The 57,358-nt window shown below is 60.7% G+C and carries 56 protein-coding genes (1 of these 56 cut by a window edge); 18 read left to right on the top strand and 38 right to left on the bottom strand.

The window, feature by feature from the left end:
• The 14 genes from recN to ftsW form a co-directional block, all read right to left on the bottom strand.
• Positions 1-31 carry the start of a DNA repair protein RecN gene (gene recN, locus MK745_RS05555; protein WP_243612285.1) on the bottom strand. 1,616 nt of this gene lie to the left of the window's left edge, so only the first 31 of its 1,647 coding nucleotides appear in the window; its start codon is at positions 29-31; the stop codon falls past the left edge of the window.
• A gap of 30 nt (positions 32-61) precedes the next feature.
• Positions 62-916, bottom strand: coding sequence for an outer membrane protein assembly factor BamD (locus tag MK745_RS05550; protein ID WP_243612284.1), 855 nt, complete (start codon positions 914-916; stop codon positions 62-64).
• A 111-nt stretch (positions 917-1,027) separates the two neighbouring features.
• Positions 1,028-1,948 (bottom strand): UDP-3-O-acyl-N-acetylglucosamine deacetylase, encoded by a 921-nt coding sequence (gene lpxC / locus MK745_RS05545; RefSeq protein WP_243612283.1) that lies wholly within the window; start codon positions 1,946-1,948, stop codon positions 1,028-1,030.
• 207 nt (positions 1,949-2,155) lie between these two features.
• Positions 2,156-3,805: a cell division protein FtsZ gene (ftsZ, locus tag MK745_RS05540; RefSeq protein ID WP_243612282.1), complete on the bottom strand. Its 1,650-nt coding sequence runs from the start codon at positions 3,803-3,805 to the stop codon at positions 2,156-2,158.
• Between the two features lie 206 nt (positions 3,806-4,011).
• The gene (gene ftsA, locus MK745_RS05535; protein WP_243612281.1) at positions 4,012-5,346 is read right to left on the bottom strand and encodes a cell division protein FtsA; all 1,335 of its coding nucleotides are present in this window, start codon (positions 5,344-5,346) and stop codon (positions 4,012-4,014) included.
• Entirely contained in the window at positions 5,343-6,218 is an 876-nt protein-coding gene (locus tag MK745_RS05530; protein ID WP_243612280.1) for a cell division protein FtsQ/DivIB, read from the bottom strand. The genes ftsA and MK745_RS05530 overlap by 4 nt, the downstream gene beginning before the upstream one ends.
• Positions 6,206-7,084 carry a D-alanine--D-alanine ligase gene (locus MK745_RS05525; RefSeq protein WP_243612279.1) on the bottom strand — a complete coding sequence of 293 codons (879 nt, stop codon included), beginning with the start codon at positions 7,082-7,084 and terminating at the stop codon, positions 6,206-6,208. The genes MK745_RS05530 and MK745_RS05525 overlap by 13 nt, the downstream gene beginning before the upstream one ends.
• A 119-nt stretch (positions 7,085-7,203) precedes the next feature.
• Positions 7,204-8,130: a UDP-N-acetylmuramate dehydrogenase gene (murB, locus tag MK745_RS05520; RefSeq protein ID WP_243612278.1), complete on the bottom strand. Its 927-nt coding sequence runs from the start codon at positions 8,128-8,130 to the stop codon at positions 7,204-7,206.
• Between the two features lie 73 nt (positions 8,131-8,203).
• Positions 8,204-8,458, bottom strand: a complete 255-nt coding sequence (locus MK745_RS05515) for a DUF2484 family protein (RefSeq protein ID WP_243612277.1) — start codon at positions 8,456-8,458, stop codon at positions 8,204-8,206.
• Positions 8,455-8,709, bottom strand: coding sequence for a DUF2484 family protein (locus MK745_RS05510; protein ID WP_243612276.1), 255 nt, complete (start codon positions 8,707-8,709; stop codon positions 8,455-8,457). Before MK745_RS05510 ends, MK745_RS05515 begins: the two co-directional genes overlap by 4 nt.
• On the bottom strand, positions 8,706-9,893 hold the full coding sequence (locus tag MK745_RS05505) for an APC family permease (protein ID WP_243612275.1): 1,188 nt from the start codon (positions 9,891-9,893) through the stop codon (positions 8,706-8,708). Before MK745_RS05505 ends, MK745_RS05510 begins: the two co-directional genes overlap by 4 nt.
• A gap of 95 nt (positions 9,894-9,988) precedes the next feature.
• Positions 9,989-11,383: a UDP-N-acetylmuramate--L-alanine ligase gene (murC, locus tag MK745_RS05500; protein ID WP_243612274.1), complete on the bottom strand. Its 1,395-nt coding sequence runs from the start codon at positions 11,381-11,383 to the stop codon at positions 9,989-9,991.
• Between the two features lie 5 nt (positions 11,384-11,388).
• On the bottom strand, positions 11,389-12,483 hold the full coding sequence (locus MK745_RS05495; RefSeq protein WP_243612465.1) for a UDP-N-acetylglucosamine--N-acetylmuramyl-(pentapeptide) pyrophosphoryl-undecaprenol N-acetylglucosamine transferase: 1,095 nt from the start codon (positions 12,481-12,483) through the stop codon (positions 11,389-11,391).
• Complete coding sequence (gene ftsW / locus MK745_RS05490; protein ID WP_243612273.1) at positions 12,483-13,649, bottom strand: putative lipid II flippase FtsW; 1,167 nt, start codon at positions 13,647-13,649, stop codon at positions 12,483-12,485. The genes MK745_RS05495 and ftsW overlap by 1 nt, the downstream gene beginning before the upstream one ends.
• A gap of 143 nt (positions 13,650-13,792) precedes the next feature.
• On the opposite strand from ftsW, the gene MK745_RS05485 reads away from it, so the two are divergent.
• On the top strand, positions 13,793-14,974 hold the full coding sequence (locus tag MK745_RS05485) for an NAD(P)/FAD-dependent oxidoreductase (protein WP_243612272.1): 1,182 nt from the start codon (positions 13,793-13,795) through the stop codon (positions 14,972-14,974).
• Here the strand turns inward: MK745_RS05485 and murD are convergent.
• The 9 genes from murD to mraZ all read right to left on the bottom strand — a co-directional run bounded on the left by murD (position 14,971) and on the right by mraZ (position 25,725).
• The gene (gene murD, locus MK745_RS05480) at positions 14,971-16,371 is read right to left on the bottom strand and encodes a UDP-N-acetylmuramoyl-L-alanine--D-glutamate ligase (RefSeq protein WP_243612271.1); all 1,401 of its coding nucleotides are present in this window, start codon (positions 16,369-16,371) and stop codon (positions 14,971-14,973) included. The genes MK745_RS05485 and murD overlap by 4 nt on opposite strands.
• Before the next feature lie 423 nt (positions 16,372-16,794).
• Positions 16,795-17,388, bottom strand: a complete 594-nt coding sequence (locus tag MK745_RS05475) for a hypothetical protein (protein WP_243612270.1) — start codon at positions 17,386-17,388, stop codon at positions 16,795-16,797.
• Between the two features lie 657 nt (positions 17,389-18,045).
• Positions 18,046-19,128 (bottom strand): phospho-N-acetylmuramoyl-pentapeptide-transferase, encoded by a 1,083-nt coding sequence (gene mraY / locus MK745_RS05470; protein ID WP_243612269.1) that lies wholly within the window; start codon positions 19,126-19,128, stop codon positions 18,046-18,048.
• Positions 19,129-20,571, bottom strand: a complete 1,443-nt coding sequence (locus tag MK745_RS05465; RefSeq protein WP_243612268.1) for a UDP-N-acetylmuramoyl-tripeptide--D-alanyl-D-alanine ligase — start codon at positions 20,569-20,571, stop codon at positions 19,129-19,131. It lies immediately after the preceding gene.
• Complete coding sequence (locus MK745_RS05460) at positions 20,568-22,049, bottom strand: UDP-N-acetylmuramoyl-L-alanyl-D-glutamate--2,6-diaminopimelate ligase (RefSeq protein ID WP_243612267.1); 1,482 nt, start codon at positions 22,047-22,049, stop codon at positions 20,568-20,570. Before MK745_RS05460 ends, MK745_RS05465 begins: the two co-directional genes overlap by 4 nt.
• Positions 22,050-22,073: 24 nt before the next feature.
• Complete coding sequence (locus tag MK745_RS05455; protein WP_243612266.1) at positions 22,074-23,858, bottom strand: peptidoglycan D,D-transpeptidase FtsI family protein; 1,785 nt, start codon at positions 23,856-23,858, stop codon at positions 22,074-22,076.
• Positions 23,855-24,196, bottom strand: a complete 342-nt coding sequence (gene ftsL / locus MK745_RS05450) for a cell division protein FtsL (protein WP_243612265.1) — start codon at positions 24,194-24,196, stop codon at positions 23,855-23,857. The genes MK745_RS05455 and ftsL overlap by 4 nt, the downstream gene beginning before the upstream one ends.
• Positions 24,196-25,197, bottom strand: coding sequence for a 16S rRNA (cytosine(1402)-N(4))-methyltransferase RsmH (gene rsmH, locus MK745_RS05445; protein WP_243612264.1), 1,002 nt, complete (start codon positions 25,195-25,197; stop codon positions 24,196-24,198). The genes ftsL and rsmH overlap by 1 nt, the downstream gene beginning before the upstream one ends.
• Before the next feature lie 3 nt (positions 25,198-25,200).
• Positions 25,201-25,725: a division/cell wall cluster transcriptional repressor MraZ gene (gene mraZ / locus MK745_RS05440; protein ID WP_243612263.1), complete on the bottom strand. Its 525-nt coding sequence runs from the start codon at positions 25,723-25,725 to the stop codon at positions 25,201-25,203.
• A 679-nt stretch (positions 25,726-26,404) separates the two neighbouring features.
• Between mraZ and MK745_RS05435 the strand changes: the two genes are divergently transcribed.
• The 7 genes from MK745_RS05435 to MK745_RS05405 all read left to right on the top strand — a co-directional run bounded on the left by MK745_RS05435 (position 26,405) and on the right by MK745_RS05405 (position 32,954).
• Positions 26,405-26,887: an NUDIX hydrolase gene (locus MK745_RS05435; RefSeq protein WP_243612262.1), complete on the top strand. Its 483-nt coding sequence runs from the start codon at positions 26,405-26,407 to the stop codon at positions 26,885-26,887.
• An 82-nt stretch (positions 26,888-26,969) separates the two neighbouring features.
• On the top strand, positions 26,970-27,425 hold the full coding sequence (locus MK745_RS05430) for a DUF1178 family protein (RefSeq protein WP_243612261.1): 456 nt from the start codon (positions 26,970-26,972) through the stop codon (positions 27,423-27,425).
• Positions 27,426-27,441: 16 nt separating this feature from the next.
• Positions 27,442-28,086 (top strand): SDR family NAD(P)-dependent oxidoreductase, encoded by a 645-nt coding sequence (locus MK745_RS05425; protein WP_243612260.1) that lies wholly within the window; start codon positions 27,442-27,444, stop codon positions 28,084-28,086.
• 104 nt (positions 28,087-28,190) lie between these two features.
• Positions 28,191-29,429 carry an aspartate kinase gene (locus MK745_RS05420; protein WP_243612259.1) on the top strand — a complete coding sequence of 413 codons (1,239 nt, stop codon included), beginning with the start codon at positions 28,191-28,193 and terminating at the stop codon, positions 29,427-29,429.
• A 58-nt stretch (positions 29,430-29,487) separates the two neighbouring features.
• Complete coding sequence (ptsP, locus tag MK745_RS05415) at positions 29,488-31,740, top strand: phosphoenolpyruvate--protein phosphotransferase (protein ID WP_243612258.1); 2,253 nt, start codon at positions 29,488-29,490, stop codon at positions 31,738-31,740.
• A 357-nt stretch (positions 31,741-32,097) separates the two neighbouring features.
• Positions 32,098-32,352, top strand: coding sequence for a hypothetical protein (locus MK745_RS05410; RefSeq protein WP_243612257.1), 255 nt, complete (start codon positions 32,098-32,100; stop codon positions 32,350-32,352).
• A 320-nt stretch (positions 32,353-32,672) separates the two neighbouring features.
• Positions 32,673-32,954 carry a hypothetical protein gene (locus tag MK745_RS05405; protein ID WP_243612256.1) on the top strand — a complete coding sequence of 94 codons (282 nt, stop codon included), beginning with the start codon at positions 32,673-32,675 and terminating at the stop codon, positions 32,952-32,954.
• Between the two features lie 7 nt (positions 32,955-32,961).
• On the opposite strand, the gene MK745_RS05400 is transcribed toward MK745_RS05405, so the two are convergent.
• Both MK745_RS05400 and MK745_RS05395 read right to left on the bottom strand, forming a co-directional pair.
• Positions 32,962-33,738, bottom strand: coding sequence for an EcsC family protein (locus MK745_RS05400; protein ID WP_243612255.1), 777 nt, complete (start codon positions 33,736-33,738; stop codon positions 32,962-32,964).
• Between the two features lie 31 nt (positions 33,739-33,769).
• Complete coding sequence (locus tag MK745_RS05395; protein WP_243612254.1) at positions 33,770-34,267, bottom strand: GNAT family N-acetyltransferase; 498 nt, start codon at positions 34,265-34,267, stop codon at positions 33,770-33,772.
• 81 nt (positions 34,268-34,348) lie between these two features.
• Between MK745_RS05395 and MK745_RS05390 the strand changes: the two genes are divergently transcribed.
• A complete protein-coding gene (locus tag MK745_RS05390; RefSeq protein ID WP_243612253.1) occupies positions 34,349-34,954 on the top strand; it encodes a flavin reductase family protein in 606 nt (201 codons plus the stop codon).
• Between the two features lie 123 nt (positions 34,955-35,077).
• On the opposite strand, the gene MK745_RS05385 is transcribed toward MK745_RS05390, so the two are convergent.
• Entirely contained in the window at positions 35,078-36,742 is a 1,665-nt protein-coding gene (locus MK745_RS05385) for a SulP family inorganic anion transporter (RefSeq protein WP_243612252.1), read from the bottom strand.
• A gap of 232 nt (positions 36,743-36,974) precedes the next feature.
• On the opposite strand from MK745_RS05385, the gene MK745_RS05380 reads away from it, so the two are divergent.
• On the top strand, positions 36,975-37,850 hold the full coding sequence (locus MK745_RS05380; RefSeq protein ID WP_243612251.1) for an S-methyl-5'-thioadenosine phosphorylase: 876 nt from the start codon (positions 36,975-36,977) through the stop codon (positions 37,848-37,850).
• A complete protein-coding gene (locus MK745_RS05375) occupies positions 37,847-38,476 on the top strand; it encodes a LysE family translocator (RefSeq protein WP_243612250.1) in 630 nt (209 codons plus the stop codon). Before MK745_RS05380 ends, MK745_RS05375 begins: the two co-directional genes overlap by 4 nt.
• Positions 38,477-38,493: 17 nt before the next feature.
• On the opposite strand, the gene MK745_RS05370 is transcribed toward MK745_RS05375, so the two are convergent.
• A complete protein-coding gene (locus MK745_RS05370; RefSeq protein WP_243612249.1) occupies positions 38,494-38,667 on the bottom strand; it encodes a hypothetical protein in 174 nt (57 codons plus the stop codon).
• A gap of 300 nt (positions 38,668-38,967) precedes the next feature.
• On the opposite strand from MK745_RS05370, the gene MK745_RS05365 reads away from it, so the two are divergent.
• The gene (locus MK745_RS05365) at positions 38,968-39,510 is read left to right on the top strand and encodes an adenine phosphoribosyltransferase (protein ID WP_243612248.1); all 543 of its coding nucleotides are present in this window, start codon (positions 38,968-38,970) and stop codon (positions 39,508-39,510) included.
• 115 nt (positions 39,511-39,625) lie between these two features.
• Here MK745_RS05365 and MK745_RS05360 read toward each other — a convergent pair whose 3' ends face one another.
• The 11 genes from MK745_RS05360 to coxB all read right to left on the bottom strand — a co-directional run bounded on the left by MK745_RS05360 (position 39,626) and on the right by coxB (position 49,407).
• A complete protein-coding gene (locus MK745_RS05360; RefSeq protein ID WP_243612247.1) occupies positions 39,626-41,035 on the bottom strand; it encodes an FAD-binding oxidoreductase in 1,410 nt (469 codons plus the stop codon).
• 26 nt (positions 41,036-41,061) lie between these two features.
• Positions 41,062-41,874: an MBL fold metallo-hydrolase gene (locus MK745_RS05355; RefSeq protein WP_243612246.1), complete on the bottom strand. Its 813-nt coding sequence runs from the start codon at positions 41,872-41,874 to the stop codon at positions 41,062-41,064.
• 66 nt (positions 41,875-41,940) lie between these two features.
• On the bottom strand, positions 41,941-42,531 hold the full coding sequence (locus MK745_RS05350; RefSeq protein ID WP_243612464.1) for a GNAT family N-acetyltransferase: 591 nt from the start codon (positions 42,529-42,531) through the stop codon (positions 41,941-41,943).
• Positions 42,531-43,796 (bottom strand): M16 family metallopeptidase, encoded by a 1,266-nt coding sequence (locus tag MK745_RS05345; protein WP_243612245.1) that lies wholly within the window; start codon positions 43,794-43,796, stop codon positions 42,531-42,533. The genes MK745_RS05350 and MK745_RS05345 overlap by 1 nt, the downstream gene beginning before the upstream one ends.
• Positions 43,793-45,181, bottom strand: coding sequence for a threonine synthase (gene thrC, locus MK745_RS05340; protein ID WP_243612244.1), 1,389 nt, complete (start codon positions 45,179-45,181; stop codon positions 43,793-43,795). Before thrC ends, MK745_RS05345 begins: the two co-directional genes overlap by 4 nt.
• A gap of 5 nt (positions 45,182-45,186) precedes the next feature.
• A complete protein-coding gene (locus MK745_RS05335) occupies positions 45,187-45,864 on the bottom strand; it encodes an SURF1 family protein (RefSeq protein WP_243612243.1) in 678 nt (225 codons plus the stop codon).
• A 107-nt stretch (positions 45,865-45,971) separates the two neighbouring features.
• The gene (locus MK745_RS05330; protein ID WP_243612242.1) at positions 45,972-46,781 is read right to left on the bottom strand and encodes a cytochrome c oxidase subunit 3; all 810 of its coding nucleotides are present in this window, start codon (positions 46,779-46,781) and stop codon (positions 45,972-45,974) included.
• A gap of 28 nt (positions 46,782-46,809) precedes the next feature.
• Positions 46,810-47,385 (bottom strand): cytochrome c oxidase assembly protein, encoded by a 576-nt coding sequence (locus MK745_RS05325; protein ID WP_243612241.1) that lies wholly within the window; start codon positions 47,383-47,385, stop codon positions 46,810-46,812.
• Positions 47,385-47,546: a hypothetical protein gene (locus MK745_RS05320; protein ID WP_243612240.1), complete on the bottom strand. Its 162-nt coding sequence runs from the start codon at positions 47,544-47,546 to the stop codon at positions 47,385-47,387. The genes MK745_RS05325 and MK745_RS05320 overlap by 1 nt, the downstream gene beginning before the upstream one ends.
• A gap of 4 nt (positions 47,547-47,550) precedes the next feature.
• Positions 47,551-48,489, bottom strand: coding sequence for a heme o synthase (gene cyoE, locus MK745_RS05315; protein ID WP_243612239.1), 939 nt, complete (start codon positions 48,487-48,489; stop codon positions 47,551-47,553).
• Positions 48,490-48,555: 66 nt separating this feature from the next.
• Positions 48,556-49,407: a cytochrome c oxidase subunit II gene (coxB, locus tag MK745_RS05310; protein ID WP_243612238.1), complete on the bottom strand. Its 852-nt coding sequence runs from the start codon at positions 49,405-49,407 to the stop codon at positions 48,556-48,558.
• A gap of 184 nt (positions 49,408-49,591) precedes the next feature.
• Here coxB and tldD point away from each other — a divergent pair, with 184 nt between their 5' ends.
• The 6 genes from tldD (at position 49,592) to MK745_RS05280 (ending at position 57,126) form a co-directional block, all read left to right on the top strand.
• Positions 49,592-51,013: a metalloprotease TldD gene (tldD, locus tag MK745_RS05305; RefSeq protein WP_243612237.1), complete on the top strand. Its 1,422-nt coding sequence runs from the start codon at positions 49,592-49,594 to the stop codon at positions 51,011-51,013.
• A 102-nt stretch (positions 51,014-51,115) separates the two neighbouring features.
• Entirely contained in the window at positions 51,116-52,261 is a 1,146-nt protein-coding gene (gene dprA / locus MK745_RS05300) for a DNA-processing protein DprA (RefSeq protein ID WP_243612236.1), read from the top strand.
• Positions 52,262-52,429: 168 nt separating this feature from the next.
• Complete coding sequence (gene topA, locus MK745_RS05295; protein ID WP_243612235.1) at positions 52,430-54,967, top strand: type I DNA topoisomerase; 2,538 nt, start codon at positions 52,430-52,432, stop codon at positions 54,965-54,967.
• A gap of 146 nt (positions 54,968-55,113) precedes the next feature.
• Positions 55,114-55,683 (top strand): L,D-transpeptidase, encoded by a 570-nt coding sequence (locus tag MK745_RS05290; RefSeq protein WP_243612234.1) that lies wholly within the window; start codon positions 55,114-55,116, stop codon positions 55,681-55,683.
• A 108-nt stretch (positions 55,684-55,791) separates the two neighbouring features.
• A complete protein-coding gene (locus MK745_RS05285; protein ID WP_243612233.1) occupies positions 55,792-56,496 on the top strand; it encodes a CoA transferase subunit A in 705 nt (234 codons plus the stop codon).
• Between the two features lie 3 nt (positions 56,497-56,499).
• Complete coding sequence (locus MK745_RS05280) at positions 56,500-57,126, top strand: CoA transferase subunit B (protein ID WP_243612232.1); 627 nt, start codon at positions 56,500-56,502, stop codon at positions 57,124-57,126.
• The last annotated feature ends 232 nt before the right edge of the window (positions 57,127-57,358 follow it).

Here is a 57,358-nt window from a genome sequence, read left to right as displayed (position 1 = left end):
GCATATCCCGAATATCAAGTGCGCGAAGCATGATGGTGGATCTTTCCTGGCCCTAAGTGGCTCAGAGCCAATCCCCTTTGACTGTCTGACGATAGACACGACGCAGCCAGCTATCCCCTGCCGCCTCAAGCTCGAGCCCGCGGCCCGTCAGTAGCTTGTAGCTATCATCATACCATTGGGTCGACCGGTAGTTGTAGCCAAGGATCGCACCCGCGGTTTGGGCTTCATTTGTCAGGCCGAGTGAGAGATACGCTTCGACGAGTCGATGCAACGCTTCGGGCGTATGTGTCGTTGTCTGGAAATCTTCCACCACGACACGGAAGCGCGAGATCGCCGCAGCAAAGTGTTCACGGCGCAAGTAGTACCGTCCGACTTCCATTTCCTTCGAGGCGAGATGGTCAAAGGCAAGGTCGAACTTCAATTTGCCAGATCGCGCATATTCACTATCGGGATAGGTCTCGATCAGCTTGCGAAGCTCTTGAAGGGCTTCGAGGGTCAGCTTCTGGTCGCGTCCAACTTCGTCGATCTGATCATAGTAGGTCAGCGCAAGAAGATACTGCGCATAGGCCGCGTCATCATCCGCCGGGTAAAAGGCGATGAAACGCTCGGCTGCCGCGCGGCTGTTCTCGTAGTCCTTGGCTTTGTGGAAAGAGAACGCCTGCATGATCAACGCACGTTTTGCCCACTCCGAATAAGGATAGAGGCGTTCTACTTCAGAGAAATAGAACGCGGCCTCTTCCGCTTCGTTGTCGTTCAGCTCGTACTCACCGCGTTCGAAAATCTGCTCAGCAGTAAAATTCTCGATCGGAATCTTGCCATCACGCACTTTCTCCGAGGTGCTAGAACTGCAACCTGCAAGAATGGCGATAGCGAGGATCGCACCGATCACACCAAAACGCGGCCCGACACCTGTCATGCTGCACAACCTCTTGTTCGGTTTCGGCAGGACATTCCCACCCTTTCCCCAAGCTGTTAGCACAGAAAATTCCAGTGCAAAACGCATTTGGCGTTTTTTAACGGTTCAGGATCAGGCGACTGCCGGAAATTCTTCGAGATGGACACCGGCACCGGGCAGGCGAGCGGCGGTTTTCGCATCGACTTCGCGGACCCGAAACGCGCCAGGCGTGGCGAAGAGCTCGCGAAGAAGCGCGTTGGTCAAGGCGTGACCTGCCCGAATCCCAGTGTAGCGGCCAAGGATCGGCGCACCAGCCAATGCCAGATCCCCAAGGGCGTCGAGCATCTTGTGGCGTACGGCCTCATCCTCATGACGCAACCCGCCGGGGCTCAGAACGGCATCCCCGTCCACAACGACGGCGTTTTCAAGCGTGCCGCCAAGCGCAAGACCATTGGCATGCATCGTGTCCACATCCGCCTTGCGACAGAAAGTTCGGCTATCACAGAGTTCACGCACAAAACTCCCATTCGCAAGCACGAGGGATTTCTGTTGCACACCGATGGCCGCGTCATCGAACGCAATGTGGAAGTCGATCTGCATTTCATCTGCCGGAACAAGCGTCGCGGTCGCATCGCCGCGCGTTACGCTCACCGGAGCCAGCACTTCAATCACGCGTACATTCGCGGACTGCTTCATGATGCCTATCTTGAGAATTGCATGCACGAAATCGGCCGCGCTTCCGTCCAGGATCGGCACTTCCGGCCCATCGATCTCGATCAGGGCATTGTTTACCCCCGTGCCAGCCAGCGCCGCCATCACGTGTTCGATGGTCGAGACCGAAACACCAGCCTCATTCCGAATACGCGTACAAAGCGGTGTTTGCTCGGCCACATCCCAACGCGCGGCGATCAATGCATCCCCCAAAGCAATATCGGTCCGACGGAACCAGATTCCGTAGTCGGCCGAAGCAGGATGAATCGTCATCCGCACCGTTTCCCCGGAATGGAGTCCCTTCCCGGTAAAACGAATGGGTGATTTGACCGTTTTCTGCACGTTGTTCTCCGAATGGCGCGCCACCCCCCAATGGTGACGCCCCACTGAAGTAGAGCTTTGGCCTCAAAGGCTCAATTCAAAGATTGTAACCGACTGAAACAACTTTGTAACAGATCGGCAGAACGTCGCTTAAGCACGCGTAAGCCTATGCTTTAAATAGAAAAGGCCGCTCCATGAGCGGCCTCATCGTCACGCTTTTTCTGCGCGTTAGTTCGCCTGTCGGCGCAAGAAGGCCGGAATTTCGATCCGTTCCTGATCTTCATCAGCTTCCGGCTGAACCGCGTGCATCGTCGGCTGGGCATGCCCTGCGTGATGCACAGGACGCTCTGCCTCCTGTCCGTGGCCTGTCATGCGACCAATCAGGGAGTTCAGGCCGAAACCACCTTTGCGAGGCTCTTCGGCACGCGGTGCAGGAGCGGCTTGCGGCTGCTCTGCGGCTTCCATCGGGCGACGCCCGGGTGCCTTGTCCGCAGCTGCACGCAGGCGCTGCAGAACTTCCGGCGACGGTGACCCAAGAGGCGGAGCTTTCGGCGCGACATACTGTGCGACATCGTCTTCCTCGTAGGCGGCTTGGGCCTGCGGGGCGAACTGTTGCTGCGGACGCGCTTGGTATGCCGGTGGCGGCAGATCATCGGCAGCTGGTTCTTCGTAGGACGCAGACTCTTCGAAGATGTCTTCCATCTGCTCTTGAGCCGCGGCACGCTCAGCGTCGAAACTGCTAAAGAAAGTCGGCTCGGTGTCTGCGGAAGCCACCGCCACTTCCGGCTCGGCAATCGGGTCTCGCGCAACTTCCGGCTCAGGCTGCACAGCGTGATGCGCGGCGTCCTCAAGGACATGCGGGTTCAGCGGTTGGGCCAGCGGGCGGCGCACCGGGATATCCGAATGCACTTCCGAAGCATCAATTCCGGTTGCCACGACCGACACCCGCATCGCACCTTCGAGCGTGTCATCCAAGGTAGAGCCAACGATGATGTTCGCGTCCGGGTCCACTTCTTCGCGAATGCGGTTTGCGGCTTCATCCAGTTCGAACAGAGTCAGGTCATGTCCGCCAGTGATGTTGATCAGCACACCGCGCGCGCCACGCAGGGAAATCTCGTCAAGAAGCGGGTTCGCAATCGCTTTTTCAGCGGCTTGGATCGCGCGATCCTCGCCATCGGCTTCGCCGGTGCCCATCATCGCCTTGCCCATCTCGTCCATCACGGCGCGCACGTCGGCAAAGTCGAGGTTGATCAGACCGGGGCGCACCATCAGGTCGGTAACGCCTTTGACACCCTGATACAGAACATCGTCGGCCATCGAGAAGGCCTCGGTGAACGTGGTCTTCTCCGTGGCGAGACGGAAGAGGTTTTGGTTCGGAATAATGATCAGCGTGTCCACGACCTTCTGGAGAGCTTCGACGCCCTCTTCGGCCTGGCGCATCCGCTTCGCGCCTTCGAACTGAAACGGCTTGGTAACGACACCAACGGTCAGGACACCAAGTTCCCGTGCCGCCTGCGCGATGATCGGCGCGGCGCCGGTGCCCGTGCCACCGCCCATACCGGCCGTGATGAAGCACATGTGTGCGCCTGCGAGTTGGTCAACGATCTGTTCGATGCTTTCTTCGGCGGCAGCCGCACCAACAGTTGCACGTGCCCCGGCCCCGAGGCCCTCGGTCACTTTCACGCCGAGCTGAATTCGGCTTTTCGATTGGCTTTGCTGGAGTGCCTGCGCATCCGTATTCGCCACAACAAAATCCACGCCCTCGAGCGCCTTTTCGATCATGTTGTTCACTGCGTTGCCGCCGGCACCGCCGACACCGAAAACCGAGATACGCGGCTTGAGGTCACCCTGGTCGGGCATAGTCAGATTCAGAGTCATGGTTTTCCGCCTGTTCTATGGTCCGCATTTGCTGCGGTTTTTTACCTACTCAACACTATTATTACCCAAGACGGGAGGAATCGTCACGAGAAAAAGCGCATTTTGACCCAAAATATGGGCGCATTTTCATCACGATTCCCGATATTTCGCGTTTTTCGGCATATATAGACGCACGACACCGGCAAGATTCCGCGCGTCAGACGTGCCTACCAATTCTCTTTGAACCAGCGCACCGCCCTCTTGATGCTTCGCACAGGATAGCGTTCGACTGGCAGATCGAAATCCCACCACTCATCTTGAGGGTGTGTCGCAAAGAGGCACATGCCGACCGCACTCGCAAAGCTCGGCCCCGTCGCCGCCTGCGGCAAACCATGCACCCGGAGCGGCCGCCCGAGGCGTACCTGCTGCCCGAGGATCTTGGAGGCCAAACCGTCAAGCCCGGGTATCTGGCTCCCGCCGCCTGTCAGCACAATTTTCTGGCTCGGTAGATACTCAAAACCAGCGGCATCAAGAAGCGTGCGCACTTCCTCGAGGATTTCCTCTACGCGCGGCCGCATGATCCCGATCAGTTCTGCGCGACTCACGCGGCGGCGATCATGCTCCCAATCGCCAGTATCGCTCTCGAGCTCGATCATCTCACGGTCATCCATACCCGTCGCATAGACACCGCCATAGAAGGTCTTGATCCGCTCAGCCATCGCTGTCGGCACCTGCAGTCCCATCGAAATATCCGAGGTGACGTGCTCGCCGCCCATGCGCACGGCATCCGCATAGATCATATGTTTTTTCATGAAGATCGAAACACCGGTGGTGCCACCGCCGAGATCAACGCATGCCGCGCCGAGTTCTTGCTCGTCTTCCACAAGCGCCGAGAGCGCAGAGACATAAGACGAAGAGGCAATGCCCGCCAGTTCGAGATCACACCGCTTAACGCAATGCGCAAGGTTCTGCACCGCAATGGCATCCACGGTGAGCATATGCATATCGGTGGCAAGCTCTTGGCCCATCTGCCCGCGCGGATCGGAAAGCCCCGTCCGATGATCCAGTGCGAAATTGACGGGCTGAGCGTGCAGCACCTCACGCCCGTCGCCGTAGTCGGGCATATCGCAAGACGCCAAGACGCGTGCAACGTCTTGTTCATTGACCACGTGGCCCTCAAGCCCGATCCGACCGGCAAGACCATACGAACGTGGGGACGCCCCCGAGAAGCAGGCAATCACATGGTCGACGCGGATCTTCGCCATCTTCTGCGCGGCCTGAACAACGGTGCGAATGGCGCGCTCTGTCTCTTGCATGGCTGAAACCTCGCCGAAACGCACGCCACGTGACCGCGTGGTTGCCGCCCCGATGACACGGAAGCCGCTCTGGCCCGCCATTGAGCCGATCCCCTCGACTTCGGCCAAACGCTCGGTGCCGTCAAAGCGCAGCACGAGACAGGCAATCTTGGAACTCCCCACATCCAGAATGGCCACGACACCTCTCTGCATGGCGGCCTTTCGCATGTTGCGCATCGCGCGCTGGGATTCATATAGCTCCATCATTCTTCTGTGTTCCCAACTTCAAGGCGCCGCAAGCGCCACCAATCTTCAACTGATCTTTCGGCAATTCGTAGCGTTGGCCGTTCAGGCAAACGCATATCCACAATGGTCAGATCGCGCGCCAGCAGGTCTTGTGCCTGGCTGAGCGCGATGACTCGCTCAAGCGCCTGAACCGCCCCTTCTTCTGGCAAGAGGATGCGCTGACCATCCTTGAGGACCATGTCCCAACGTCGCTCGCCGACGCGCACAAGCCCGCGCAACTGGGATCGCAGAGGCTCGGCAGCCGCAAAAAGCGAACGCGCTTCCACAACGTGTAGCTCCGCCCCAGCCCCTGCCATGAGCGGTAGGTTCGCATGCTCTGATCTTGACCGGGCTGGCGCGACGACAAATCCTTCCTGGTCCACGAGGAAAAGCCCGTCCCGCGATCGCCAGACCATGACCGGGTCGCGTTCAGTGATGGTGATCTGCATGATCCCACCGGGACGGATACGGACAGTCGCAGAAGCCACAGCTGGTAGACCTGCGACCTGCTCTTGAATGTGGTCGAGATCGAGATCGAATGAGCTGATCGGAAAATCAATTGGCATGATTTCCCGGATATCCTCGGCAATACCTACCGAGGCGCCGTCGATTGCCATCACGTTAACCATGAACTCGGGGCGCGTTTCGATGCTAACACGCGCCTCATGTACCCAGCCAGACAACTGATCGCGCCGCATCTCGTCAGAAAGCCAGATCGCGGCCATGCCAAAGACGACCAGGAAGGGCAAAATGACGCGCAAGAAGAGCCGGAAGAACGGTGTCAGCATCAACCGCTCAAAACGATAGGCCCAGCGTGAAGGGGCTGGATCGCTCTTGAGGCCTACCTGTTGCACGACGCGTCCTCCACCATCCAAGCGCAGAACTCCGAGAAAGAAATTCCGAGTTGCCCGGCTTGCTCAGGAGCGAGTGACGTGGGCGTCATGCCTGGCTGCGTATTGGTTTCAAGAAGGATCAGCCCCTCAAGGCCGCGAGCTTCGTCCCAACGGAAATCGGTCCGACTGACCCCGCGGCATCCCAAGGCGTCGTGGGCGCGCAGCGCGTAGTCGAGGCAGGCATCGAAAATCTCTTGTGGCACGTCCGCCGGCACCACGTGATGCGAACCACCCTCCTTGTACTTGGCGTCGTAATCATACCAGCCATCAGTCAGGATATCGGTCACAGTCAACGCGCGATCACCCATGACCGTTGTCGTAAGCTCGCGCCCCGGCGCGAAGGTTTCAACCATGACAAACTCAGGCATCTCTTCGGAAAGGTGGGGCGGACTGTTTGCCGCTTCGTTCACAAGGTAGACACCAACGGAAGACCCCTCGTTGTTGGGCTTCACAACATAGGGTGGCGCCATGACATGGCGTTTGCTGACTTCGCTTTTCGGACAGATGATGCTCTCAACGACCGGCAATCCGCACGCCCGATACACATCCTTCGACCGCTGTTTATCCATCGCGAGCGCCGAAGCCAGGACACCGGAATGGGTATAGGGAATGCCCATCCACTCAAGCATCCCTTGCACACAACCATCTTCGCCCCAGCGTCCATGCAAGGCGTTGAAAGCCACATCAGGTTTGAGATCAGCCAAGCGCGCAGATAGATCGGGGCCCGCATCGACCTCGATAACATCATACCCTGCTTCCCGCAGCGCGGCAGCGCATTCGCGCCCGGATGTCAGCGAGACTTCGCGCTCAGCCGAAGGCCCACCCATCAATACCGCCACTTTGGGGTTTGCCCTGCTCGACATACCCGTTCGTGCCCCAATGTCCCGGACCGTTTTCGGTCCTGTTTTTTAACTGCTGTCCGGTCTGATTAGCCTGCGACCGGAAGTCATTCAGCCGCTGGTTCTCCAACGCGCTTGATTTCCCATACTAGCTCTATTCCGCTGTTTTGGAAAACCCTTTTTCTGACTTCTTCACCGAGATTCTCGAGGTCCGCAGCGGTGGCGTCCCCGGTGTTGAGCATAAAATTTGAGTGTTTCTCACTCATCTGCGCACCGCCAATGCGTGCACCGCGCATGCCTGCGTCGTCTATGAGTTTCCATGCCTTCAAGTCATGCACATCATCGTCTTTGCCTGTCGAGGAAAATCCAGCCGGGTTCCGAAAAGTGCTTCCGGCGGTGCGATCTTTGGTCGGCTGTGTTGCATCACGCTTGGCGAGTTGGTCATCCATGCGCTGCGCAAGGTCTTCTGGATCGCCCGCCGGGGCCTCAAACGTCGCCTCGGTCAAGACCCAGCCTTCGGGAAGGTCGGTCTGGCGATACTGGAAGTTGAGATCATCCGCAGTCAAGGTCACGATCTCGCCGGACCGCGTCACGGCTTTGGCCTCGACGAAGACATCTGCCACATAGGTGCCATAGCATCCGGCATTCATCCGCACCGCACCACCGATCGCGCCGGGGATGGTGCGCAGGAATGTCAGGTCAAGACCAGCCTGACCGGCCTTGCGCGCGACATGCGCATCCAGCATAGCAACGCCTGCGGTCACGCGGTTCCCATCGATCTCGACCGTATTGAAACCGCGCCCCAAACGGATCACAACGGCGCGCAGACCTCCATCGCGCACGATCAGGTTTGAACCGACCCCCATCGGGAATACGGCCACGTCCTCGGGCAAGTCGCGCAAGAAAGCCGCAAGGTCTTCGACATCAGCAGGCTGAAAGAACCAATCCGCGGGTCCGCCAACGCGTAGCCAAGTCAGGTCCGCAAGGGGACGGTTCTCTGCCAGTTTGCCGCGAGGTGTGGGAATATGCGTCATGCGAGCCTCTCTAGTTTCGCGCCCTCCTTTTGGGCAATCCCCTCTTGGGAAGCAAGCCATAGGACTGGAAAAGTCACACCTTGCGCCCAACCCTTCGACGTAGCCAGCGCCAACCATAGATGACCGGCCAGCGCATCACCCAGCCCGCGAGAACAAGGAGCCCGGCCGCGTACCAAGTCCCCTCCTGCCACCAAACAAATGCAAGGATCGGCGCACCTACTGCCATCATCATATAGGCGAAACGCCAATGATGATCCCGGCTCGGGAACATGCCCCTGACGTTCACGGCAACCAACCATGCAAGTGCGAGTATAAGGGATAGGCTCATCTGGGGATCTCCGGCTTTTCGCCGCGCAGACGCTTCCAAAGATACCGGAGCGGGTTTCGGAACATTGAAACAAACGCAAACAGCGCGGCAAACCCGAACCAGACCCCATGCTCCCAGAAGATCACGCTGATCAGGAGGGGTGCCGCAAGCAAGAGCACAATGCCAGGCGCGTATTGCCTCCGCATCGGTAGCATCGCAACGAGCGCAGCCGCCAGCACCCAAAAGCATCCAAGGATCATTGAAAGGCTCATAGTGCCCCCTGAATATTGAAAAGCAACGCTCCAGCGGACAGGCATAGCCCGATCACAGGCACAAACATGGGCACTCTGAATGGCGCCTCGGGTTCGCGCCGCTTCTCGAAGATCAACGCGAGGTTCACGAGGACAAAGACCGCAAGCAGTATGGAAGACGTCATCTCGGCCAATAGCCCGACATCCAGTGCGATTGCGCCAAGCACGACAAGGCATCCGACGAGGCATGTCGCCAAGACGGGTGTGCCGGTGCGAGGCCATACATGATGAAATAGTGCAAACACCTTCTCGCGTTTGCCAAGGCCAAAAAGCACGCGGCTCGCCATGACGATCTGGGCAAGGACACCATTCAGCGCTGCAAACACCGCTATGGTTGAAAGAAACTTGGCGTCACCGCCTTGTGCCGCTTGCCAGACCAAAGCCAGGGGACGCTCGCTCGCCCCTAGCGCCTCAAGAGGCACCGCGCGCACCGCGGCGACCGATACAAGAGCATAGATCACCGTCGTGAGAACCAGCGCCGCAAGGATTGCACGCGGCATGGTACGCTCGGGCTGGGCCACTTCTTCGGCCATGTTGACGATATCCTCAAAGCCGATAAACGCGAAGAAGGCCAGAACTGCAGCCGCCGCGACCCCGGAGAAAACGATGGGCGGCGCAGCTCCCCAATCCACGCTCGCGGGCGCGTCCCAGCCAGCCCATATGACGAGGCCGAGCCCGCATAGCTCGACCACGGTAAAGATTGCAGCAAGTGAAAGGCTCTCCATGACACCGAAGACCGCAACAGCCGCCAACCCCAGACCAAGCGCAACCATGGTCCAATTGGCCTCAAGATCGATCACAAGCATAAGATAGCCCGTTCCGCCCCGAAGCACTGCCGCCGCCGAGATCGTCCCAGCCGCAACGATGGCAAGGCCCACCACAACCGCCAGAGCCCGGCTTTCTAGCCCCTGACGAATATAGGCTGCCTCGCCCGCAGCTTCGGGAATACGTGCAGAAAACTCGGAGTAGGAAAGTGCAGTCGGGGCCGCGATCAAGCCCGCGAGAAGAAAGGAGAGCGGCGCCCAAATGCCTGCTTCCGCCGCCACCGCACCGACCAAGACATAGATCCCGGCACCAACCATGACGCCCACACCATAGGCCGTCAGAAGCCCGAAGCCGATGCGTCGCTTGAGATGCTCTGCCATGACCTGCTCCTGTCCGGCGGTTTTCTCTCGCCGCCAGTCTTTGCCCAAGCCACGCAAGTTGCAAGCCCCAACCTAAGGGTTTGGCGCTGCCTGGCTTATCCCAATCGTTTGGCGAGGTTGTTTGCCCAGGCACTGATCGTACCAGCCCCAAGGCAGACCACGATATCGCCTGATTTCGCCTCAGCGCGCACAAGGGCTTCGAGGTCGTCCTCGCTGTCAATTGCGATCGCGTGGCGATGGCCATGCGCCACGAGCCCGGCAACGAGATCATCGCGGCTCGCACCCTCGATAGGCTGTTCCCCCGCGGCGAAGACTTCGGCAATTCCGACGACATCGGCCTCATTGAAACAGGCGCAGAAATCCTCAAAGAGCGAATGCAACCGTGTGAAACGATGCGGTTGGTGGACAGCTATGACACGGCCCTCGCAGGCCTGGCGCGCCGCCTTAAGGACCGCTGCAATCTCGACCGGATGGTGACCATAGTCGTCAATGATCGGGATGCCCTTCCACTCACCGACCCGCGTGAAGCGCCGGTTTACGCCGCCAAACTTGGCGAGCGCTTCTCGGATTTCATCCTTCGACATACCAAGATGAAGCGCCACGGCAACGGCGGAAAGAGCATTCGAGACGTTGTGATCACCCGGCATTGGAAGGGTGCAGTTCTCAATGATCTCGCCCTCCTGCTGTAACCTGATATCGAAATGCGCGATACCGGTCTTGAAGTGGAGGTTTACGGCACGAACATCTGCTTGGGCGTTAAATCCGAAGGTCACGACACGGCGGTCGGTTATCTTGCCAACCAAGGTCTGCACATCGGGATCATCGGTGCAGCAGACTGCGAGTCCATAGAAGGGGATGTTCGACACGAAATCGAGGAACCCTTTGTGCAGGTTTTCTTCAGTGCCCCAATGCTCCATATGCTCGGGGTCAATGTTCGTCACGATGGCAATCGTCGCCGGCAAGCGATTGAAGGTGCCGTCGCTTTCGTCGGCCTCGACCACCATCCATTCGCCTTCGCCAACCCGCGCGTTGGAGCCGTAAGCATGGATGATACCGCCGTTGATAACGGTCGGGTCAATCTTGCCATGATCGAGCAGTGCCGCCACCATGGTCGTCGTTGTCGTCTTGCCGTGGGTCCCCGCGACCGCGATGTTTGACTTGAGCCGCATCAACTCGGCCAGCATTTCCGCGCGCCGCACGACCGGTAGGCCGCGCTTGCGCGCTTCGTCGAGTTCTGGATTGCCCGGCTTGATCGCGGACGAGATCACGACGACCTCCGCCCCCTCCAGGTTCTCCGCTTTTTGTCCGACAAAGACCTTGGCGCCCATGTCTGCAAGGCGCTCCGTGATCTTACTCGACTTGAGGTCAGAGCCCTGCACGACATAGCCATGGTTCAACAGAACCTCGGCAATCCCCGACATACCGATTCCGCCGATGCCCACAAAATGGATTGGGCCTACATCTCCGGGGAGCTTCGTCGCTGCATTCATGGTCTTCACTCTTCTTTACTGGCCAGCATCTCAACGAGCGCGACAAGGCTTTGTGTCGCCTCAGGCTTGCCCACAGAAAGCGCAGCCATCGCCATCTGGTTCGCACCCGACGGATTGCCGAGGATCAGAGCGATCTGCTCTGCGAGGGAGGCAACGTTGAGTTTGCTTTCGGGAATTCGGATTGCTCCGCCAACTTCGACCAACCCTTTCGCGTTCGCGGTCTGGTGGTCCCCAGTGGCCGCAGCAAAGGGAATGAGGATAGACGGTCGCCCAATCACGCTGATATCGGCAACGGAGGATGCGCCGGATCTCGAAATGACAAGCTGCGCTTCACTCATTCGCGCGGGAACATCGTGAAAGAAGGGTTGCACATCCGCGGCGATCCCGTGCTCGGCATAGAACGCTGCGACGCGTTCGCCATCTTCATCACGGGCCTGATGGCTCACACGGATATTGCGCAGGAGTTCTGGCGGAAGGGAGGCGATTGCGCTCGGCACCGTGTCGGACAGGATGCGCGCGCCCTGCGAGCCGCCGATCACCAAGATCGACATCGGGTAGTCGCCCGGTGCGATATAGCCAGACCCAGCGCGCTCGAGCACAGCCGCGCGCACCGGATTGCCAACATGCACCCCTTCGACCCCTTCAGGTAGATCGGTCGGCCATGTGCCACACGCCACCGCATCCACACGGGATGCGAAGAGATGGTTTACGCGGCCCAGCACACCATTTTGCTCATGGATCATGCGCGGGAGCTTCAACACCCACGCTGCGCCCATGGCCGGGATCGTCGGATAGCCGCCAAAACCCACAACAACTTCGGGGCGGTCGCGACGTAGTTTCACCACGGCAGAAAGCACCCCTCCAAGAATCCGAAATGGTACCGCAAGCTTGGCCAGCTTGCCGCCACGCGCAAAGGTCGCTGACGACACTTGCTCAATTTCCGTGGAGTGAGGGAACCCGCCAGTGTAGCGCGCACCGCGCGCATCAGTCGTCAGTTTGACCCGCCACCCCTTGCGCAGCATCACTTCGGCCAACGCTTGCGCGGGGAACATATGCCCGCCTGTGCCGCCTGCCGCGATGACAAGCAATGGTTTCTTCATCATCTCACATGTCCCCGCAGGATATCTCCGATCTCGCCCTGAGGCCGGCTGCGGGTAAACGCCAAAAGCATGCCGACTGCAATCCCCCCTGCAACGAGAGAGGAGCCTCCATAGCTTACGAACGGCAAAGTCATGCCCTTCGCGGGCAGAAGACGAACCGCGACGCCCATGTTGATGATCGCTTGCACGCCGAACATGGCCGCGAGTCCAGTGCCTGCGATACGGGTAAACGGATCACGCTCTCGCATCAGGCGCAGGAACGAGCGGAGCACGATGCTCGCATAAAGCGCGATGATCACGAGGACGAGGACCAACCCATATTCCTCGGCTGCTACCGCGATAATGAAATCTGTATGCGCATCCGGCAGGGACCACTTGACCTGCCCCTCTCCGACACCGACACCATAGAGCCCGCCTTCGCGGATGGCGTTGGTCGCATAGCCAAGCTGTGTTGTTGGATCAACGGAACGGTCAAGGAACCCATCAATGCGCCGCGCAAAATGTTCAGAGTTGGCATAGGCGAAACGGGCAACTGGATAAATTGCAACAATAATTGCAGCAATGAGCACCATCGACGCACCAGAGACGAAATACATCACACCCCATGCAAAAAGGATCAGGCTCGCTTGACCGAAGTCCGGCTGCAACGCAAGGATCACCACCAGAGAGAGCATCAGGAAGAAAGACCAAATACGCCCGGGCGGACCATTGATCTCTTCATTGGCCGCCATGAGCCACGCTGCCACAACAACAAAAGCGGGCTTGAGGAACTCGGAGGGTTGTACGCTCGCAAAGCCCAAGGAATACCACCGCATCGCGCCTTTGCCGAAATCCGTGCCAAAGAGCGGTAGACCGAGAAGCGCGATCACGGTGACGATGAATCCGATCACGGCGAGGCGTCGCACCACTCGAGGGCTCATCATCGAAGTGACCAGCATAGCGATCAGCGACAATCCGCCAAAGATCACCTGTTTCTCGACATAGTGGAAGGCTGCAAAGCCGTTCTTCTCGGCCAATGGCGGCGAAGCAGCAAGCCCGAGAAGAACGCCGATCCCAAAAAGGATCAGAATTGCCGCCAGCGACCACTTGTCGAGCGTGCGCCACCATTTAGGGAGAACAGGCTCGCCTCCCTGTGCCGGGAGCGTGCCATACACCATCTCTGTCATCGGATACCCGCCGAATACTGCCTCGAATACGCCCGGTTTTCCGGGTCTGTGCGCAAAGTATATCACGCCTGTCTGTCCTTGCAAAGCGCGCCTCGTGCTGCAAGCCCCTTGACCCGCCTCAAAGGATCGGGCACCCGCCATTTATGCAGTTTGAGACGATCATCCTTGGCGCCGGGGCTGCCGGCATGATGTGCGCGGCCCACGCCGGGGCGGGCACGCTCGTTATTGACCACGCCAAGGCCCCCGGCGAGAAGATCAGGATCTCAGGCGGCGGCCGTTGTAATTTCACCAACCTTTACGCTGGGCCGGAGAACTTCATCTCCAAGAACCCGCATTTCTGCAAATCCGCGCTGAGCCGCTATACCCAGTGGGATTTCATCGAACTCGTCGACCGCTACGGCATTGCCTGGCATGAGAAGACCCTGGGGCAGCTTTTCTGCGACGAGACCGCCAAAGACATCGTAGCGATGCTGGTGAGCGAGCTTGAGGCGGCGGGCGCGGCTCTGCAACTCGAGACTAAAATTCTTGGCGTGTCGCACGACAGGACCACGTTTCGGGTCGAGACGGAACACGCCGGGACGCGAAGAACGCTCACAGCGAAGAACCTCGTTCTGGCGACCGGTGGCAAGTCGATCCCGAAGATGGGTGCCACCGGTCTGGCCTATGATATTGCAGAGCAATTCGGTCTGCCACTCTTGCCGACACGAGCAGGGCTCGTACCGTTCACCTTCCCGGATGGTCGGTTCAAACCACTCTCTGGCACCGCGCTGCCTGTGCGCGCCTCGGCAGATGGTCCGGCCTTCGAAGAAGCGCTTCTCCTGACCCATAGGGGGCTTTCGGGCCCATCCATGTTGCAGATCAGTTCCTACTGGCAAGAAGGTCAGCCGATCCAAATCGACCTCCTCCCCGGCACGGATGTACTCGGGCAGTTGAAGGCGCGTCGGCAGAGTGACGGACGGCGGCAACTGCGGACGGTTCTTGGCTATCTCCTACCCGCGAAACTAGCTGATTACCTTTCCGTGGAGTGGGCGCTGAAAGGGAACATGGCCGACCAATCCGACAAGGCTCTCGAGGCATTGGCGGAACGGTTGACCGAGTGGGACCTGCGCCCGGCAGGTACCGAGGGCTACCGCACTGCGGAAGTGACGCTTGGCGGGGTCGATACGGAGGCGCTCTCCTCCAAAACGATGGAGGCCAAGACCGTGCCCGGCCTCTATGTCATTGGTGAAGCGGTGGACGTCACCGGTTGGCTTGGCGGGTTCAATTTTCAATGGGCTTGGTCGTCGGGCTGGGCTGCGGGAATCGCAATCCGGAACAAAGCCTAGCCACCTAAACCATTGACGAGACATATGAAATCATCGCCTCGCTTCTCGAAGCTATCGTACTGATCGAAACTCGCCGCCGCCGGTGCGAGCAGCACTGTATCGCCTGCTTCTGCGTCTTCTGATGCGCGGGCCATGGCGACGTCCATCGTCGTGCATATCTCTGCGTCCACTCCTTTGAGCTGCATCGCGAAGGCCGCCGCCTCGCGGCCGATCACATAGGCTTTGACGACCTCCCCAGCGTGTTCCACGAGGTCTCCAAGCCCGCCTTCTTTCTCAAGCCCGCCACAGATCCAGCGGATTTTCTTGAACGCACCCAGCGCCATCTTGGCGGCGTCTACGTTGGTTGCCTTGCTATCGTTCACGTAGGTCACGCCGCCAATCTCGGCAACGACCTGCGAACGGTGTGGCAAACCACCGAACGAGGCAAATCCAGCTTCGATGACACGCGGCGCAAGGCCGAGCGCTCGACACACCGCATAGGCCGCTGCGGCATTCTGATGATTGTGCGCGCCGGGCAACCCCTTGATGGCGCGCAAATCAATGGACCCCGTCTGACGGCCTTTACGATACTCTGATAGAAAACCTTTCTTAACAAAAACCTGCCACCCCGGCCCAGACAGCTTTCGCTCAACAGAAATCGGGATCACGCGGTCGTCGCCCAGCCCCATGGAAAGCTGGTTGGCAAGGAACTGTCCCTCGGCCTCGTCAACTCCGATAACGGCGCGGTCCGGCCCACCCTCGGCAAAGAGCCGACGCTTGGCCGCAAAGTAGCCCCCCATTCCGCCATGACGATCAAGGTGATCCGGCGAAAGGTTTGTAAAAACAGCGATATCCGGCGTCAGGGCGCGCGCCAATTCGGTTTGATAACTCGACAATTCAAGCACCACGATATCGCCGTTCTCGGCGGGGTCGAGGTCTAGGGCGCCTCGGCCTATGTTGCCGGCGAGTTGGGTGCGGTGGCCGGCGGTGTCGAGAACGTGGTGGATCAGGGCGGAGGTTGTGGATTTACCATTTGAGCCCGTGACCGCAACGACGCGGGGACTTGTGTCGAAATGATCCCAATCGCGTGTGGCGAAGGATTGGAAGAACAGGCTGATATCGTTGTCGACGGGCACACCTGCGCCCCAGGCGGCGGCAACGACGGGGTTCGGCGCAGGATAGAGATGGGGAATGCCAGGCGACACGATCAGCGCGGCGACATCCTCGAAAGCGCCTTGTTTTGCAAGGTCTTGGCAGGCAAACCCCTCCGCTTCGGCGCGGGCGCGGGCCTCCGGGTTATCGTCCCAGCAGAGCGGGGTTGCACCGCCTTCGACGAGCGCGCGCGCGGTGGCGAGGCCGGAGCGGCCAAGGCCCAGAACCGCGACGCGTTTGCCCTCGTATCCTTTGACTGGAATCATCGTTTTCACCCCGAATTTACACGTGTCGCGACAATGCCCGCCCCCGCCGAGCGACGCAAGAGAGGCCCCCTTTCGGGGCGGGGTTAACGCGAAAAAATCCTGTCGGTATCACGTCGGTATTACGTCGGTATCGCGTATGTGCGGGTTTTCGGTGGTCGTTTTGGCGTTAACCCCGGCGTGCGGTGGTTAAGCGGGCGCGCGGTGGGTTTGCGAGACGTGCCGCACCAGCGCAATTCCATGCGTTCGCCTGCGATTGGTTAAGGAGGAGGACGGTCACAATCTGCCCCTCCAGCCCCAAAAGCCTACATGACCAACAGGGAATTCGATCCCATCGTGCGGCGGAAAGGGGGATTTTTTTGCGTCTTAGATGATTCAAGACGCTCTGCAATCGCCATGCAGTAGTATTGAGAGCCAACAGAATGATCAGGCTGGTCTAAAGTCAATCCCGGTAAGCCCTGCATCAAGCCAAGCTTGCTTGAACTCTTCATTTACAAGAACCTGCCCCTGAGCATCTGGGTTATACATTCCCGAATAATGTGGCCGGAATGCTGTCAGGCCTTTCACCTTGTCTTTATGAAAAGCGTAGCGCTTCACGGTCTTTCCATTCGGAGATTTTTCAGACCGGGCAATATCAACGCTGTTATCGACCCAAGGCACCCACCACAGAAAGAACTTCTCATCCGCATTCATCACATCAAGTGGCAAAACGTGACCTTCCCGTTCAAGAAGCGGACGCATATGATTGACAGAATTCCCCGATATAATCGGGCCGACCATATTGTGAAAAATTCGGTCTGCCTTGACGAGCTGCCGGCCACTCGCCTCAAAGTGTAAGCATATCGGCTGAGGTAACCATTGCCGCCCAGCCCTCCAGCTCTCAAGATACGCCCCAATACGCCTTTGCTCGGTGAAATCCTCTTTCCCAGTCTCCGGATCAAACCTCTGTTCAGGCGTTTCACCTAAAGTGGCGACCCACCCACTGGTTCTGCTTGGGTACTTCAAGCCATAGTAGGCCATTGAAACGACCAATTGATTTCACCTCTCTCTAACCGCAGCTATTCTCAGAACAACAGCAGGCCGCTGACTTGGTGAAGCATTGCGCAATTCGATATTCACGTAGTCATAGTACCCTTGTGAGTGAACAAGGTCACCTCAATGCAGAGCCTTATTATTCGGGCTAGGCGTCGCTCTTGTGCCTGGTAAAGGAACCGCATTCGTTGGGCTATTCAAGTCAAGGCCCGATCCTATCCTTCAAAAAGTCCGACGAACGCGCAGTTCAGCATGTTGCCAACCTTGAACTGTGTATCTTGCACTCATGCTGACGATGGGGACACCTGCGGCGGCCAGCCTATTCAATGCAGCCAGAGCCCGTGGTTCGTCCACTTCCAAACAATGAGCACCAGCCCAAAGCCGCACAGAGGGGTTTTCGTCTTCAAGAAGCGATAGAACCTCAGTATCTGCGTTTGCTTGACTCAAAGCCTTCAAGGCACCTAGCAACCGATCATGCGCCTTGTTTGCAGCTACGGCATTGCCTGCCAAAGTGTGTTCCCCATGCGCAACTGCACATTTCCGATATTCTTTCAGAAGGTCTCGCATAGGGTGTCTGCCCTCTCAGTCTGCACCCAAGCGATTTCGAAATCGCTTAGGCAAGGCTTATCGAAAATCCTATGTCCTCTAACGGACCTTGAGGGTCGCGAGGCCGATCATGGCGAGGATCAGGGAGACGATCCAGAAGCGGATCACGATCTGGGGTTCGGACCAGCCCTTCTTCTCATAGTGGTGGTGGATCGGAGCCATGAGGAAGACGCGCTTGCCAGTGCGTTTGAAGTAGAGCACCTGAATGATGACGGAGAGCGCCTCGACCACGAAAAGGCCGCCGACAATGCCGAGGACGAGCTCGTGTTTCGTGGCCACGGCGATGGCACCAAGGGCACCGCCGAGCGCGAGAGACCCAGTGTCCCCCATAAAGACGGCGGCAGGCGGCGCATTGTACCAAAGGAAGCCGAGGCCACCACCAACAACACCAGCGGCGAAGATGAGGATCTCGCCGGTGCCGGGCACATAGTGCACATCGAGGTATTCGGTAAAGTCAACACGGCCCACGGCATAGGCGATGATGCCAAGCGTCCCCGCTGCGATCATCACCGGCATGATAGCAAGCCCGTCGAGACCGTCTGTGAGGTTCACGGCATTGGCCGCGCCGACGATGACGATCATCGCAAAGGGCAGGAAGAACAGCCCGAGATTGAGGAGCGTATCCTTGAAGAACGGCAGGGCGAGGCCGAATTGCAGCTCTGCCGGGTGCAATGTTGTTGCCCAGTAAGAGGCAATCAGGGCGATCACAAAGCCGAGGCCGAGGCGCACCTTGCCAGAGACGCCCGCGGTGTTTTGCTTGGAGACCTTGGCGTAGTCGTCGGCAAAGCCGATGAGGCCATAGGTCAAGGTCACAAACAGCACCACCCAGACAAAACCATTGTCCAGCCGGGCCCACAGAAGCGTTGAGGTCATCAAGGCGCCGACGATGAGGAGACCGCCCATCGTGGGGGTTCCGGCCTTGGCGAGGTGGGTTTCGGGACCATCTTCGCGGATCGGCTGGCCCTTGCCCTGACGTTTGCGCAGGACGTTGATAAGAGGCGGACCGAAAAGAAAGCCGAAGATCAGCGCGGTCATGAATGCGCCGCCGGCGCGGAAGGTGATGTAGCGGAACAGGTTGAAGAAGTCCCCGCCGTCCGAAAACTCGGTCAGCCAATAGAGCATTTAATCGTCCTCATCATTGGATTGCGGGGCGGGATGGCCCAATTTGCGGATCGCGTCAACAATTTGCGCAAGACCCATCGACAATGAGCCCTTGGCGAGCAGGGAATCGCCTGCGTCGACCATGTGGCGGATGTTTTCGGCCATCTCAGCGCTGGTCTCGGTCCACTTGCCGCGTTTGTGCGGCGGCAGCGCCTCATAGAGGTGGCGCATGAGGGGGCCGATGCAATGCACGGTGTCGATATGCTCGAGGCTGGGCAGATCGGCGATGGCGGCGTGCATGGCGGCCTCTTGAGGCCCGAGTTCCTTCATGTCGCCGACAAAGGCGATGCGCCGGCCCTTCCCGATGCGCCCCACTCCGTTCTGCGGCGTCGCGGCGGCAAGCACCTCGAGCGCAGCGGCAAGCGAGGTCGGGTTGGCATTATAGGCGTCATCGATCAGGTCGAGTGTCATGTCGATCTCGACCGGATCGAGATAGATCACTTCGCGCGCACCGCGGCCCGTATAGGGCGTCCAACGGCCAAGATCACCCACGGCGATGGCAAGGTCAGCGCCGAGCGCATCGACAGCAGCGAGCGCGCCGAGGGCGTTCATCGCGAAATGGCGTCCGGCGCTGTTGATCTTGAACACCAAGGGCTTGGATTTGACAGTGGCGCGGGCCACTGTGCGGTCGCCAGAGAGGCTCACGTCGCCCAAGGACCAGTCGGGGGCGGTCGCGCCGAAGGGGATGGCCGTGATGCCGAGGGCGGCGGCCTTGTCGGCGAGGATCGGCGCGGTGTCGATATCGGCGGGAAGGATGGCGATGCCGGAGGCGTCGAGCCCGTCTAGGATCGCGGCCTTTTCGGCGGCGATGGCGGCGACATTCTCAAACGCTTCGAGATGCACGGCGGCGACGGTCGTGATCAGGGCGACATGGGGCTTGGCCATGCGGGCAAGGGGCGCGATCTCGCCGGGGTGGTTCATGCCGATCTCGATCACGGCATAGTCGGTGTCGGCGGGCATCCGCGCCAACGTCAGCGGCACGCCCCAGTGGTTGTTGTAGCTGGCGACAGAGGCGTGGGTCTTGCCCTGCCCCGCGAGCATGGCGCGCAGCATTTCCTTGGTCGAGGTTTTGCCGACGGAGCCCGTCACAGCGACGACGCGCGCCTCGGTGCGGGCGCGGGCGGCGCGGCCAAGGTCTTCGAGCGCGGAAAGCACATCCTCGACAATGAGGAGCGGCGCATCGGGGGCGACACCTTCGGGGATATGGGTCACGAGCGCGGCGGCGGCCCCGGCCTCGAGCGCTTGGGCCACAAAGTCATGCCCGTCGCGCGCCGCCTTGAGGGCGACGAAGAGATCGCCGGGTTCAAGCGTGCGGGTGTCGATCGAGACGCCTGTGGCCTCCCATGCGGTGGTGGCCTTGCCGCCGGTGGCGGCGGCGGCTTGGGAGGCAGTCCAGAGGCTCATGCAAATCCCCCGTCGAGCGCGGCGACGGCCACGCTGGCTTGTTCGCTGTCATCGAAGGGCAGGATCGCGTCGCCGACGATCTGACCGGTTTCATGGCCCTTGCCTGCGATCAGGAGGGCATCGCCCGGCTGAAGCGCATCGACGGCGCGCAGGATGGCCTCGGCGCGATCGCCCACTTCGATGGCGTCAGGCGCGCCGAGCATGACGGCGGAGCGGATCACCGCCGGATCTTCGGAACGCGGATTGTCATCGGTCACGAAGACCAGGTCAGCATTGGCCGCCGCCGCCGCGCCCATCAGCGGGCGTTTGCCTGCGTCCCGGTCGCCGCCCGCGCCGACAAGGGCGACGAGACGGCCCATGACATGCGGGCGCATGGCCTTGAGCGCGGTTTCCACGGCGTCGGGCGTATGGGCGTAATCGACAAACACCGCTGCCCCGTTCTGCCGTGTCGCGGCAAGCTGCATCCGGCCACGCACGGTCTTCAATTCACCCAGCACCTCGAAGACGCGCTCGGGGTCAGCCCCGCAAGCGATGGCGAGACCGGCGGCGAGGAGAACGTTTTCGGCTTGGAATCCGCCAATGAGGTTCAGGCGCGCCATGTAGCTTCGGCCGCGGAAGGTAAAGCGGATGTCCTGCCCCGTGGCGTCGAACCGCTGGGCGTCAAGGGTCAGATCGGCACCGTTGCGCCCCACGGTGATGACGTCCTGGCCTCTCGCCTGCGCGATTGCGGCCATGTCGACCCCGCGCGCATCGTCGGTATTGATAACCGCCGTCCCTTCGTCGGGAAGAACGCGGGCAAAGAGACCGGCCTTGGCGTCGAAATACTCCTCGAAGCTCTCGTGATAGTCGAGATGGTCCTGGGTGAAATTGGTGAAGCCTGCCGCCTTGAGCTGCACCCCGTCGAGGCGGCGTTGGGCGAGGCCGTGCGAGGAGGCTTCCATCGCGGCGAACTCGATCCCATTGGCGCAGGCGGCGGCAAGGGTACGGTGCAGCGTGATGGGTTCCGGCGTGGTGTGGTTTAGAGGCGCGGTATAGTCGCCCTCGACACCCGTGGTGCCAAGGTTGACTGCCTCGAGACCCAACTCCTGCCAGATCATGCGCAGGAAGGTGGCGACGGAGGTCTTGCCGTTGGTGCCTGTGACGGCGGCCATGATGCCGGGCTGTTCCCCGAACCAGAGCGCGGCGGTGAAGGCGAGTGTCTGGCGCGGGTCTTCGGCCACTACGAGCGCAGCATCCGAGTCGGCCAGTTCGGTGGCGGCGATGCGCGCGCCCTCGGCGTCGGTCAGGATCGCGCTCGCCCCCATACGCAGGGCATATTGAATAAACTCGCCCCCATGCACGCGGGTTCCGGGGAGTGCGGCAAAGAGAAAGCCGTCCTTGACCTCACGACTATCAACGGCAAGGCCCGTGATTTCGGGGTCGCGCCCTGCGGCGGCGGTCAGCCCCAGTTCGTGAAGTGGTCGTGACTCGCCTGCCATTTTGTCCTGCCCTTATGCCGCGGGTTAATTCGATGTCAGGGTTATATCAGCCAACGAGGCGGGTTCAATCTCGGGGCGCAGGCCAAGGAGCGGCGCGACGCGGCGGATCATCTCGGCGGCAACGGGCACAGCGGTCCATCCGGCGGTGCGACGCGGCTCGGGGCCGGAGGTCTCAACCGGCTCGTCCAACGTCACCACGAGCACGTATTTGGGATCATGCGCGGGGAAGATCGAAGCGAAGGTCGCGATCACCTTTTCATCGTAGTAGCCACCACCCTGCTCTTTCGGCTTGTCGGCGGTGCCGGTCTTGCCGCCGACGGCATAGCCGGGCACTTCGCCAAAGGAGGCGGTGCCATCTGTCACCACCTGCCGCAGCATCTTGCGCGCGGCGCGGGAGGCGGCTTCGGACATGACGCGCGGGCCGTTCTGGGGGGCATTGCGCTTGAGGAGGGTCGGCTTGATCGCCTTGCCGCCATTGGCAATCGCCGCGTAGCCAGCGGCAAGGTGCAGTGGGCTCGACGAGAGACCGTGGCCATAAGAGATCGTCATCGCGGAGAGTTCGGACCAGTTCGGCGGCAGAAGCGGTGTGCCGCCGCTCGCCTCGACCAATTCAAGCGGCGTTGCTTCGAGGAAGCCGAGATTGCCGAGGAATTCCTGTTGCCGCGCGACGCCGATCTGTTGAGCGAGACGAGCGGTGCCGATGTTGGAGGACTTCACGATCACCTTGGTGAGCGACAGTTCGGAGCCATAGTTGTGGAAGTCGCGGATGCGAAACTTGCCCCAGCGCAGTGGCCCCTTGGTATCGATCATCGTCTCGGGGTTTGCGAGGCCGAGATCCATTGCCTGCGCGGCCGTGAAAATCTTGAAGGTGGAGCCGAGTTCATACACCCCTTGCACCGCGCGGTTGAAAAGCGGGCTATCAGAGGCGTTGCCTTCGGTCGGGGGGCGCGGACGGTCGTTCGGATCGAAGTCAGGCAGGCTCACCAGCGAGATCACCTCGCCAGTATGAGCATCCATGAGAACCGCCGCCGCGCCTTTGGCGTTCATCAGCTTCATCCCGCCGTAGAGCACACGCTCGGCGGCGGCTTGCACCGTGAGGTCGAGCGACAGGGTCAGAGCCTTGTCACCATTTGCCGGATCGCGCAGCACGTCGTTGAAATGTCGTTCAACCCCGGCAACACCTGCGAGTTCGGCAGCGCGCACGTCTTCCTTGCGGAAGCTCGCGCCGCCAAGGACATGGGCCGCAAGGTGGCCGTTGGGATAAAGGCGCATCTCGCGCGGGCCGAACATCAGACCGGGATCGCCGATATCATGCACGGCCTGTTTTTGCTCGGGGCTGAGTTTCTTCTTGATCCACATGAACTTGCGGTTGCCGGAGAAGCGTTTGAAGAGCTTCTCTTCGTCGAGGTCGGGAAAGACCTTGACCAGTTCGCGGGCCACATGGGCCTTGTCGATCATGTGGTGCGGTTGCGCATATAGCGAGTAGGTCTCGAGGTTGGTCGCAAGGATGCGGCCCCGACGGTCGACGATATCAGCGCGTTGGGACGTAATCATTGAACCGGACACCGTTGCGCGCGGTTCTTGCGCCTCGGAGAAGGAGAGCATCGCCATGCGCGCGCCGACCACCGAAAAAAGCGACAGGAAGACCACGGAAAGCACCAGAAGGCGGCCCTCAGCACGCAGACGCGACGTCTGGCGCATGGCCTCGTGGCGCAGGCGAATGTTCTCACGCTCGATCGCGTCTGGGTTCTCGCCCGTCTCACGTGCCGGGAGAATGCGGGCCAAGGGGCGCAAGGGGGTGCGGGTCATTGATCGTCTCCATCAGAAGAGACATCCACGGCACCGCTGAAGTCGAAATTGACCGGCGGATAGACGACCTGATCGACGCGGCCGAACTGATCCGGGGTCAGCGGCAGAAGTTGCAAACGATCATAGTTAATGTCTGCCAGATCGCGCAGTCGTCCGGGGCGGTTGAGATAGGCCCATTCGGCCTTTAGCACAGAGAGCCGCGCGCGGGCGGTGCCGATCTCGCGCTGCAGGCGCTCGGTCTCGTTGATCACGGCCTGGGTCTGGTAGTTCTCACGGTAGGCCCACACGGCGAGGCCGATTACGGCAAGCGCGGTCAAAAGGAAGATCATTGAGCGCATCAGGGTCGTCCTTTCGTCTGTTGGGTTTGGGGCATGCCGATTTCGCGTGCGGCGATCTCGCCAGCCGGGGCATCAGTGCGGCGCGCCACGCGCAGCTTGGCCGAACGCGAGCGCGGATTGATCGCAAGCTCGTCTTCGTCGGGGCCAACGGCCTTGCGGGTTAGCAGCTCGAAGGCGGGTTTTTCCTGTTCGATTTCAGGGGCGTAGCGGTTCACGTTGCCCTTGCGCCCGGCGCGGGACTGCATGAAGCGTTTAACCATGCGGTCCTCGATCGAATGAAAGGTCACGACCGCCAGAAGGCCGCCCGGCGCAAGTGCACGCTCGGCGGCCTGCAACCCGCGATAGAGCTCGCCATATTCATCGTTCACCGCGATGCGCAGGCCTTGGAAGGTGCGGGTCGCGGGGTGGGACTGGTTCGGTTTGGGGCGCGGCAGGCAGGATTCCACGATTTCAGCAAGCGCGAGTGTCGTGGCAATCGGGGCCTCGGCGCGGGCGCGGACAATGGCGCGGGCGATGCGGCGGCTGGCGCGTTCCTCGCCGTAGTGGAAAATGATGTCGGCCAGTTCCGCCTCGTCGGCCTCGTTCACCAGATCGGCGGCGGAGGGACCATCCTGCGACATGCGCATGTCGAGCGGGCCGTCGCGCAGGAAGGAGAAGCCGCGCTCGGCGAGGTCGAGTTGCATGGAGCTCACACCGAGATCGAGGACCACACCATCAAGGCCAGTCGCATATTCATCCATGCGAGAGAACACGCCCTCAACCATCTCGATCCGGTCGCCGTAGTCACCGACCCAATCGGCGGCCATTTCGAAGGCCAGAGGGTCACGATCCACGCCGATGACCTTGGTTGCGCCGGCCTCAAGCAGGCCGCGCGTGTACCCACCGGCGCCAAACGTGCCATCGAGCCACGTGCCTTGCACAGGCGCGACGGCTTTGAGGAGAGGCGCAAGAAGAACGGGAATATGGGGTGCAGATGCGGGGGCGTCGGGCCGGTTCGACATACCTTAGATCCCCTCGTCCCCACCAAGATAGATGGACGGATCCACATCCGGATCGAAGTCGTCATCAGCTTCGAGCTGTTCCATCTGGTTGGCGTCGTATGTCTCGGGGCGCCAGATTTCAAAGGTGTCGCCCTTGCCCGCGAAAAACGCCATGCCGTCGATGTCGATTTTGTCCCGCAGATCACGGGGCAGCACGAGGCGGCCCGTTTCGTCGACGCTCGCCTCGGCGGTCTGGGTCATGTAGAGCTGCGAGAGCGCGATGCGGCGCTTGGTGCCGCGCCCCATCTTCTTGATACGGGCATAGACATCATTCATGGCCTCGACGGTAAAACACTCGAGGTAGTCGCGGCTCGGGCCGCCGTAGACGATGTAGAGATTGGGGTTGTCGCCGTTCTTCCATTCTGGGTCACCAGCTTCGAGCACACGACGGAACTTGGCCGGGATCGAGACCCGGCCCTTCGTATCCACCTTGTTGCGGCTCTCGCCTATGAACATCAGCGCCACGGTTTGGCCTTTCCTGCCCCTCACGTTTCGCATCCCGGAAACGAAACGGCGGATAGAGCTGCTGCCACTGCCCTATCCGCCGCCCTCGTCCCGCGTTGCGGGGTGTCCGACTGCGCGCGCCACCTGGGGGGATGTCTGCTCGCCCGCGCGCCGGATCTCTTGCTTCGATGAAAGCGGGTGCCTGTATGAAACCTGACTTTGGGAGTTCTTATTCGGGGTCTTTATCGCCCCTTTGATCCCGTCCTCATCGTGTAATCAGGTATGACATGGGATTTCTTGGGAAACAACAAAAATATACGCCAACCGAGACTATATATTGTCGAGAGGCATCCTGAAAAACAACATCCTGTATCCAAATGGCCCCAGCCCAACACAATATGTAGATATTAATACCGCACCTTAAGCGACATATAGATGCAGAGCATGGAGACCCAAGCCGACCCATATTTTCCCTGATTTTTTCGACATCCCCTTACCCAGACCGACATCAATCTTGTCTTTCCGGCTGTTTTTCAGAGATTTCCCATGACCTCAAGCCCAAGTGATTCGCCATCTGATCCCCCCTTATGTACAGCAGGCCCATAGTTTCCCATGAACCGCGGATCCGGGGACAAGAGACAATTCCTTTGGCGTTGTGGCACCGTCTGTCGTATCCTTGTCTCAGACCAAGAGTAACTTGGCCGAGCAGAACAACACGGCGGTTATGACGATTCACGTACCGAAGCAGCATCCGATCAACCTTCGAGCGGCGCGTAAGACGGATTTGCGCTCGCAGTTCGGGGCGCTTGTCTATCGCATCCGCAATGGCAAGACGCAGGTGTTGCTCATTACCTCGCGCAAGACCAAGCGCTGGATCATTCCCAAGGGCTGGCCCATGTCGGGCTATACCGCACCGCAGGCTGCGGCGCAGGAAGCATGGGAAGAAGCCGGGGTCCGCGGCAAGGTGCATGATTTTCCGCTCGGGTTCTATTCCTACACCAAAGAGATCGAGACGCGTGGCGGCCTGATGCCGATGCCGGTTCTTGTCACTGTCTATCCGGTCAAGGCGCGGAAATGCGTGGCCGATTTTCCCGAGGCGGGACAGCGGCGCCAGAAATGGATGAGCCCGAAGAAAGCAGCCTCGCTTGTACGCGAAAAGCACCTTGCCAAGATGCTTCGGGATTTCGACGCACGCATCCTGCGGTAGCGCGCTTTCGCTTGAACGGTGTCCTGCCGCGACCTATCTTAACCGGCACAGCCGGGACAGGATCCGGCACAGGAAACACGAGATGATCCAATACACTCTCAAATGCAGCCAGGATCACCGCTTTGATAGCTGGTTTCAGTCGGCCGACGCTTTTGACAAGCTTCGGGCGTCAGGCATGATTGTGTGTGCCGTCTGCGGCGATAGCGCGGTGGAGAAAGCCATGATGGCACCGCGCGTGCGCCCCGCGCGCAAGTCGGCAGCCCCTGAACAACCTCAGCCGACGCAAGAGAACGCCCGCCCGCTGGCCGCTCCGACAAGTGAGGCCGAGAAGGCATTGGCCGCGCTCAAGAAGACCGTCGAAGAGAATTCCGACTACGTCGGCAAGAATTTCGTCAAGGAGGCGCGCGATATGCACCTCGGGGCGAAACCCGAACGCGCGATCTATGGCGAGGCCAAGATCGAAGACGCCAAGGCGCTGATCGAAGAAGGGGTGCCGGTTGCGCCCCTGCCCTTCCGCGCGACGCGAAAATCCAACTGAATTTCGGGAGACCTCTATGCAAGTCGTGATTACGGGCGCCAATCGGGGCATTGGCCAGGCGCTCGACCAACGCTATCGCGCACGCGGCGCGGATGTGACGGGCACCTCGCGCAAGGGCGGGGAATTCGTGACCCTCGACGTGACGGACCCAGCCTCCTTCAGCGGGTTGACCCGCGCTCTCGATAGCCGCCCGGTGGATCTTTTGGTGTGCAACGCGGGGGTCTATCTCGACAAGGGAGAGAGCCTTGCAGATGGGTATCCAGCCCAGATGTGGGCGGATACGATGGCGGCGAATGTCACAGGCGTGTTCCTCACAGTGCAGAATCTTCTGGCGAACCTGCAACTTGCCGGGGCACCGAAGATCGCCATTCTCTCGAGCATCATGGCGTCAGACGAACGCGCGCCCGGCGGCTCTTATATCTATCGCGCTTCCAAGGCGGCGACGCTCAATCTTGGACGAAACCTTGCAGCGGATCTGCGCCACATTGGGATAGCGGTCGGAATCTATCATCCGGGTTGGGTGACCACGGATATGGGCGGCGCGGCGGCCGATATCGGCGTCGATGAGAGCGCGGATGGCCTTGTGGCGCGGTTCGACGCACTCTCACTCGAGACGACCGGATGTTTCCTCTCGTATGACGGGACGCCGATTGCCTACTGAGCATGCGACTTTTAGCGCAATCATAGGGGTTTGGCGCGCATGTGCGCTTGCCTCAGCCGCGGCTTGCGCGTAAACCCCGCGCAACTCAAGGCCAAGGAAGACCCATGCCCGTTCTCGTGATGAAATTCGGAGGCACCTCCGTCGCGAACCTCGACCGTATCCGGCGCGCCGCCAAACGTGTGGGCGTCGAAGTGGCCAAGGGCTATGACGTGATCGTCATCGTGTCGGCCATGTCGGGCAAGACCAACGAGCTTGTCGGCTGGGTCAACGAGACCTCCCCCCTGTTCGATGCGCGCGAATATGATGCGGTCGTGTCCTCGGGCGAGAACGTCACGGCGGGGCTCATGGCGCTGACGCTTCAGGAGATGGACGTTCCGGCGCGCAGCTGGCAGGGCTGGCAGGTGCCGGTCAAGACAACCTCGGCCCATAGTCAGGCGCGGATCGAGGACATCTCGCCGGACAACATCACCGCGAAATTCAACGAAGGTATGCGCGTCGCTGTAGTTGCCGGGTTCCAAGGGATCAGCCCCGAGGGACGGATCACCACGCTTGGCCGGGGTGGGTCGGACACGACCGCCGTGGCCTTTGCCGCCGCCTTTGGCGCGGAACGCTGCGATATCTATACGGATGTGGATGGGGTCTATACCACCGATCCGCGTGTCTCGGCCAAGGCGCGCAAACTTGATAAGATCGCGTTTGAAGAGATGCTTGAACTGGCCTCTCTTGGCGCCAAGGTTCTGCAGACGCGCTCGGTCGAACTCGCCATGCGCTATAAGGTGCGCCTGCGGGTGCTCAGCTCTTTCGAGGAACAATCCGACGAGGCAGGCACGCTCGTTTGCGATGAGGAGGAAATCATGGAATCCAATGTTGTTGCCGGTGTCGCCTTTAGCCGTGACGAAGCCAAGATGACCCTCATCTCGGTCGCTGACCGTCCGGGCATCGCCTCGATCATCTTCGGATGCCTGTCGGACGCGGGCGTCAATGTCGACATGATCGTGCAGAATATCTCGGAAGAGGGGCGCACGGATATGACCTTTTCGCTGCCGACCGATCAGGTGGGCCGCGCGGAAAAGGCACTTGGCGAGTTGAAGTCGTCGGGCGGGCTGAACTTCTCTGACCTCGACACCGAGCTTGATGTCGCCAAGGTCTCTGTGGTCGGGATCGGCATGCGTTCTCAATCGGGGGTTGCAGCCAAGATGTTCAAGGTGCTGAGCGATGAAGGCATCAACATCAAGGTCATCACCACCTCGGAAATCAAGATTTCCGTGCTGATTGATCGAAAATACATGGAACTCGCGGTCCAAGCCCTGCATGATGCGTTCGAACTTGAGAAAGCAGCCTGACGGCGCTGCATCTTTGTCATGCGCAGCCGTCAGCGGAATTTGCAACTGATGGGCGCATATGTCTGAAAGCACGGAAAGCGAGAGCCGCAAGCTCCTGGGACGTCTGCGCGAAGCACTCGCAGAGGACAGCGCCGGGCAGGAACGGCTCGACAAGATCACGCACCTGATCGCCTCGTCGATGGGGACGGAAGTGTGCTCGATCTACCTTTTCCGGGACTCTGAGACGCTCGAGCTTTGCGCCACGGAAGGCCTCAAGGCGGAATCCGTGCACCAGACACGACTGCGGGTTGGCGAAGGCCTTGTCGGGCGCGTCGCGAAATCCTCGCATATCATCAACACAGCGGATGCGCCGAAGGAAAAAGGCTTTCGCTACATGCCGGAGACGGGCGAGGAGATTTATTCCTCGTTCTGCGGCGTGCCGATCCAGCGGCTTGGCGAGAACCTTGGCGTGCTTGTCGTGCAGTCCAAAGAAGCGCGGGATTTCTCGGCGGATGAGACTTATGCACTCGAAGTCGTGGCGATGGTCCTGGCCGAGATGACGGAACTTGGTGCCTTCGTCGGTGAGCATGATGCGATGCAGGCCCGCCACCGCCAGTCGGTTCTCATCAAGGCGGGCAGCGCGCAGGAAGGCACGGCGGAGGGGCATGTCTGGCTCCACGAGCCGCGCGTTGTTGTCACGAACCCGATCGCAGATGATCCCGAGACCGAGTTGAAGCGGCTTGACGAGGCGGTCGATACGCTGCGTGTCGGCGTCGACAAGATGCTCGAAGGCGCAGCGGGCGGAGACAAAGAACAGCTTCAGGTACTCGAAGCCTATCGCATGTTCGCCAACTCCAAGGGTTGGATGAAGCGGATGCAGAGCGACATCGCACGCGGCCTTTCGGCCGAGGCGGCGGTCGAGAAAGAACAGAGCACGGCACGGGCGCGGATGGAACAGGTCACGGATGCCTACCTGCGCGAACGTCTGCATGACCTTGATGATGTGTCGAACCGCCTGCTGCGTATCCTGACCGGACAAGGCGCGCAGACGGGCGCGGAGCTTCCCGCCGACCCAATCCTTGTCGCGCGCAATATCGGCCCCGGTGAATTGCTTGAATATGGCCGGTCACTACGCGGGATCGTGCTTGAAGAAGGCTCGGTCGGCTCGCACGCGGCCATCGTGGCACGGGCGCTCGCGATTCCGCTCATCATCCATGCGGACCGGATCACCACCGAGGCGCTCAATGGCGATCATATCATGGTCGATGGCGACCAGGGGATCGTGCACCTGCGTCCCGATGAAACTGTGGTCAATGCCTTCCGCGACAAGATCGCAATGCAGGCCGAAGCGCAGGAACGCTATGCGTCGATCCGCGACAAGCCGGCGACAACGCTCGACGGGGTGACCATGTCACTTACCATGAACGCTGGCCTGATGGCGGACCTGCCGAGCCTCGAAGGGTCAGGCGCGGAGGGCGTTGGCCTTTTCCGCACCGAGCTTCAGTTCCTCGTGCGCAGCCAAATGCCCAAACGATCCGAACTGTCGGCGCTTTATGCGCGGGTGATGGACGCGGCCAAGGGCAAGCGTGTGGTGTTCCGCACGCTCGATATCGGGTCAGACAAAGTCCTTCCCTATATGACGCCTGAGGATGAACCGAACCCGGCGCTCGGCTGGCGAGCGATCCGCGTCGGTCTCGACAAGCCCGGCGTGATGCGTATGCAGCTTCAGGCGCTGTTGCGTGCGGCGAATGGGCGGCCCCTCTCTGTCATGTTCCCCTTCATCGCGCAGTATGAAGAATATACCCGCGCCGTCTGGGAGATGGAGAAAGCCAAGGAGCGCGAACGCAAGCTCGGCCACCCCCTGCCCGAGAAGCTCGATCTCGGGGCGATGCTCGAGACGCCGAGCCTTGGCTTTGCGCCGCAGAAGTTCTTTGACGAGGTTGGGTTCCTGTCGATCGGGGGCAATGACCTCAAACAGTTCTTCTTTGCCGCCGACCGCGAAAACGAACGCGTGCGCAAACGCTATGACACACTCAATGTCAGCTTCCTGACATTCCTTGAGGGGATTGTCGCGCGCTGCAATCACAATGCGACACCGCTTAGCTTTTGCGGCGAGGATGCGGGGCGCCCGCTCGAGGCGCTATGCCTTGCAGCGATGGGGCTGCGCACGCTGTCGATGCGCCCTGCGTCCATCGGGCCGGTGAAGAACCTGTTCCGCCGGGTGAACCTTGCCGAGGTGCGCCAAGTCATCATCGACGCGCGCGACCAGGGCGAGCAATCCGTGCGCAAGCCGGTCAAAGACTATCTCGCCTCCCAAGGGATTATCGTCTAGCGCGGTCTTCGAAGACGTTTTCTCCTTCCATCCGATCCGAGTATTCGCGCGCGCCATGTCGAAGTGGTGCGGCTTGCGTGTGTTTTGGGCCGGGTTTTCTCACGTAATCCATCGCGCTTCGAGCACGCCTCTGTGAAGGCCGTGTGAAGCCCCAAGACTTGAAAAACGAAGGGCGGTTAACGCACCTGTCGATCTTCGCGATTTTCTCTCATTTCAAGCCCCCGAAGACCGGAAAAAAGGTCTCAATCTCTGACACAGTTCAGTGATTCAGCGTGTTTTGAAACTTCGCATTGCGACCCACAGATAGGGTGCAGATCACAAACGATCCCAAACACAACACACGAAAGGAAATACACTATGAAACGCACTCTTACCGCCCTCGCAGCCCTGACCGTCCTCGCCACCCAAGCCGGCGCAATGGTTTCCTCCAATGACGCCAACATCGCACGCGACTCGCTCTATGGCGCTTCGGTCGCAAGCACCACTGGCGACCGCGAAACCGTGTCGCTTGAAGGCTATGTCAGCGGCGAAGATCGCACCGCTCTGGGCCACGAAACCAAGACCGTCAGCGTCACCACCTTTGAAGGTGTCGGCTTCTCCCGCGTCCGCTAACGACGCGAGTCGCAGCCCTAAGCTGGCCCGAGGCAGCACTGCCTCGGTCACCTGCTTGTGCACAAAGACACACACATGTGCGCTGACGCGGTATTCGTCGTGCCAGCGCTCAGGAACGCGGCTCGGGACACGTCCCGGGCCGTTTCTTTTTGCCCATGCTCCAGAAAGAAATGCCATGCGGCAGCGCGCACGCCGCGCGTGCCCTGACGCACTCGAGAACACATATCAGTGAGTGAGCGTGTTTGGAAAAAATCCGAAGGTGGCACAGATCAGAGTCAGATCGGAGACGATCCGAACCAACTATGGAAAGGAGACCAGTCATGACTCGCTTTATGATCCCTATTGCAGCCCTCACCTTGCTTGCGTCGCAGGCAGGCGCAGCCAGCGCCATCAACAACGGTGGCCCCGCCTATCCGGAGACTCCGCGAGATCTGATTTTCGTGACCTCTGTTGAAGGGCAAACCGGTGATATGGAGCGTCTCGAGAAAGACGGCTATGTCAGCGGCGAAGACGGTGTCTACCTGCGGGATGGCCTCCTCATCGTCGAGACCTTTGACGAGATGTCGAAGATCGACGTGGACGCCAAACCGCGCCTCAAGTGACGCGGCCTCAGGTTTCGCCAGCGGGAAGAACACGCTGGCGGAACGCGCCGACAAGCTGGTCATGGGGCATTTCTGTCTCTATGGCCAGCTTGCGCAGACCGAAATGCACATGCGCCATATCCCGGTAGTAGCCGAGGTAGGCGCTATTGATCGCAGCCCCCGTCGCAGCCCCGAGAAGCGGGACCGCCTGGGCCGCGAGCTTCTGTCCAAGGACAGAGGCCAGACGCGGCGCGATACGCGCTATTAGCGCTTGCATAGAGCCACTGCCGAGCGCCACGCGGGCGCCCAAGAAGGAAAGGTCCGCACCATCATCCTGCGCCAGCGGCCCGGCAGCTCCGAACACTTGAACACAATCGAAATGGACATTCTGCGAGGACGGGTCAAAACCGAGCCGCGCAGCTTCGCCTTGGATTTCGCGCAGGAGCACCACGACAGTCACAGGCACTTCCGCCAGGGCCGTGGGCGCCCCTCCGAGCCCTCCTGCAGCGCCAAGGGCCCCTGCCAGCACGCGATTGAACCAGTCCGGCTCCCAGGATGTCGCCCCGCGCGAGGCATGGGCGAGACGCATCGCTTCGCTCAGGGCGCGCTCCGTCGCCCCGTCGAGCCGTCCACGCAATCGTGGTGGCAACTGCTGAAAAAGCCCTTCCGCCTGCAGGCCCAGCGCATTCAGGAGGTCAAGGCCAAAGGATCCGGCCTCGCGATAGCGCGTGCAAAGCCGGTCCAATTCGGCCTGAGGGTCCACCGCCGCGGCGGGATCGAGCAGATCAAAATGCGTTTTTGCCATGCAAGATAGATTGGGACGGCAAGGCGATCCGTCAAGCGTCCGCCATCAGTACCGAACGCACCTTACCGTGCACACCGTCCCAAGCGCCCCCCAGAAGAGCGCGCCCCAAGACGCGGTCCGGATTGGTCGGAGGTGGCATTTCGACACCCTCGAGACGGGTAAAACCGAAGCGGCTGTAGTAAGGCTCATCGCCGACAAGCATGACCCGCGCCCAGCCAAATTCCGCGGCCCGCGCAAGGCTTTCATTGATGAGAAACGCGCCGAGGCCTTCGCCTTGCCGGGTCGGGTGCACTGCCACTGGGCCTAGGAGAAGTGCATCGCTGTCGCCGACGCGCACCGGCCAAAACCGGATTGCACCACCGACAATGCCGCTCTCATCCCGCGCGACAAGACAGAGCTCCGGCACCGGCGGCACGCCATCACGTAGCCGATAGGACGAGAGCGCCTCGCGCCCCGGCGCGAAGCACAGGTCATAGAGAGCCTCGACCTCCCACCAATCCTGCGCGCTTTCCTCTGTCAGCCGTAGCACCCGCCCTGCCCCACATTTTTTCGTGGCTCTTCGCCTAGCACGGCGCTAGGTCTTGGGCAAACCTATAGGAAAGCGCGAAACATGTTCTACAAGCCAGAAGACGGCCATGGCCTGCCACATAACCCGTTCAACGCCCTCATCACGCCGCGCCCGATCGCGTGGATCTCGACGCAGGATGCGGACGGCCTGCGCAATCTTGCCCCCTATTCCTTCTTCAACGGCACAGCTTATGTGCCACCGCAAGTGATGTTCGCGACGACCGGCGCCAAGCCCGATCAGGACGGCACCAAGGACACGCTCGCCAATATCCGGGCGACGGGCGTGTTCTGTATCAACGTGGTCGAAGAGACGATGCGCGATGCGATGAACATCTCAACGACGGGGTTTGACAGGGACGTGGACGAATTCGAACGTGCAGGGCTTGAAGCGGCACAATGCGAGACGATCGACTGCCCCCGCCTTGTCGGTGCGCCTGCGAGCCTTGAGTGCCGGGTGACCGAGATCATCAAGATCAAAGGCGAATTTAACCATGTGGTGCATGGCGAAGTCGTGGGCATACATCTGCGCGATGATTGCCTGAAAGACGGAATCTTCGACATCACGACCTTCCGCCCGCTGGCTCGGCTCGGCTATCGCGACTACTCGGTCGTGGACAACACGTTTACGCTCGCCCGCCCCGACGACTGACCCCTCTCTTCCTCTTGCTGGAAATATCCCCGCCGGAGGCAAACTCGCAGGCAGCGGCCCCCGAAAAGGGGCTGCTGACGAGATATCATGCGCGCCCCGCAACGCGGGGCGCACACTTCGGGATCAGTGACCGCCACCGAGGATGCCGGTTTTGACGGAGTAGTCTACGGCGATCTCGTATTCGGGGTCATCGTCGCTATCGACCATGAGATGCCCTGCCTTCGCGAGAAGCTGATGGCAGTCGCGGCTCAGGTGGCGCAATTGCACGGTCTTGCCCGCCGCCTCGTATTTCGCCGCCAGCGCCTCGATCGCCTGAAGCGCGGATTGGTCGGCAACGCGGCTATCGGCAAAATCGACCACTACGGTGCCGGGATCTCCTGCGATGTCGAATAGCTCGAGAAAACCCTCGGACGAGCCAAAGAAGAGCGGCCCTTGCACCTGATAGACCTTTGCGCCTTCAGGAGTGGTATAGCTCTTGGCGTGGATGCGGCGCGCGTTCTGCCAGGCATAGGCGAGCGCGGAGACGATCACACCGACGACGACGGCCACGGCAAGGTCTTCCATCACGGTGACGACGGTCACAAGCACGATGACGAAGGCATCGGTCAGCGGCACCCGCGCCATGATCTTGAAAGAGTTCCATGCGAAGGTGCCGATCACCACCATGAACATCACGCCGACAAGGGCGGCGAGAGGGATTTGCTCGATCAGCGGGCTCGCCGCGACGATGAACAGCAGCAGGAAAAGCGCTGCGGCGATGCCGGCGATACGCGTGCGGCCACCGGATTTCACGTTGATCATCGACTGGCCGATCATGGCGCAGCCGCCCATGCCGCCGAAGAAGCCGGTCAGGATATTGGCCGAACCTTGCGCGATGCATTCCTGGCTCGCGCCGCCGCGCTTGCCGGTCATTTCGCCAACGAGGTTCAGGGTCAGCAGGCTTTCGATGAGGCCAATCGCGGCGAGGATCACGGCATAGGGCAGGATGATCCAAAGTGTTTCGAGCGTGAGCGGCGCAAGCGGTGTGCCGTAGATGCCGACGCCCTCGCCAAAGGGGATGTGGAACATCGGGAAGCCACCTTCGATCGAGGCCATGTCACCGACGCGCGGCACATCGAGGCCAAGACCGATCACCACGAAGGCGGTGATGGCGATCCCAGCGAGCGGCGCAGGGATAACCTTGGTCAGTTTCGGCAGCAGCCATATGATCCCCATGGTGAGCCCGACAAGCCCGAGCATGGTATAAAGCTGCAACCCCGAGAGCCATTCGCCGCCCGACATACCATGGCCATCGCTGACCATGCTGCCCGGTACTTTGAATTGGCTCATCTGGGCGAGGAAGATCACGATGGCGAGGCCATTCACGAAGCCAAGCATCACGGGATGCGGCACGAGGCGGATGAACTTGCCCCAATGCATGGCCCCGGCGATAACTTGCAAAATCCCCATCAGCACCACGGTCGCGAACAGGTATTCCACACCGTGTTCAGCCACCAGCGCCACCATCACCACCGCCAAAGCACCGGTCGCGCCGGAGATCATCCCCGGTCGCCCGCCGATCAGAGCGGTCACGAGACCCACGAGAAACGCCGCATAAAGACCGACCAGCGGATGCACGCCCGCGACAAAGGCAAAGGCCACAGCTTCGGGCACCAGCGCAAGCGCCACGGTCAGCCCCGAGAGAAGCTCCGTCTTGATACGCCCGGCGGTAAAGCCCTCGTCCTGCATCAGGGAAAGGTTGGGCGGGGAGATGTTCTTGGCCAGAAGGGCCAAAGCTGCGCGTCTCATGTAAATGACCTGTCAATTTCGGGATGGGTTCGCGGCTTTGGCCCTAAAGGAACTCGGCCTGTGGCGCAAGGCGCAGAGGCATTGGCGCAGGGCGGTATGGCGACGCAGCAGGTCATCCGCTGCGGCTTTTCGGGCAATCCTGCCCGCGATGACGCGGTTTTCAGCGTCGCGACGTTGCCAAGCAGGTAAAGGCGGGCCAAGAATGGGCGCAACAGACCAACAGGAGACGAACATGGGCGAGACGATGATCGCCGTCATTGGCGGTTCGGGCATTTACGATATCGACGGGCTGGAAGATGCCAAATGGCAAGACGTCGAGACCGGCTGGGGCGCACCGTCGGATGCGATTCTGACCGGAGTTCTGGATGGGGTCCGCATGGCCTTCTTGCCCCGACACGGGCGCGGCCACGTGCATACGCCAAGCTCTGTCCCTTACCGCGCCAATATCGCCGCGCTGAAGCAGATCGGGGTCACGGACGTGATTTCGGTCTCCGCTGTGGGCTCATTTCGTGAAGAAATGGCGCCGGGCGATTTCGTCATCGTGGATCAGTATATCGACCGCACCTTTGCGCGCGAGAAGAGCTTTTTCGGCCCCGGCCTTGTTGCACATGTAAGCGTGGCGCATCCGACCTGTCCACGGCTTGGGGCGGCTTGCGCAACCGCAGCCGAACAAGCCGGGATCACCTTTCACAAAGGCGGCACTTATCTCGTCATGGAAGGGCCGCAGTTCTCGTCACTGGCGGAGTCAAAGATGTATCGCGAGAGCTGGGGCTGCGATGTGATCGGCATGACCAACATGCCCGAGGCAAAGCTCGCCCGCGAAGCCGAGCTTTGCTACACCTCGGTCGCGATGGTCACCGACTACGACAGTTGGCATCCCGAACATGGCGAGGTCGATGTCATGGAGATCATCAAGACACTGACCGGAAACGCCGAAAAAGGCCGTGAGCTCGTGCGTCGCCTGCCTGCGATCTTGGGCGCGGAACGGGCGCCGTGTCCGCATGGTTGTGATCGGGCGCTGGAATATGCGATCCTAACCGCCCCCGAGGCCCGCGACCCGCAAGTTGTCGAGCGCCTTAAGCCGATCGCCGGGAGGGTTCTTGCATGAGTTTCGAAATCTGGCTGGCTTTCGTGGCCGCATCGACGGTGCTTCTCATCATTCCCGGGCCAACGATCCTCTTGGTGCTGTCCTATGCCCTGAGCCAAGGGCGCAAGGTGGCGCTCGCGACGGCGGCGGGGGTTGCGCTTGGCGACTTGATCGCGATGACGGCCTCTCTTCTGGGACTGGGTGCAATCGTGCTCGCCTCGGCCACGGCCTTTACAGTGCTGAAATGGGTCGGTGCGCTTTATCTCCTCTGGCTCGGCTACAAGATGCTGCGCAGCGCGGGCCATGCAGACGCGCCGGATCTTCTTGCCACACCGGAACGCGCCTCGCCCCGCATCTTTGGACATGCGGCGGCCGTCACTGCGCTCAACCCCAAAAGCATCGGCTTCTTCATTGCTTTTGTGCCGCAATTCCTTGACCCCACACGCGCCATCACGCCGCAATTCGCGGTCATGATTGCGACTTTCGTCGGATTGGCGGCGCTCAATGCGCTCGCCTATGCGCTTCTTGCGGATAAGCTCCGCACCCGGATCGCCCGGCCTTCGGTCATTCGTGGCCTGACGCGGGCGGGGGGTATAACGCTGATGGGGATGGGGGTTCTCACGGCAACGCTCAAGCGGGCGGCCTGAAAGAGAGAACGGCGGGATCAATCCCCGCCGTTTTCCTTCATGAAATCACGGATAAACCGGCGAATTTCGCGCGCCGCGCTGGTGTCCATGTCCTTGCACAAATCCACGAACGCATCACGCTCGGCCTTGTCGAGGCGTAGGACCAGTTGGCTGTCCTTTTTTGCGGCTTTCTTGCCGTCTTTCTTGCCCATTTTATCTTTTCGCGCCTGAGTGATTGACGTTTTTGTAAAGCGAATGTATATACATGCCATATACAAGAGCTACACGTTCTTACCGAGGCAGTATTGGAAAGGAAAGAGAAAATGACCCTGTTGACCGCAAAAACCATTCTCGTGCGTGATCGGATGGACTGGCACAAGCCGCATCTGAACTGGATGTCGAACTCTGTCTACCGCTTCCTGCGTCGTCGCAGCCAGTAACCGATCGCCCTGCCCTCTTGCGTAGAGGCGCGGCATCAGTAAAAGCTGAGGCCGACCAGCAAGGGGACCAACATGGGCAAGAAAAGCAACGACGTCAGGGACTACATCCGCACTATCGTGGATTTTCCGCATGAAGGCATCATGTTCCGCGATGTGACGACGCTCTTTGCCGACCCGCGCGGCTTTCGCATGGCCATTGACCAGATGTTGCACCCGTTCGCGGGCGAGCGGATCGACAAAGTGGTCGGGCTTGAAGCGCGAGGCTTTATCCTTGGCGGCGCAATCGCGCATCAGCTTTCGCTCGGCTTTGTGCCCATTCGCAAGAAGGGCAAACTCCCCGGCACCACTATCTCGCAGGACTATAAGCTCGAATATGGCGAGGCGATCGTCGAAATCCACGATGACGCCATTGAGCCTGGCGAGAAGATCCTCGTCGTCGACGACCTGCTTGCAACGGGCGGCACTGCCGAGGCCGGGATCAAGCTTATCGAGCGGCTTGGCGGCGAGATCGTTGCCTGTTCCTTCATCATCGACCTGCCCGAACTTGGCGGACGTAAGAAACTCGAAGAGATGGGCGTTAATGTCTCGGTTCTGTGCGAATTCGAGGGTCTGTAAAGACTTCTGAAAGGTTTTGCGTGCCAGATGTGCCTGTCGGTCGGGAGCCGACACTCGCTTGCACGATCATGGTGATCGCGCCCCGTCCTCATTTCAGGGCGGGGCGTTTCCCTTTTCAGGGTAGAACGACGCCCGGATTCATGATGCCGTTGGGATCGAGCGCCGTCTTGATCGCCCGCATCGCCGCGAGCTTGGCAGGATCGCCGTAGTTTTGCAGATCGCCGGTCTTGAAGCGACCGACACCGTGTTCCGCACTAAATGAGCCGTCATACGCGGCGACGAGATCATGAACGAGGGATTTGACCGCCGCGCGCTGGTTCTCATATTCGGCGCGGTCGCGGCCCGTGGCGGGAAAGACGTTATAGTGCAGGTTGCCGTCGCCCAAATGCCCGAAACAGTTGATCCGAAAATCTCCCAGAGCGGCGAGCTTCTCTCCGGCCTCGGCGACAAACTCCGGCAGCGCAGAGAGCGGCAGGGAAATGTCGTGGCTGCTGATCGAGCCAATGCGTTTGTTGGCGACGGGGATATGCTCGCGCAGGGACCAGAAATCGCCGCGTTGCCCTTCGCTTTGAGCAATCAGCCCGTCCTCCACCAGCCCGGCGTCAAGTGCGGCGGCGAATATCGCTTCGAGCGCGTGCTCTGCGCCTTGCGACATGCCGAGTTCGACCAGCACCATCCATTCGGGCGTCTCCGAGAAAGGCTGGCGGATGTCCGGGAGGGTGTCGCGCACGAACTCCGGCCCCTGACGGTGCATGATCTCAAAGGCGGAGACCGCTTCACCCACGTGATCGCGGGCCAGTTCCAGAAGGCGCAGGGCGGCGGCGGGATCCCTCACCACCATGAGCGCGGTGCCACGCGAGGCGGGGCGCGGCGCAAGCTTGAGAGCGGCGGCGGTGATGATGCCGAGCGAGCCTTCGGAGCCGACGAGGAGACCGCGCAGGTCATAGCCGGTATTGTCCTTGCGCAGCCGGGTCAGACCGTTCCAGATGTCGCCCGTCGGAAGGACGGCCTCAAGCCCAAGACAGAGGTCGCGCGTATTGCCGTAGCGCAGGACGTTCACGCCGCCTGCATTGGTTGCGAGATTGCCTCCGATACGCGCCGTGCCTTCGGCGGCAAGCGAGAGCGGAAAGAGACGGTCGGCCGCCTCAGCGGCGGCCTGCACATCGGCAAGGATTGCGCCGGCCTCGGCGACAAGTACATTTTCGAGCGGATGTACGGCACGAATACGGTTCATTCGTTCCAGCGACAGGATAAGCGGCGCAGGGCCTTCCGGCATGATCTGTCCGCCGACAAGCCCGGTGCCGCCGCCATAGGGCACGACGGCCACGTGGGCGGCGTTACAGGCGGTGACGAGGATCGAGACCTCCTCGACGCTGCGCGGCAGGGCAAGGGCGGCCCCCGCCTGCCCCTGATATCGGCCACGCGGTTCCTCAAGGTAGCGCGGCTCAGGCCTGCGCAACGTATCAGCAGGAAGCTGCTTGGCGAGGGTGTCGAGAAACGGGTGGGAAACGGGCGTAAGACTCATGTCCGCATCTCTAGCATGCGCGCCCTTCAGGGGTCACGTAGGAAGCGCGGCCGAAGCACGTGGATCGTCGGGCGTTCTGGGAGGGTGCGCAGAGAAACCGCGATCTCGCTCGCGCCATCGCGGACGATCTCATAGTCGCGTGACATGCCTTCGAGAAAGGCATCGAGCGTCCAGCCTTGAAACCAGTGCATCGGGATCACGATGCGCGCCTTCATCTTTTGCAGAACGCGGATCATCGACGGCAGGTCGAGCGTCAGCGTGCCGTCCACGGCTGCCATCACCACATCCATACGGCCAAGAGCAGCATATTGGGCCGGGGTTGGTTCGTGATGCAAGTGACCAAGGTGCGCGATGCAGAGGCCTGCGGCCTCGAAGACAAAGATCGAATTGCCATGCGCCTCGACCGCGTCGCCGCCGCGACGGATATCGGTCGGTACGTTGCGCACGAGGAGCGAGCCGAGATCGAGGTGGTGATCGGCTGGGCCTCTCCCCTGCCCCCAGCCTTCGAGCACATGCCGGATCGCGGGGTCTGGGGCGTCGGTGTAGTGGGTCTCATGAGCGTGGTTCATGGTCACCACGTCGGGGATCAGGTCGGTATTGCCGATGAAGCCCGTGTAGTCCGTCACCGCTGACACCCCGTCATCGGTCTGAATCAGGAATGAGGCGTGCGCGATATAACTTAGCCGGACATGGTTTGCCTCAAGCGGGTCGCGGAAACTCGCCTTGTGGAGATAGGCAAGCCCCCCGGCATCAGCGAGCGCGATACAATGGCTCGGGCGACGGTCCTCAGCGCGGGCCATACCGGCAACCAAGAGGCACAGAAGGATCAGGCGGATCATGTCAGGCTCCTTTCGGGCGAAAGGATAGCATGGGGACACGTGTTGGCGGATCAAATTTGTGTAAGGCTAGGCCTGTCCGACGAGTGTCCGGCCACGGCGATCGCCGCGCAGTGCCGCATAAAGGACATGGGTCCGCCAGCGGCCATTGATCTGCAGATAACTCTGGGCGACACCTTCGTACTTGAAACCCGATTTCTCGAGCACCCCGCGCGACGCGGTATTCTCGGGCAGACAGGCGGCTTCGATCCGGCTGAGGTCCAACTGCGTGAAGGCGTGATGCACGACGGCTTCGATGGTCTCGCGCATGTAGCCTTGGCGGGTATGCCGCTCGCCGATCCAATACCCAAGTGTCCCTGCCTGCGACGGGCCACGGCGGATATTGTCGAGGGTAATCGCCCCAAGGAGCATTTCGTCAGAGCGGCGCACGAGGAACAGGGGCATGGCGGTGCCGCCACTGATTGCGCGCTGAGCCCAATAGACCCTGTTGGTAAAGCTCTTGCGGCTCAGATGATCGGCCGACCAGGACGGCTCCCACGGAATCAGGAAATCCGCGCTTTCGCTCCGCAGGCAGGTCCAAGCCCGAAAATCTCCGTGCAGAGGGGGGCGCAGAGTCAGGCGCTCCGTCTCGATGCGGACCTTCCGCCGCCCCAAGAGCATCAGGCGGCGCACCGCAGGTCTTGCAGCGTCGCCAGATCGGGCGCGGCAGAGACAGGACCATAGAGCGCAAGCGCAGGGCGGGCCTCGACGGCCATATGTTCGGCAAAGCGGCGCACATCGGCATCGGAAATCCCGTCGATCCGTTCGACCGTTTCCTGAAGCGTGGGCACATAGCCCCATATCGCCAGAAGCCGCGCAAGACGTTCGGCACGGCTCGACGGGCTTTCGAGCCCCATGAGAAGACCGGCTTTCATCTGGATTCGTGCGCGCGCGATTTCCTTGGCGCTCATACCTTCGGCAGCGCGCTTAAGCTCTTCGATGGTCACACGGCACAGATCGGCGATTTGAGATCCGGAAGTGCCCGCATAGATCGTCATCATACCGGTATCGGCATAGGCCCCGGCCTGCGAATAGATCGTGTAGCAGAGACCGCGGCGCTCACGGATTTCTTGAAACAAGCGCGAGGACATGCCGCCACCGAGGGCTGTGGCATAGATCTGTGCGGTATAGATATCCGGGTCGCAGTAGTCGGGGCTTTCAAAGCCAAGCGCGAGATGGGCTTGCTCGAGGGTCTTCTCGGTGCGGTATTCGCCGCCAACGAAGCGCGCAGGATCAAGCGGCATGGCCCGCCCGCCCTTGAGATGCCCGAACATCTCTTCTGACAGGCGCACGATCATGTCGTGATCGACTGCACCCGTCGCTGCGAGCACCATGTTCTCGGGGCGGTAGTGCTCGGAAACGAACCCTGCCAGATCCTCGCGGCCAAAGGCACGCACGCGTTCTTCGGCGCCGAGAATGGTGCGGCCAATCGGTTGATCCGGGTAGGCACGCTCCTGAAGCCAGTCAAAGATTACATCGTCTGGCGTATCAAGCGCCTGACCGATTTCCTGAAGGATCACACCGCGTTCAACCTCAATCTCGTTTTGGTCGAACACCGGGTTGAGAACGATATCGCCAATCACGTCGAGCGCCAGCGCCACATCGTTCTTCAGGACGCGCGCGTAGTAGGCGGTCACTTCGCGGCTCGTATAGGCGTTGATATAGCCGCCCACGTCCTCGATCGCCTCGGCGATATCAAGCGCACTGCGCCGCTTGGTGCCCTTGAACGCCATATGCTCGAGGAAATGCGCAATGCCGTTCTGCGCGCGCCGTTCGTGGCGTCCGCCGGCATTGACCCAAATGCCAATCGAGGCCGACTCGAGGCCGGGCATATGCTCGGTCACGATGCGAAAGCCATTGGCGAGGGTATGAAGCTGTGTGGTCAACGTGAAGCGATCCGGTCTTTGATAAAGGTGGTCAGGTGGGCGAGATCGTTGGGCACCCGTGTCACGCGCTCGGGCTTGTCCATCATGTCCGCCATGTGCGGCGGCAGAGCGGGACGTGCGCCCATCGCCTCTTCCACCGCGTCGGGGAATTTGGCCGGGTGCGCCGTGGCAAGCGTGATCATCGGGGTCTCCCCGAGATTCTCGTTTGCGACCTTTACCCCAACTGCGGAATGGGGGCAAAGCACTTCCTCGCAATGGGCATAGGCCCAAGTGATCGTCGCGCGGGTCTCATCCTCGGAGGCGCGGCCCGATGAGAAATGCTCGCGCAGGGTTTCCATCGCGCCTTGGCTTACGGTGAAGGCCCCGGATTTCAGCTCGTCCATGAGCTGAGACACGGCGTTGCCATCACGACCATAGGCGTCGAACAAGGCGCGCTCGAAGTTTGACGAGACCTGAATGTCCATCGAGGGCGAAATCGAGGGCGTCACACCTTCCTTGGTATAGGCCGAGGTCTCCATCGTGCGATGCAGAATGTCGTTCTGGTTCGTCGCGATCACCAGGCGATCAATCGGAAGGCCCATCTTCTTGGCGATGTAGCCCGCGAAAATGTCGCCGAAATTGCCGGTCGGCACCGTGAACGAGACCTTACGGTACGGCGCACCGAGGGCGGTCGCGGTGGTAAAGTAATAGACGACCTGCGCCAGAACGCGCGCCCAGTTGATCGAGTTCACCCCGGCGAGGCGCACGCCATCGCGGAAGTCAAAATCGTTGAACATGTCCTTGAGACGGGCTTGGCAATCGTCGAAATCCCCATCGAGCGCGAGGGCGTGCACATTGGCATCCTCGGGTGTCGTCATCTGCTTGCGCTGGATGTCAGAGACGCGGCCATGCGGGAAAAGGATGAAGACGTCGACATTGTCGAGGCCGCGGAAGGCCTCGATCGCCGCCGAGCCGGTATCGCCGGAGGTGGCGCCGACAATGGTCACGCGTTCATTGCGGCGTGCCAGCGAGAACTGAAATAGCTGCCCGATGAGCTGCATTGCGAAGTCTTTGAACGCCAACGTCGGGCCGTGGAACAGTTCCATCAGGAAATGGTTGGGGCCAAGCTGCACCAGCGGTGCGCGGGCGTCGTGGCGGAACCCTTCGTATGCGCGTTCGATGATGCCCTTGAATTCGTCGTCGGTGAAGCTGTCGCCGATGAAGGGTTTCATCACGCGAAAGGCGGCCTCTTCGTAAGACAGGCCCGCGAGCGCCGCAATCTCGTCCTTGGTCATGGTCGGGATGGTTTCGGGCACGTAAAGGCCGCCATCGCGCGCGAGGCCGGTCAGCATCGCCTCTTCGAAGGTCAGTTCGGGCGCGTTGCCGCGGGTAGAGATGTATTTCACGGGACTCAGGCCTTTTTCGTTTTGCGCATGCGCAGGAGGTAATAAAGCGTCATGAACACCCAGACAATCGCCAGTCCATACCAAGTGACAATATATTCGAGGTGATCGTTGGGGATTCCGGAGGTATCGACCGGCAAGGGCGCCAGTGTCGGCGTTTCAACCGAGGACTGACGCAGGATGACGAGGATCGGTTCGGCGTTGAGAGCGGCGGCCATTGTCGGCACATCGCGCGAGAACCAGATATTGCCCGCCACGTCATTCTCGGGCGTGAAACTATCGATTTCCACAGGCCAATGGAGATTGCCACCAATGTTCATCGGGCCGGTGACGCGGGAGGTCTCCTTGTCCTCAATGGCGACAAAACCCCGGTCGATCATCAAGCGACGGCCGGTCTCAGTCTCGAAGGCAGAGATGATACGATAGCCCGCGCCGAGCTCTTTCGTGGAGACGAGCACGTGCAATTCATCGTTCGTCATTGTGCCTGTCGTAGTGACGGGCAGGAAGCGGTCGGCTTCGGGATCGGGCATCGCGGGAACAGCCACGGGCGCGTCGTTGATCCGTGCCTCGATCGCCGCGAGATAGGCCTCTTTCTCGGCCAGACGGCGCACCTGCCAATTGCCCAGAGACACGAGGATCGCGGTGCCAACAATACCGAAGACGAGAGGCAGGATAAGGCGGGACACGGGGGCGGGATTCCTTGCAAAGAAAAAGTCGCGGGCTGCTTGGCAACCCGCGACCTGACTTACGTGTTTTGGGGGCAGTGTTTCAACCGCAAACCCCGATCCGACGCTTAGCCGCCCCAGATGTAGACGGCGGCGAAGAGGAAGAGCCAGACAACGTCCACGAAGTGCCAGTACCAGGCTGCGGCCTCGAAACCGACGTGGTTTTCGGGGGTGAAGTGACCACGCATCAGGCGGATCAGGCAGACAAACAGGAAGATCGTGCCGACGACCACGTGGAAACCGTGGAAGCCCGTCGCCATGAAGAAGTTCGCGCCGTAGATGTTGCCGGAGAAGCCAAAGGCCGCGTGGCTATATTCATAGGCCTGGAAGATGGTGAAGATGATGCCGAGACCGATGGCGATCACGAGGCCCCATTTCATGTCCTGGCGGTTGTTCTCATGCGCAAGAGCGTGGTGCGCCCAAGTCGCCGCCATACCCGAGCAAAGCAGGATCAGCGTGTTGATGAGCGGCAGGTGCCAAGGGTCGAAGGTCTCGATACCAGCGGGCGGCCAAACGCCATCGACGCCGGGGCTGATCCCATCGGGGTGCATCGGGTAGATCGCGTGCTTGAAGAAGCTCCAGAACCATGCGGCGAAGAACATGACTTCGGACATGATGAAGAGGATAAAGCCGTAGCGCAGGCCGATCTGGACGACCGGAGTGTGATCGACGCCGTTGTTGCCCTCGGCGACAACGTCCGACCACCAGCCGAACATGGTATAGAGAACAACCACCAGCCCGATCAGGAACATCCAGGGCATGTCATTGGCCATCCAGAGCACCGCCCCGAAGAGCATGATGAAGGCCCCGACCGATCCCAGAAGGGGCCAGGCCGACGGCGGCAGAATATGATAGTCGTGGTTCTTAGCGTGCGCCATTTTCGTTATTCCCTCGTTGGAAGGCTTCTTAGTTTACTTCAGTTTCGGTTTCCTGCGCGAGCGCCGCTGTGGTCTCGGGCAGGTCGATTTCGTGGAACGTGTAGGACAGGGTGATGTGGGTCACGTATTGCGCATCCCGGTCCTCGACGATCTCGGGGTCGATGTAGAAAGAGACGGGCATAGAGATACGCTCGCCCGGTTGCAGCACCTGCTCTTCAAAGCAGAAGCAGTCGATCTTGGTAAAGTAGCCGCCTGCCTCGTAGGGGAAGACGTTGTAGCTTGCCGATCCGGCAATGGGGCGGTCCGTCGGGTTGTAGGCCTCGTAGAAGGCGAGCCCGGTTTCCCCGATACGGATTTCCATCGTGCGCTGAACGGGTTTGAACTCCCACGGGAAGTCGCGTTCTTTGCTGCCGTCAAAACGGACCTTGATGGTCTGTTCGAGAATTTCGCCCGACCCATCCTCGGCCACACCCGTGGTGCCACCAAAGCCTGTCACCCGGCAGAACCAATCGTAGAAGGGCACAGAGGCCCATGCCAGCGCACCCATGGTCACGACGACGCCGAGGGTCTGGGCCAATGTCTTGATCTTGGGGTCCATCGCCATCAGTTCTGAATCCTTGCGTTTTCAGGTTCGTAGTCGCCGCGCGTGACCTTGACCACGGTCAGGCCGAACACGATGGCGATAAAGCCGACAAGCACCAGCGCGAGGCCGATATTGCGGCCAAGGCGGCGTTTGTGGAGTTCATGTTCCTCACGAAAGCTCATGGTCTTACCAGCCCCCCATGCCATAGCGCGCCAGCGTCGCCTCGACGAGGATCGCACCGAAGTGCAGGAACAGGTAAAGCAGCGACAGGCCGAAGAAGCTCTTTTCGCGCTTGTAGGAATCGGCTTCGGCGGTCGCTTCGTCGCGACGCCAGATCGAGATCGCCCCAATGAGGAACAGACCGTTCAGGAGAAGCGCGGTCGCCAGGTAGATCGGGCCGCCGACGCCGGTAAAGGCCATGCCGATGGCCACGATGGCGAGGAGGATCGTATAGACGAGGATATGGTTGCGGGTCACGCGGCGCCCGTGGGTCACGTGCAGCATCGGCACCCCCGCATCCTTGTAGTCCGATTTCATGAACAGGCAGAGCGCCCAGAAATGCGGCGGGGTCCACATGAAGGTCAGGGTGAACATGAGGACGGATTCGATCGAGACACCGCCCGTCGCCACGGCCCAACCGATCATCGGGGGAAAGGCGCCCGCAGCACCACCGATGACGATGTTCTGCGGCGTCCAACGCTTGAGCCACATGGTGTAGATCACCACGTAGAAGAAGATAGTGAAGGCGAGAAGCAGCCCGGCAAAGACGTTCGCAGCCAGCGCCAGCATGATGCAGGCAAAGGCCGAAAGCGTGATGCCGATGGCAAAGGCCTCATCGCGGGTCACCTTACCGGCGGGGATCGGACGACCCTGGGTGCGTTTCATCACCGCGTCGATATCTGCGTCCCACCACATATTGAGCGCACCGGAGGCGCCGCCGCCGACCGCGATGAACAGGATCGAGGCGAAGGCAATGAACGGGTGCACGTCCACGGGAGCCGCGAGCAGGCCGACAAGCGCTGTGAACACGACAAGCGACATCACGCGCGGCTTCAGCAGGGCGAAGTAATCGCCAAAGCTGGCCTCGTTGAAATCTGCTTGGCTGTTAACGCTTGCGTCGCTCATGCTCGCTTCCTTCCTGGAAGGGATGCACGATCACGCGCATCCCGGGTCTGGGTCAGATCGACCGGATCACTCTGCCGAGGCGAGTTGAACGCGGCTCGGAAGGGTCGAGGGATCGCCAGCATATTCGTCGATCGCGCCCTCGAGCCATGCGTCATAGGCCTCTTGCGAGACGACCTTGACGGTGATCGGCATATAGGCGTGGTCCTTGCCGCAAAGCTCGGAACATTGGCCGAAGTAGATGCCCTCACGCTCGGCCTTGAACCAAAGCTCTGCGAGGCGACCCGGCACAGCGTCCTGTTTCACGCCAAAGGCGGGAATGGTCCAGGAGTGGATCACGTCGGCGCCAGTAACTTGCATGACGATGGTCTTGCCTACGGGCACGACGACCTGTGTATCGGTGGCGAGAAGGTATTCGTCATCGTTATAGCCATATTCGGCAAGGTCTTCGCGCGGCAGCAGGAAGCTGTCAAAGCCGAACTCGTGGTCGACATACTCGTACCCCCAGTACCATTGGTAACCGGTCACTTTGATGGTGATGTCGCCTTCGGGGATCTCTTGCTGTTTGAACAGCACCGGCAGCGAGAAGGCACCGATGAAGACCAGAATGATGATCGGACCGATGGTCCAAGCGATCTCAACCGGGGTGTTGTGGGTAAAGCTTGCCGGGGTCGGGTTGGTGCGCCGATTGTAGCGCACGAAGATGTAGAGCATCAGCCCCGCCACCAAGGCGACGATCCCAGTAATGATGACCAGAATCATATGGTCCAGAGACTGGAGGTCACGAGCCAGTTCGGTCGCCGCCGGCTGGAAGCCGAGGCCACGCTCGATCGGCTTACCGACCGTTTCGACGTCTTGTGCAAGCGCCGAAGACGCGGTGAGAGCTGCCATCAGGCTCAGGATTTTCGTTTGAATTCGCATAGTTCACCCTGATCGGTTGCGTTCTTGTTCGTTTCTGTTCCGATGCAAAACACCGCCGTATACGACGGCATCCCGCGCTTGTGTTGACGATAGAAACCATATTCTATCCGCCAAATATAGAAGCAGGTCCGCGACAAACGGACGCTTTTCTTGATATAGATCAAATTCCGAAGGGAAAATCCATATGACTCAGATCAAATTCTTGCCGTTCGAGGCACTTATCGACCAAGATTTTGCTCTTGCAGAGTTGCAGGCCGCGACGGAAGGGGCCGATGACGGTGAATTGTTCCTTGAACGGCGCCGCGGAGAGGTTCTGGTCTTCGATGACGGTCGGCTACGCAATGCTTCGTATGATGCTTCCGAGGGATTCGGCCTGCGCGCGGTGCGCGGCGAGGTCTCGGGCTATGCGCATAGCTCGGAAATCTCCGAATCAGCGCTTAAGCGCGCGGTGCAGACGGCGCGGCTTGCCGTTGGTGAAGGCGGCGGAGCGCTCGCCGCTGGACCGAAGCGCACCAACCGACAGCTTTACATGGATCGCGATCCAATCGCCGACGCGGCCTTTCCCGTCAAGATCGAGACATTGCGCGAGATCGACGCCTTTGCCCGCGGTCTTGACCCGCGTGTGGTGCAGGTGACCGCCTCGGTCGCCGCCTCGCATCAGGAGGTTGTGATCCTGCGCCCGGACGGCTCTCTCGTGAGCGACAGCCGTCCGATGACCCGCGTGGATGTCTCGGTCATCGTTGAGAAAGACGGCCGCCGCGAAAGCGGGAGCGCCTCGGGCGGTGGGCGCATCGGACTCGACGGATTGCTCGAGCCGGTCGATTGGCAACGTAAGGCACGCGAGGCGCTTCGTATCGCGTTGGTGAACCTCGAAGCGGTTCCTGCCCCGGCAGGCGCGATGGATGTGGTGCTTGGTCCCGGCTGGCCGGGTATTCTCTTGCATGAGGCGGTGGGTCACGGCCTAGAAGGAGATTTCAACCGCAAGGGCTCGTCCCGGTTCTCGGGCCGGATCGGGGATCAGGTCGCAGCAAAGGGAGTCACGGTTGTCGATGACGGCACCCTCCCCGACCGGCGCGGCTCGATCACTGTCGATGACGAAGGCACCCCCTCGGGGCGCAATGTCTTGATCGAGGACGGGGTGCTTGTCGGCTATATGCAGGACCGCCAGAATGCACGTCTGATGGGGGTCGAGACAACGGGGAACGGGCGGCGCGAAAGCTATGCGCACCCACCGATGCCGCGCATGACCAATACCTATATGGAAGGCGGCGACGCCGATCCGGCGGATCTTGTCGCGTCGCTCAAGGATGGCATCTATGCGGTCGGCTTTGGTGGCGGGCAGGTCGATATCACCAATGGCAAGTTCGTTTTTTCCTGCACCGAGGCCTACCGCGTGCAAGACGGCAAGATTGGTGCGCCGGTCAAGGGCGCGACGCTGATCGGGGACGGGCCAACCGCGATGGGCCAGATCCGAGGATTGGGCAACGACATGGCGCTTGATCCGGGCATGGGCAATTGCGGCAAGGCGGGGCAATGGGTTCCGGTCGGTGTCGGCCAACCCACGGTTCTCATGGGCGGATTGACGGTCGGTGGCGCCGCGACCTGAGCGAGAGATAATATATACGGAGTGGCTCCGGTCCTGCGGTGGTTTACGCGCTGTTAACCAGACGTGCGTTAGACATGATTCTGCAAGCAGGCGGAGCCACGGATGACCGGAACTATCTCTTCTTCCACTCACCCCCAACTCCCACCCACCACGGAAGAACAGCGGGTTTCGTGGCTCCGTCTTTTGCGCTCGCGCCGCGTTGGCGTGACGACTTTTCATCGCCTACTCAAGGAATACGGCTCGGCCGAGGCCGCGCTCGATGCGCTCCCTGCCATCGCGCAGGAGGCGGGCGAAGACAGCTATCGCACCTGTGACCGCGGCCGCGCCGAACGCGAGCTTGAAGCCGGTGACAAGGCGGGCGCAACCCTTCTCCTTTGGGGCAGCGCCCCCTACCCGCGCACCCTTGCCGAGATCCCAGATGCGCCACCGCTCCTATGGACGATGGGGCGCGGGGATCTTCTGCAACGTCCCTTGGTCGCCATCGTCGGAGCGCGCAACGCATCGTCACTTGGCACACGCATGGCCCGCGCCCTTGCCCGCGACCTCGGCGAAGCAGGGTTCACCGTCGTCTCGGGACTTGCCAGAGGCATCGACACGGCGGCGCATCTGGCCACGTTGGAGACGGGGACAATCGCGGTTCTCGGCGGCGGGGTCGATGTGATCTACCCGGCGGAGAATGCCAAGCTTGCCGAGGATATTGCCTCTCGCGGCCTGCGCCTTTCCGAGCAACCGATGGGAATGCAGCCGCAAGCGCGCCATTTCCCGGCCCGCAACCGGATCATATCAGGTCTTGCCCGTGCCGTGATCGTTGTCGAGGCCGCGGCCCGCTCCGGAAGCCTGCTGACCGCACATGGCGCGCTGGATCAGGGGCGCGACGTACTGGCTGTGCCGGGACACCCGTTTGATGCCCGTGCCTCCGGCTGCAATATCCTACTGCGCGACGGTGCGACCCTCGTGCGCGGCGCACAGGACGTGATCGAGGCCATCGGCCCGGCCACGGCCCCCGCCAGACCCGTCGAACAGATCGAGATGCCGCTTGCCGAAACCCCACGTGAGGCGCGCACGCTGCGTGAAACGGCGAAGCTGCACAAACAGATCCTCGACCGTCTCGGCCCCGCCCCGCTCGCTGAGGATCAACTCATCCGCGATCTCGCCAAGCCTGCGGCGGATGTCGCGCCGGTCCTGATCGACCTCGAGATGGAGGGGCAGATCCGGCGGCAGGCGGGCGGCTTCCTGTCGCGCGCCTAGAAGCCTTCGCGCGCGCCCTCTCCCTGCCCAGAGCCCGGGCAGAAAGGGGTGCTCACCGTGGTTCAAACAGGTCAATTTTCCCTGCGACGCAAAGGGCGCATTGACATTCCCCCCCTCAAGACCACATTTTCCGCCGCCAGAGCATTTCCAAAAGTCGGTAGAAAAAACATGCCCGTTGTTGTCGTCGAATCCCCGGCCAAAGCCAAAACAATCAATAAATATCTGGGGTCCGACTATACCGTTCTCGCCTCTTACGGCCATGTGCGAGACCTGCCGCCAAAGGATGGCAGCGTCGATACCGACCAAGATTTCGAGATGACGTGGGAGGTCGGCACCGATTCGCGCAAACATGTGAAAGCGATTGCCGATGCGCTCAAGGAAGACAACGCATTGATCCTCGCGACCGACCCCGATCGCGAAGGCGAGGCGATCAGCTGGCACCTTGAGGAAGCCCTGCGCAAACGCCGCGCGATCAAAAAGGACACCCCCGTAAGCCGCGTGGTGTTCAACGCGATCACCAAATCCGCCGTCACCGAGGCGATGCAGAACCCGCGCGACATCGACCAACCGCTTGTCGATGCCTATCTCGCACGCCGGGCGCTTGACTACCTCGTAGGGTTCAACCTTTCGCCCGTCCTTTGGCGCAAACTGCCGGGCGCGCGCTCGGCGGGGCGCGTGCAATCGGTCTGCCTGCGTCTCATCGTAGAGCGCGAGATGGAGATCGAAGCGTTCAATCCACGCGAATATTGGTCCGTGAAAGCGCTTCTCGCAACACCGCGCGGCCAGGAATTCGAGGCCCGTCTCACGGTCCTCGGTGGGCAGAAGCTCGACAAATTCGACATTGCGACCGACACCGCCGCGGAACTTGCCGTGCAGGCGATCTCGTCGCGCGACCTCGTGGTCAAGAGCGTCGAGGCCAAACCGGCGAGCCGCAACCCTTCGCCGCCTTTCATGACCTCGACCCTGCAACAGGAAGCGAGCCGCAAATTCGGCATGGGTGCGCGCCAATGCATGAGCGCGGCCCAGCGTCTCTACGAGGCCGGCTACATCACCTATATGCGGACCGACGGCATTGACATGGCCCCCGAGGCCGTGGCGGCGGCGCGCGACGCGATCAAGGATCGTTATGGCGCGGAATATGTCCCCGCCTCCCCGCGCATCTACAAGAACAAGGCCAAGAACGCGCAGGAAGCGCACGAATGTATCCGCCCAACCGAGATGACCCGCACGGTGGACGACCTCAAGGCGGCCGAACCGGATCAACGCAAGCTCTATGATCTGATCTGGAAACGCACGCTCGCGTGCCAGATGGAAGGCGCACGGCTTGAGCGCACCACCGTCGACATCGCGAGCGGCGATGGCGAGGTGGGCCTGCGCGCGACCGGGCAGGTTGTGCAGTTCGACGGTTTCATGCGCGTCTATGAAGAGGGTCGCGACGATCAGGTCGTGGATGACGACGACAAGCGCCTGCCTCAGATCATGGAAGGGGAAGCCACCGACAAGCGCTCGATCAGCCCAGAGCAACATTTTACCCAACCCCCGCCCCGCTATACCGAAGCGACACTGGTCAAGAAGATGGAAGAGCTCGGCATTGGCCGTCCCTCGACCTATGCAAGCGTCATCACGACGATTCAGGACCGGGAATATGTCCGCAAGGACAAGAACCGCCTCTTCCCAGAGGACAAGGGCCGGATCGTGACGATCTTCTTGCTAAACTTCTTCCGTAAATATGTCGGCTATGAGTTTACCGCCGATCTCGAGGAAGAGCTTGATGATGTCTCGGCGGGCAATCGCAATTACAAGAACGTGCTGAACCGGTTCTGGAAAGATTTCTCGGCGGCGATTGCTGAGACCTCGGAACTGCGCATCACCGAAGTGCTCGACGTGCTCGACGAGGCGCTCGCACCGCAGCTTTACCCGCCGCGCGAGGATGGCTCCGATCCGAGAATCTGCCCCAAATGCGGCAATGGGAAATTGCACCTCAAGACCTCGCGCACCGGCGGGTTTGTGGGCTGTGGCAACTACCCCGAATGCACCTACACGCGTCCCATCGCAGGCGAAGGTGCCGATGGCGACGAACGCGTACTCGGCGAGGATCAGGGCGACGAGATCTGGCTCAAGTCGGGCCGCTTCGGGCCTTACGTGCAACGCGGTGAGCCGACGCCGGAGAACAAAAAACCGCCGCGCGCTTCGCTGCCGAAAGGGTGGAACAAGGACGAGATGACGCTTGAGAAGGCGCTGGTGTTGCTGAGCCTGCCGCGCGAGATCGGGGAACACCCGGAGGGGGGCGTGATCTCGTCGAACTTTGGCCGTTTCGGACCCTATGTCATGCATAAGCTGCCGGATGATGCGAAACCGGTCTACGCCAACCTCAAAGATCCCGAGGATGTCTTCGAGATCGGCATGAACCGGGCTGTGGAACTTCTGACGGAGAAGCGCAACAACCCACGCGGACGCGGGCGGACGGCAGCCAAGCCTTTGAACGAGCTTGGAGATCATCCCGAGGACGGTGGCGCAGTCAATGTCATGGAGGGGCGCTATGGGCCCTATGTCAAATGGGAGAAGGTCAACGCGACGATCCCCAAGGACGTGAAGCCCGAAGACGTCACCATGGAGATGGCGGTTGCGCTTATTGCTGAGAAGGCAGCCAAGAAAGGCACCAAACGCAAACCGGCGGCGAAGAAGAAGACTGCCGCGAAGAAATAGGACGGACGCGCGCGCAAACAGGCGGCGCTTTGCCCAGAGTGGTGGGTGCGCGCGACGTCACATGCGATGTCACCGATATGTGATTTGCCTCTTTGCTAGCCGCAGCGCAGCGTGCAGCCCAATCGAGCACGCGAACAGGAAATCACATGTCCAAGACGGATCTTACGCGGCGCGGTCTGATCGCCGCCCTTCCCGCCCTCACCCTCGCCCCTGGCGCAGCTTTGGCCGAGCTTGGCCGCGGTGACCAAGAACCGGTTAACCGCATCATTTCGAGCTTTCGAGAGCAGGATTGGCGCGATCATTTCGACGATCTCGGCAAGGCGAGCATCGTGGCTGACACCGTGTCTCGGGCGCTGCATTTCTGGAGCGGCGATGGAGAGACCTACCGGGTGTTCCCGACCTCCGTGCCCGCCTCGGATGAGTTGACAAAACGCGGCTATACGGAGGTTGTGCGCAAAAAGATCGGCCCGGACTGGACCCCGACGCCCTCGATGATCGAGCGCAATCCCGAGCTCAAATACATGCCGCCGGGACCGGATAACCCCTTGGGAACGCACGCGATGTATCTTGGCTGGCCCGCTTATCTCATCCATGGGACGCATGACACGCGCAAGATCGGGCGCAAGAGCTCGGACGGGTGTATCGGGCTTTATAACGAGGCGATTGCGCAGTTGTTCGAGATCACCCCGGTCGGCACACAGGTCCGCATCATCTGATCCGGACGCGGGGCGGACAGTAGAAATACGTACTCTGTCCCGTATTCGTTGACTCTCTCGTGACGCGCCGTCACAACACGGGCAATTCCGGATCATAGGGAGAGTTCCATGAAGAAGGTCTATGCAAACGCAAAGGAAGCCCTCGACGGTATCCTGCGCGATGACATGCTTATTGCGGCAGGTGGCTTTGGCCTCTGCGGCATCCCCGAGCTTCTGCTCGAGGCGATCAAGGAGTCGGGCGTCAAAGACCTGACTTTTGCGTCCAACAACGCGGGCGTCGATGATTTCGGCATCGGCATCCTCCTGCAGACCAAGCAGGTCAAGAAGATGATCTCGTCCTACGTCGGCGAGAACGCAGAATTCATGCGCCAGTATCTTTCGGGCGAACTCGAGCTTGAGTTCAACCCGCAAGGCACGCTCGCCGAACGTATGCGCTCTGCAGGTTGCGGCATTCCCGGTTTCTATACCAAAACCGGCGTCGGCACGCAGATCGCCGAGGGCAAAGAAGTCAAGGTTTTCAACGGGGAAGAGTATATCCTTGAAGAGGGTATCTTTGCCGACCTGTCGATCGTCAAGGCATGGAAAGCCGACACCACGGGCAACCTCGTCTTCCGCAAGACCGCGCGCAACTTCAACCCGCCGGCGGCAATGTGTGGCAAGATCTGTGTCGTGGAGGTCGAGGAAATCGTCGAACCCGGCGAGCTTGACCCCGACAACATCCACCTGCCGGGCGTCTACGTGCATCGCATCATTCAGGGCGAGCACGAGAAGCGCATCGAAAAAGTGACCACCCGTCCGCGTGAGGAGGCTTGATCCATGGCTTGGGACCGTAACCAGATGGCCGCACGCGCGGCACAGGAACTCGAAGACGGCATGTATGTGAACCTCGGCATCGGTATTCCGACGCTCGTGGCGAACTATGTCGGCGACAAGGATATCACGCTCCAGTCCGAGAACGGGATGCTGGGGATGGGGCCTTTCCCGTATGAGGGTGAGGAAGATCCAGACCTAATCAATGCGGGTAAACAGACGATTACCGAGCTGCGCCGCACCTCCTATTTCGACAGCGCCACCTCCTTTGGCATGATCCGGGGCGGCAAGATCGCTGCGGCGATCCTTGGGGCGATGGAAGTCGACGAGAAGGGCGACCTCGCGAACTGGATGATCCCCGGCAAGCTCGTCAAGGGTATGGGCGGCGCGATGGACCTCGTGGCCGGTGTTGGTCGCGTCATCGTCGTCATGGATCACACCAATAAACACGGTGATTCCAAGGTGTTGAAAGAATGCACCCTGCCGCTCACCGGTAAGGGCGTGGTCGATCGCATCATCACCAACCTCGGCGTTCTCGACGTGGTCGAGGGCGGGCTGAAGATCGTCGAATGCGCCGATGGCGTGAGCGAGGATGAAATCCGCGCCGCAACGCAGGCGACCATCGTCGGCTGATTTTGATGTCGGTGTAGATACAATGGCCCGCGCGATTCGTGCGGGCCTTTTTCGTTGTGCGACCGATGGTTAAGGCGCAAAACCTGCTGCTGTATCACGTCGGTATTCCGTCGGTATTGCGTCTGTCTGGACCTCAGGAAACGTAATGTTAATGCAGCGTGCGGCGAGGGTCAGTCGCATGGCACCGGGTAGATCAGAGCGAACCGCTCCCCGGCGCGATATTGGTCAAGGC

Origin of the sequence: Shimia aestuarii (assembly GCF_022814865.1) — a bacterium.
In the GTDB taxonomy this organism is placed as follows: Bacteria; Pseudomonadota; Alphaproteobacteria; order Rhodobacterales; family Rhodobacteraceae; genus Shimia; species Shimia aestuarii_A.
The sequence above is the reverse complement of the archived record's forward strand: the minus strand, read 5'-3'. Positions and strand labels throughout refer to the sequence as shown.

Coding starts and splice junctions, on each gene's coding strand:
- mraY (WP_243612269.1), bottom strand. CDS start 19,128: ATGCTCTATTGGCTGACCGAGTTTTCGGACGGCGGGGACTTCTTCAAC.
- ftsW (WP_243612273.1), bottom strand. CDS start 13,649: ATGACAGAGATGGTGTATGGCACGCTCCCGGCACAGGGAGGCGAGCCT.
- MK745_RS05495 (WP_243612465.1), bottom strand. CDS start 12,483: ATGAAGAAACCATTGCTTGTCATCGCGGCAGGCGGCACAGGCGGGCAT.
- MK745_RS05350 (WP_243612464.1), bottom strand. CDS start 42,531: ATGCTCTTGGGGCGGCGGAAGGTCCGCATCGAGACGGAGCGCCTGACT.
- MK745_RS05510 (WP_243612276.1), bottom strand. CDS start 8,709: ATGAGCCTTTCAATGATCCTTGGATGCTTTTGGGTGCTGGCGGCTGCG.
- murC (WP_243612274.1), bottom strand. CDS start 11,383: ATGAATGCAGCGACGAAGCTCCCCGGAGATGTAGGCCCAATCCATTTT.
- MK745_RS05550 (WP_243612284.1), bottom strand. CDS start 916: ATGACAGGTGTCGGGCCGCGTTTTGGTGTGATCGGTGCGATCCTCGCT.
- MK745_RS05420 (WP_243612259.1), top strand. CDS start 28,191: ATGCCCGTTCTCGTGATGAAATTCGGAGGCACCTCCGTCGCGAACCTC.
- MK745_RS05355 (WP_243612246.1), bottom strand. CDS start 41,874: ATGATCCGCCTGATCCTTCTGTGCCTCTTGGTTGCCGGTATGGCCCGC.
- cyoE (WP_243612239.1), bottom strand. CDS start 48,489: ATGAGCGACGCAAGCGTTAACAGCCAAGCAGATTTCAACGAGGCCAGC.
- MK745_RS05435 (WP_243612262.1), top strand. CDS start 26,405: ATGACGATTCACGTACCGAAGCAGCATCCGATCAACCTTCGAGCGGCG.
- MK745_RS05515 (WP_243612277.1), bottom strand. CDS start 8,458: ATGAGCCTATCCCTTATACTCGCACTTGCATGGTTGGTTGCCGTGAAC.
- MK745_RS05525 (WP_243612279.1), bottom strand. CDS start 7,084: ATGGGTGGGCCTTCGGCTGAGCGCGAAGTCTCGCTGACATCCGGGCGC.
- MK745_RS05360 (WP_243612247.1), bottom strand. CDS start 41,035: ATGAGTCTTACGCCCGTTTCCCACCCGTTTCTCGACACCCTCGCCAAG.
- ftsL (WP_243612265.1), bottom strand. CDS start 24,196: ATGCGCTCAATGATCTTCCTTTTGACCGCGCTTGCCGTAATCGGCCTC.
- MK745_RS05365 (WP_243612248.1), top strand. CDS start 38,968: ATGGGCAAGAAAAGCAACGACGTCAGGGACTACATCCGCACTATCGTG.
- murB (WP_243612278.1), bottom strand. CDS start 8,130: ATGACGCATATTCCCACACCTCGCGGCAAACTGGCAGAGAACCGTCCC.
- MK745_RS05375 (WP_243612250.1), top strand. CDS start 37,847: ATGAGTTTCGAAATCTGGCTGGCTTTCGTGGCCGCATCGACGGTGCTT.
- MK745_RS05370 (WP_243612249.1), bottom strand. CDS start 38,667: ATGGGCAAGAAAGACGGCAAGAAAGCCGCAAAAAAGGACAGCCAACTG.
- MK745_RS05330 (WP_243612242.1), bottom strand. CDS start 46,781: ATGGCGCACGCTAAGAACCACGACTATCATATTCTGCCGCCGTCGGCC.
- MK745_RS05405 (WP_243612256.1), top strand. CDS start 32,673: ATGACTCGCTTTATGATCCCTATTGCAGCCCTCACCTTGCTTGCGTCG.
- MK745_RS05390 (WP_243612253.1), top strand. CDS start 34,349: ATGTTCTACAAGCCAGAAGACGGCCATGGCCTGCCACATAACCCGTTC.
- ftsA (WP_243612281.1), bottom strand. CDS start 5,346: ATGATGGAGCTATATGAATCCCAGCGCGCGATGCGCAACATGCGAAAG.
- MK745_RS05280 (WP_243612232.1), top strand. CDS start 56,500: ATGGCTTGGGACCGTAACCAGATGGCCGCACGCGCGGCACAGGAACTC.
- MK745_RS05425 (WP_243612260.1), top strand. CDS start 27,442: ATGCAAGTCGTGATTACGGGCGCCAATCGGGGCATTGGCCAGGCGCTC.
- coxB (WP_243612238.1), bottom strand. CDS start 49,407: ATGCGAATTCAAACGAAAATCCTGAGCCTGATGGCAGCTCTCACCGCG.
- rsmH (WP_243612264.1), bottom strand. CDS start 25,197: ATGTCGAACCGGCCCGACGCCCCCGCATCTGCACCCCATATTCCCGTT.
- MK745_RS05460 (WP_243612267.1), bottom strand. CDS start 22,049: ATGGCAGGCGAGTCACGACCACTTCACGAACTGGGGCTGACCGCCGCC.
- MK745_RS05380 (WP_243612251.1), top strand. CDS start 36,975: ATGGGCGAGACGATGATCGCCGTCATTGGCGGTTCGGGCATTTACGAT.
- MK745_RS05505 (WP_243612275.1), bottom strand. CDS start 9,893: ATGGCAGAGCATCTCAAGCGACGCATCGGCTTCGGGCTTCTGACGGCC.
- MK745_RS05455 (WP_243612266.1), bottom strand. CDS start 23,858: ATGACCCGCACCCCCTTGCGCCCCTTGGCCCGCATTCTCCCGGCACGT.
- murD (WP_243612271.1), bottom strand. CDS start 16,371: ATGATTCCAGTCAAAGGATACGAGGGCAAACGCGTCGCGGTTCTGGGC.
- dprA (WP_243612236.1), top strand. CDS start 51,116: ATGACCGGAACTATCTCTTCTTCCACTCACCCCCAACTCCCACCCACC.
- MK745_RS05485 (WP_243612272.1), top strand. CDS start 13,793: ATGCAGTTTGAGACGATCATCCTTGGCGCCGGGGCTGCCGGCATGATG.
- ptsP (WP_243612258.1), top strand. CDS start 29,488: ATGTCTGAAAGCACGGAAAGCGAGAGCCGCAAGCTCCTGGGACGTCTG.
- MK745_RS05385 (WP_243612252.1), bottom strand. CDS start 36,742: ATGAGACGCGCAGCTTTGGCCCTTCTGGCCAAGAACATCTCCCCGCCC.
- MK745_RS05320 (WP_243612240.1), bottom strand. CDS start 47,546: ATGAGCTTTCGTGAGGAACATGAACTCCACAAACGCCGCCTTGGCCGC.
- MK745_RS05290 (WP_243612234.1), top strand. CDS start 55,114: ATGTCCAAGACGGATCTTACGCGGCGCGGTCTGATCGCCGCCCTTCCC.
- MK745_RS05475 (WP_243612270.1), bottom strand. CDS start 17,388: ATGGCCTACTATGGCTTGAAGTACCCAAGCAGAACCAGTGGGTGGGTC.
- MK745_RS05410 (WP_243612257.1), top strand. CDS start 32,098: ATGAAACGCACTCTTACCGCCCTCGCAGCCCTGACCGTCCTCGCCACC.
- MK745_RS05465 (WP_243612268.1), bottom strand. CDS start 20,571: ATGAGCCTCTGGACTGCCTCCCAAGCCGCCGCCGCCACCGGCGGCAAG.
- MK745_RS05430 (WP_243612261.1), top strand. CDS start 26,970: ATGATCCAATACACTCTCAAATGCAGCCAGGATCACCGCTTTGATAGC.
- MK745_RS05400 (WP_243612255.1), bottom strand. CDS start 33,738: ATGGCAAAAACGCATTTTGATCTGCTCGATCCCGCCGCGGCGGTGGAC.
- topA (WP_243612235.1), top strand. CDS start 52,430: ATGCCCGTTGTTGTCGTCGAATCCCCGGCCAAAGCCAAAACAATCAAT.
- MK745_RS05325 (WP_243612241.1), bottom strand. CDS start 47,385: ATGGCGATGGACCCCAAGATCAAGACATTGGCCCAGACCCTCGGCGTC.
- ftsZ (WP_243612282.1), bottom strand. CDS start 3,805: ATGACTCTGAATCTGACTATGCCCGACCAGGGTGACCTCAAGCCGCGT.
- tldD (WP_243612237.1), top strand. CDS start 49,592: ATGACTCAGATCAAATTCTTGCCGTTCGAGGCACTTATCGACCAAGAT.
- MK745_RS05285 (WP_243612233.1), top strand. CDS start 55,792: ATGAAGAAGGTCTATGCAAACGCAAAGGAAGCCCTCGACGGTATCCTG.